The organism is Streptomyces sp. NPDC002476, assembly GCF_042889785.1.
Taxonomy (GTDB): Bacteria; Actinomycetota; Actinomycetes; order Streptomycetales; family Streptomycetaceae; genus Streptomyces.
In genome coordinates, this window is record NZ_JBIARH010000009.1 from 109,332 (window position 1) to 166,305 (window position 56,974).

Sequence of the window (56,974 nt, forward strand, 5' to 3'; positions counted from 1 at the left end):
ACCACGATGCGCAGGTCGGTCGCCACCGGCTGCTGGCGCGCGAGCAGGGCTATGGCCCGGGCCTCCAGGTCGTGCTGGAGGTCGTCGACCTTCTGGTCCGCGGCGATCACGCTCTCCGCGAGCTTGAGATCGGCATCGAGCATGGCCGTCGTCGCCCGGCCGATCGCCGACCCGACGAGCCGGGCCATCTCGACCAGCCCCTCGCCGATCGAGTCGAGTTCCTCGTGGTAGGCGTCACGCATGGAAGTCCCTCTCCAGTCTTCTGTGCAATACCGGGGCAGGCTGTGAGCCCCACGTTGCCACCTTGGGCGGCGTACGCGTCCGCTTCCGGCCGCCCAAGTGAACCGTCCCTTGCTCCTCGGTGAACTCTGGGCGACGAGTGTTCGGACAGGTACTCGGATGGCTGGGAGAGCCCTCCCGGACCCGCATAACCTTGACGTATGGACGTGAACGCGGCAGTTGCCGCAGCTGCGGCGATCGGCGGTGCGTGTACCGGCGTGATCGCCATGCTCGCGTTCCGCTGGAGCGAGCGCGACCAGAAGAAGCCGACGAGAACCTCTCTGCGGCCCGACAGCAACGCGGCTCTTCCTCCCGGTGTGGACACGGTCCTGTCCGTGCTCAGCTCCTCCGCGGTCGTGCTCGACGAGAGCGACAGCGTGGTCAAGGCCAGCTCCGCCGCCTACGCGCTGGGGCTGGTCAGGGGAGGACGGCTCGCCGTCGACGCGATGCTGAACATGGCCAGGGACACCCGCAGGGACGGCGAGATAAGGCAGGTCGAACTGGACCTGCCTCGCCGCGGCACCGGCCGCGGCGAGGCCCTCGCGGTCTCCGCCCGGGTCGCCCCGCTGGGCTCCCGGCTGGTGCTGCTGCTGGTCGAGGACCTGACCGAGGCCCGCCGCATAGAGGCGGTACGGCGCGACTTCGTCGCCAACGTCAGCCATGAGCTCAAGACCCCGGTCGGCGCGCTCTCGCTGCTGTCCGAGGCCGTGCTGGACGCCTCCGACGATCGGGAGGCGGTGGAGCGGTTCGCCGGGCGGATGCAGATCGAGGCGACCCGGCTGACCAACCTCGTGCAGGAGATCATCGACCTCTCCCGGGTGCAGAACGACGACCCGCTGGAGGACGCCGAGCCGGTACGCGTGGACGAGCTGGTGGCCGAGGCCATCGACCGCTGCCGCCAGCAGGCCGGCTCGAAGCAGATCACCATGGCCGCGGGCGGCACCGCGGAGCTCCGTATATGGGGCAACCGCGGTCAGCTCGCCGCGGCGCTCGGCAACCTCGTCGAGAACGCCGTCAACTACAGCCCCGCCCGTACCCGAGTGGGCATCGCCGCCCGGCGTGTGTCCGTACCCGGCGGGGACCAGATCGAGATTGCGGTGACCGATCAGGGCATCGGCATCTCGGAGAAGGACCGCGAGCGGGTCTTCGAACGGTTCTACCGCGTCGACCCGGCCCGCTCACGGGCCACCGGTGGCACCGGCCTCGGCCTCGCCATCGTCAAGCACGTGGCCGCCTCGCACGGCGGGGAGGTCACGGTCTGGAGCTCGGAGGGCCAGGGCTCCACCTTCACCCTGCGGCTGCCCGAAGCGGGCCCCGCACGGGAACGGGACCGCAGCTCGGGCGGACCGCTCGTCGCCGACGGCGACGAGGGCCCTTACGGACCCGCTCACCCCGACACCCTTGAACCAATCCCTGCCCCGGAGGTCCTTCCGTGACCCGAGTGCTTGTCGTCGAGGACGAGGAGTCCTTCAGCGACGCCCTGTCCTACATGCTCCGCAAGGAGGGTTTCGAAGTCGCCGTCGCGGCCACGGGACCGGACGGTCTTGACGAGTTCGAGCGCAACGGCGCCGACCTCGTACTGCTCGACCTGATGCTCCCGGGCCTGCCCGGCACCGAGGTCTGCCGTCAGCTGCGCAGCAGGTCCAACGTCCCCGTGATCATGGTCACCGCCAAGGACAGCGAGATCGACAAGGTCGTCGGCCTGGAAATAGGAGCCGACGACTACGTCACCAAGCCCTTCTCCTCGCGCGAGCTGGTCGCCCGCATTCGCGCCGTGCTGCGCCGCCGGGGCGAGCCGGAGGAGGTCACCCCGGCAGCCCTTGAGGCGGGCCCGGTCCGGATGGACGTGGATCGCCACGTCGTCACGGTCGCGGGCGGCAAGGTCGACCTGCCGCTCAAGGAGTTCGACCTGCTGGAGATGCTGCTGCGCAACGCGGGCCGCGTGCTGACCCGCATGCAGCTCATCGACCGGGTCTGGGGCGCCGACTACGTGGGCGACACCAAGACCCTCGACGTCCACGTCAAGCGCCTGCGGGCCAAGATCGAGCCGGACCCCGGCGCGCCGCGCTTCCTGGTGACGGTCCGTGGCCTGGGGTACAAGTTCGAGCCGTAGGCAACGGCGGTCACGCGACGGCGGTACACGACGGCGGAGGGCGCCCCCCCCGAAAGGGAGGGCGCCCTCCGCCGTTCACGTTCGCGTGCGCCTGCCGGGGACCGGCACCCACCAGCTGCGGGTGCCGACGTGTCCCCGTGTGTCCGTCCGGTCAGTCGCCCGACGGGGCGTCGGCCTCGGCGTCGTCCTGGGCGGATGTGTCGTTCTCGGAGTCGGCCTCGCCAGGGGCACCCGGCGTCGCGGAGCCGGTCGGCGTGGTGGCCGGCGAGGTCGGCTTCTCCGAGGCGGCCTTCGGCAGCGAGCTCGGGCCGAAGCCGGTGAAGTAGCTGGTTGCCGGGACGACGAACACGCCGAGCGGGATCTCGCCGGTCGAGCTGAACTTGAAGACGACGTTCTGCACGTTGCCGTTCTGGGCGGCCTCGCGGCCGTTCTCGATCACGGCGGACGCGTTGCCCTTGCCGCCGATGACCACCTTGCCGCCGGCCGGGACGACGACGGGGCCACTGCCCTCGGCGGCGTGCAGCTTCACCGTGGCGTTCGTGCCCGGGAGGGTGACCGAGTCGAGGGTCTGCTGCTTGGTGCCGTTGTTGAAGAGCGTGGCGGAGACCACGGCCGGCCCCTCCGCGTTGTGCTCGGGCTGGGTGATCAGGTTCGCGTTCTGGATGCTGATGTCACCGGAGGTGGTGGCGGCGCTGTCCGGCTTGATCTGGAGCGTGGCTGCGTCATTGCCCGCACCGCACGCGGTGAGCGAGGCGATCGAGAACACGATGGCTGTGGCGGCGAGGGCGCCGTGTCGAAGGCTGCGGCTCACGGCGGCGGCAACTCCTTGAACGATCGGACTGCGGACGGGTGGTCGAGCGACGCGGGGTCGCCCTGCGAGCGGCGTAAAGCCGCCCTAAGTGTGTGTCAGCGGCCTTAGGCTACCGAGCCGCCCCGCTCGCCCCGCACCCGACCCGCCCCTTACACGCTCCGCACTTCCGCCCCCGGCGCTTCCGAGGCGTGTCCGCGGGCCGACGGCGAGGTGTCGGCGCCGCCCCTGGAGCGGCGCGTCCGCTCGCGGCGACGGGAAGTCGCGCTCGGACATACCGGGCGGCCATGTCCGGATGCGCGGGGCGGACGCGACCGGGCTGCGGGACAGCCGCATCGGAACAACGGGCACTCGCATCCGGTCGCCGCATCCGGTCACCGCGTGCCGCCGCATCCGATCATCGCCATGTGCCGTCCGCATGCGCCGACGCATGGCGTTCACATATTGCCGGTGATCAATTCATGAGAGTGGCGCATTCCATGCGCATAAGTGATCACGGCGCAGTGTCGATCAATTCCATTGAACGACACCACTTACCTCCGCTTACCTCCACGCATACATCCGTACGGGTGAGCGATCTTCGAACGGAGTATGGAAAGTCTGGCATCGAGAACCCGACAAAACGGGACGTTCAACCACTTCGGAGGGTGGTTCCGGGGTGTGCGAGGTGCACGTTTCGTCCCGCCCGTGCAGCCGCTCCGACCTGCGAATACCGGCTTCCGTGAGCCTTCCGCAGCACGTACGTGTCGCTGTTGTCAAGCCCGGAGATATGCCCTGACCTGCGAAAACGCCATTCAGGAGAAGCTGTTCTCGTGTTACCCTTGATAGCCACGGAAGGGGTACCTGTCACATGACGTTCAAGGTTGGCGACACCGTGGTCTATCCCCATCACGGGGCCGCGCTGATCGAGGCTATCGAAACTCGCCAGATCAAAGGCGTGGACAAGACCTACTTGGTGCTCAAGGTCGCCCAGGGCGACTTGACGGTTCGTGTGCCGGCGGACAATGCGGAGTTCGTAGGTGTGCGCGACGTTGTCGGGCAGGAAGGGCTGGACCGGGTCTTCGAGGTGCTGCGCGCGCCCTATGCCGAAGAGCCGACGAACTGGTCTCGGCGCTACAAGGCAAATCTGGAGAAGCTCGCTTCCGGCGATGTCATCAAGGTCGCCGAGGTGGTTCGCGACCTGTGGCGTCGCGAGCGCGAGCGCGGACTCTCCGCGGGTGAGAAGCGAATGCTGGCCAAGGCCCGCCAGATTCTGGTGAGCGAACTCGCTCTCGCGGAGAACACGAACGAGGACAAGGCCGAGGCTCTGCTCGACGAGGTACTCGCGTCCTGAACCGGCTCGTGCCGGTCATGAAAATGTGCTGCGGTGCCCGCTGACAGCCGTATTTACGGTACGTCGGTCGGGCGCTGCGGCATGTCCGCATGCATGCCGATATCCGGCACGCGGTTCCCGGTATCCGGGTGGGCGCTCCGGTATCCGGCGCGGTGCGGTGCGGTCTCCGGGCGCGGAAGGCCGGTTCGACGAGGGCCGGGTGCGGCGAAGGGTGGCGCGACCCATCTGGATTCAGCCAGGACGTGGCTGAATAGCGACGATTATGTTCCGTCGCACCCTTGCGTTGGCTTCAGCGGCGATCCCCCGATACTTTGCTCGCGATCTTGCGCAGCCGATCCCGAGCGGCCGATGCGGCTCGTCCGGCTTCGACCGGGTGTCACGGAAAGGGCCCGGTCGAGTCGCGGCTCGGCGCCCGGCTCGCTTGTGGCCATACCCACGTCGGCCGTGGAAACAAACATGCCGAAGCTCCGGAGTGCAACCGATGTCTGATCAACCGCGTCCCTCCCGCACCGCCGCCGTGATTCCCGCGGCCGGCCGCGGTGTCCGGCTCGGCCCGGGCGCCCCCAAGGCGCTCCGCGCGCTGGGCGGGACGCCGATGCTCATCCACGCGGTACGGGCCATGGCGGCGTCCCGTTCCGTCTCGCTGGTCGTCGTCGTGGCGCCGCCGGACGGCGCCCCCGAGGTCAAGAACCTGCTGAACGAGCACGCCCTGCCCGAACGCACCGACTACCTCGTCGTGCCCGGTGGCGACACCCGCCAGGAATCGGTGAGCCTCGGCCTCGACGTCCTGCCCGAGGACGTCTCCGTCGTGCTCGTGCACGACGCGGCGCGCCCGCTGGTGCCCGTCGACACGGTGGACGCGGTGATCGAGGCGGTGCGCGACGGCGCGCCCGCCGTCGTCCCCGCGCTGCCGCTCGCCGACACCGTCAAGGAGGTGGAGCCCGGGGCGCCGGGCGAACCGGAGCCGGTGCTCGGCACGCCCGAGCGGACCCGGCTGCGCGCCGTGCAGACCCCGCAGGGCTTCGACCGCGACACGCTCGTGCGCGCGCACCGCACCGTGGTCGTCGGCGGCGAGGGCGCCACGGACGACGCGGGCATGGTGGAACGGCTCGGGGAGCCGGTCGTGGTCGTCCCCGGACACGAGGAGGCGTTCAAGGTGACCCGGCCGCTGGATCTGGTGCTGGCCGAGGCGGTACTCGCGCGCAGGAGGGCGAACGATGGCTTCTGAGGAAACGGTTCCCGGGACGGTGGCGGCCGGGAACGAGCCGACAGGGCAGCAGTCCGCGGCGTCCGCCGACGGGGACGCGGCGCAGGTCCGGACGACCGGGCCGGTGATCCCGCTCGTCGGGATCGGTACCGACATCCACGCCTTCGAGGAGGGCCGCGAGCTGTGGTGCGCGGGCCTGCTGTGGGAGGGCGAGGGCCCCGGCCTGGCCGGGCACTCGGACGCCGACGTCGTCGCGCACGCCGCGTGCAACGCGCTCTTCTCGGCCGCCGGGCTCGGCGACCTCGGGCAGCACTTCGGCACCGGGCGGCCCGAGTGGTCCGGCGCCTCCGGGGTCACGCTGCTGACCGAGGCGGCGCGGATCGTACGGGCCGCGGGCTTCGAGATCGGGAACGTCGCCGTCCAGGTGGTCGGCGTGCGGCCGAAGATCGGCAAGCGGCGCGAGGAGGCGCAGCGGGTGCTGTCGGACGCCGTGGGGGCGCCCGTCTCGCTCTCCGCCGCCACCTCCGACGGGCTCGGTTTCACCGGGCGCGGCGAGGGCCTCGCCGGGATCGCGACTGCGCTGGTCCACCGCACCGGCTGACCCGCCGCGCGGCACTCCCGCGCCGCCGGCTCGGGACGGCCCCGGGAGCGGTGCGGGAGCGCGGGAGCTGGTCGACGAGTTGCCCGTCGGGTACACCGGCAGGCCGTACGCGGAGTTCGACCCGTCGGCCCCCTCCGGCGCCGAGCAGGTGATCATCCGGATCACGCCGCGCAAGGTCCTCTCGCGGACCTGAGGGAGCCGCCGGCGCACACCGCTTCCCGCGAAGAGGACCCCGCCACCCCCGAGGGGGCGCGGGGCACTGGTGCACGCCCACTACCCTTGAGGCGTGACTATTCGCCTGTACGACACCAGCGCCCGGCAGATCCGTGACTTCGTCCCGCTCACGGCGGGCTGTGTCTCGATCTACCTGTGTGGTGCCACCGTTCAGGCGGCCCCGCACATCGGGCACATCCGGTCCGGTCTGAACTTCGACATCATGCGCCGCTGGTTCGAGTACCGAGGCTACGACGTCACGTTCATCCGGAACGTCACCGACATCGACGACAAGATCATCGCGAAATCCGCCGAGCAGGGCCGGCCGTGGTGGGCCATCGGCTACGAGAACGAGCGGGCGTTCAACGCCGGGTACGACGCGCTGGGCTGCCTGCCGGTCACGTACGAGCCGCGCGCGACCGGGCACGTCACCGAGATGGTCGAGATGATGCGGGGCCTGATCGAACGTGGTCACGCCTACGCGGCGGACGGCAACGTCTACTTCGACGTGCGTTCCTTCCCGGGTTATCTGTCGCTGTCCAACCAGGACCTGGACGATCTGCGCCAGCCGTCCGGCGAGGGCGAGACCGGCAAGCGCGACCCGCGAGACTTCGCGATGTGGAAGGCGTCCAAGCCGGGCGAGCCCAGCTGGGAGACCCCGTGGGGCCGCGGCCGGCCCGGCTGGCACCTGGAGTGCTCGGCCATGGCGCACAAGTACCTCGGCCGGGCCTTCGACATCCACGGCGGCGGGATCGACCTGATCTTCCCGCATCATGAGAACGAGATCGCCCAGGCCCAGGCGTTCGGCGACGAGTTCGCGCGGTACTGGGTGCACAACGGCTGGGTCACCATGTCCGGCGAGAAGATGTCGAAGTCGCTGGGCAACTCGGTGCTGGTCGGCGAGATGGTCAAGGCGTGGCGCCCGATCGTGCTGCGCTACTACCTCGGCACCCCGCACTACCGGTCGATGATCGAGTACAGCGAGGAGGCCCTGCGCGAGGCCGAGTCCGCGTTCGCGCGGATCGAGGGGTTCGTGCAGAGGGTCGTCGAGAAGGCGGGCGGTGTGGTCGCCCCGGCCCGTGAGGTGCCGCCCGCGTTCGCGGAGGCGATGGACGACGACCTGGGCGTCCCGCAGGCGCTCGCGATCGTTCACACCACGGTCCGGCAGGGCAATTCCGCGCTGGCCGCCGACGACAAGGAGGCGGCCGTCGCCCGGCTCGCGGAGGTACGGGCGATGCTCGGCGTCCTCGGGCTCGACCCGCTGGAGGAGCGCTGGGCGGGCGAGAGCGACCGCGGCGACGATCTGCACGGGGTCGTGGACACGCTCGTACGCCTGGTCCTGGACCAGCGCGAGGCGGCCCGCACCCGGAAGGACTGGCCCGCCGCCGACGCCATCCGCGACCAGCTCGGCCAGTCCGGGCTCGTCATCGAGGACAGCCCGGCCGGACCGCGCTGGACCCTCGGCCCGCGCCCGTAGGCAGCCCGTGTGTGCCGTCCGGAGTCCCGGACGGCACACTCATGGGGGCACACTTCATATACGTACGCAACGCACGCTCGTCCGAGCAGCAACGAAACAGGTAGGTCATGGCCGGGAACAGCCAGCGCAGGAACCGCCGCACTGCCAACAAGAAGGGCGCGCAGGTCGGCAGCGGTGGCCAGCGGCGCCGTGGCCTGGAGGGCAAGGGCCCGACGCCGCCTGCCTCCGCGCGCAAGGGGCACATGAAGAACCGGATCGCCAACGCCAAGGCCAAGCAGGCCGCGCACCGCCGCCCCGCGCCGCGCCGCGGCGGCGTCAAGGGCACGTCCGAGATGGTCGTCGGCCGCAACCCGGTCTACGAGGCCCTGCGCGACGGGGTGCCCGCGACGACCCTGTACGTCCAGCAGTACATCGACAACGACGAGCGGGTCCGCGAGGCGCTCCAGCTCGCCGGCGAGCGCGGCAACATCAACCTGATGGAGGCGCCGCGCGCCGAGCTGGACCGGATGACGAACGGTCTGAACCACCAGGGCCTCGTCCTCCAGGTCCCGCCGTACGAGTACGCGCACCCGGACGACCTGGTGGTCGCCGCGCACGACAACGGCGAGGAGCCGCTGATCGTCGCCCTCGACGGTGTCACCGACCCGCGCAACCTGGGCGCGATCGTCCGTTCCGTCTCCGCGTTCGGCGGGCACGGCGTGGTCGTGCCGGAGCGTCGCGCGGCCGGGATGACGGCCGGTGCCTGGAAGTCCTCGGCGGGCACCGCGGCCCGTACGCCGGTCGCCCGGGTGACGAACCTGACCCGGGCCCTGGAGGGCTATCAGAAGGCGGGCCTCACGGTCGTCGGCCTCGCCGCGGACGGCGAGCACACCGTCGAGGACCTGGAGGCGCTCGACGGCCCGGTCGTCGTCGTCATCGGCAGCGAGGGCAAGGGACTCGGCCGTCTCGTCGGCGAGACCTGCGACTACCGTGTCCGCATCTCGATGCCGGGCGGCGCCGAGTCGCTGAACGCCGGAGTCGCGGCCGGGATCGTCCTCTACGAGGCCGCGCGGCGCCGGGCCTGAGACACACTCGGGCGGGGCCGGCCGTCCGGCACGGTCCCGGACGCCCCGGTCCGGTGCCGTTCGGCGTCCGGCCTGGTCCGGTCCGGCCTCGTCCCGCCAGCCGTCCCGTCCGGCCCGTCAACCGTCCCGTCCGGTCCGTTCCCGTTCCGTCCGAGAGCCGTCGTTGACGCGTGTCGGGCATGATTGACGGGTCTCGGACACATCGAGCTCGTCAAGGCAGTGTCCTAAACACTCGTCACTCGGTTAGATGAGTGTGGACACCAGAACGCCTCGGTTCGACGAACTACCCGCCCTGAGCATGACCAAGGTGGACTGCGACCCTGCGCAGGTCATCGTCAACCACGCCAGCTTCCGGGTGCAGCTCGCGCCCGGCCAGCGCGCACGGCTGCGCGGGCTGGCCCCCGCGGGCGTGCCCAGGATCCCCGTCATGAGCGGGTCCCCCGGAACGGCGCGCGGCAGGCGCGCGCCCGTCGTGTGGAGCGGCAGGTCCGCCCCCGGCGACCCCGGAGCCACCGGGCTTCTCCAGGCCGTGCGGAAAACGGCCGCAGCCCCTTCGACGGCCGCGTACGACGCCTACGACTCCCGTGCCCACCGCGGTGACTCCGGGCGCCCCGGCGAGTTCGACGGCGGGCTCGGCACGGGCAGCACCCAGCTGATCGACTGCCTGGAGGAGACCCAGCCCAATCCCGTCGTCACCGCGCCCCAGCAGCCGGGTCCGCACGGCAACGGCCCGCTGCTGCCGCCGATGCGCCAGGCGGTCGGTGCCTACGACCCCGTCGACCACGGTCCGTACGGCCGCGAGGGGTACGGCCGCGACACCGGATACGACGGATACGTGGACGCGGCCGGTGACGAGGACGGGGCCGGGGCCGCGTACGACGGCGGCGCGGAGGCCCGGGGCCGCCGCCAGGCTCAGGACGCCGTACGGCACGCGTACTACCCGGGACGCCGTATGAACCTCGGCGTGGTGCTGCTGCCCCTGCGGGTCTTCCTCGGCTTCATCTCCATCTACGCCGGCATGGGCAAGCTGTGCGACCCGGTGTACTTTGACGGCGGCGAACGCGGCTCCATGGTCACGTGGCTGAACTCGCTGCACCCCTGGGCGCTGGCCGAGCCGCTGCGCGACTTCGCGCTCTCGCACCCGGTGGGCGCCGGGCTCACCGTCGCCTTCCTCCAGGTCGTCGTCGGCGTCCTCACCGTGCTCGGCCTCTGGCAGCGCGTCGCCGCGTCCGTCGGGGCCCTGCTCTCCGCCGCCCTGCTGGTCACCGTGAGCTGGCGCAGCGTCGCCGTGTACGACGCGCCCGACATCATCTACCTCGCCGCCTGGAGCCCGCTGATCATCGCGGGCGCGCCGGTCTACTCCGTCGACGGGCGCCTCGCCGGCGAGGCGTGGCGCACGCTCGGCCCGCGCTCGGCGATCTGGGACCTGCGCCGCCGGGTGCTGCGCCGGGGCGCCGCCGTCGCGACCCTCGTCGTCGGACTCACGTTCCTCGTGGGCTCCGTCCTCGGTGGGGCCGTCCGCTCCTCCGGGGTCGTGACCGTGCCGGGCCCGAACGGCAACCCGACCAACCAGCTGCCCGGCTCCCCGCTTCCGGAGGAGTCCCGTACCGGCGAGGCTTCGCACACGCCCGAGAGGCGGCGCCCGTCGCCGACCCGCAGTGGCGCCGCCGCCACCACCCCGTCCACGCGGGCGTCCACGCCTCCCGCAGACTCCGTGCGCGAGCCGGGCAGTGCGACGACCGGTGCCGGGCAGCCCAGCCAGACCCAGGGCACCGTCCAGCAGGTCCCGCGGCGGACGACTCCGCAGCAGCCCCCGGCGAGCAGCAGCTCCGGCCCGAGCTCCTCGGGCTCCACGGGCACCGGCGGCGGCCCCACGGGCGGCAGCGGCCCGGACGACGGCGGTTCCACCGGAGGAACGTCGGGCGCCGGGCAGAACCCGATCGGGGGCCTGCTCGGCTGAGCCGGGCGCCCGTCCGCCTCGGCCCGTCCCGAGGCGGACGGGGGAGGCGGACGGGAACGACGGACGAAGGAGGGGCGGTCACCGGTCGGGTCCGGTGACCGCCCCTCCGCGTACGCGGGGCACGCGTAGGCAGGCGTAGACGCGGCGTACTTCGCCGCGGGTGCTCATGGGGGTTTCGGAACCACCGGAGTCACCGGCCGCCGCCGAGCGGATTCACCGGCCGTCGAGTTCCTTGGCGGCCTCGGTCAGATCCTTCGCCGTGTCGATGGCCCGCCAGTACGCCCCGTGCGGCAGCGGGTACCCGGCCAGCCTGCGCTCGCGCGCCAGCTTCGGGAACGTGGTCCGCTCGTGGTCGCCGCGGTCCGGCAGCAGGGTGGTGAAGGCCGGAGAGAAGACGTACACGCCGGCGTTGATCAGATACGGCGACGGCGGCGCCTCGATGAAGTCGGTGATGTGCCCGAACGCGTCCGTCTCCACGGCGCCCCACGGGATCCGGGGACGGGCCAGCGCCAGCGTGGCGGTCGCGTCGCGCTCGGCGTGGAAGGCGGCCATCTCGCGCAGCGAGAAACGCGTCCAGATGTCGCCGTTGGTGGCGTACCAGGGCTGGTCCGGCTCGGGCAGCCGGGCGGCGGCGTACTTCAGGCCGCCACCCCGGCCCAGGGGCTCGGACTCCACGACGGTCGTCACGCGTAGCGGCAGCACCGCCGAGTCCAGCCATTCCTGCAGTACTTCGGCCAGATGACCGCACGACACCACGACGTCGGTCACGCCCTCGGCGGCCAGCCAGGAAAGCTGATGGCCGATGATCGGGGTCCCGGTGCCCGGGATCTCGACCATCGGCTTGGGGCGGTCGTCGGTGTACGGGCGCAGCCGCGATCCCTGGCCACCCGCCAGGACAACGGCCTGCGTCGGATACGTATGCATACCAGGCACGATATGTGGTGCCTGGTGTCGTGTTGTGCGGGGCCGGCGGGTCGGCCGGTCGACGGGCCGACGGGCGCCGCGACGGTCTGTGCCGGGACGGGCCGGGTGTCGCGCCGACCGATGTCGGGACGAGCGGTGCCGCGCCGACCGGTGCCGGGCCCGCCTGCCGGGGGGTCAGCTGAACCGAGCGACGCCGGAGGCGAACGACGTGTCGCAGACGGGGCGGGAGAACCGGTGGGCGCGCGTCGGCCCGTACTGCTCGACCGCCGCCCGGCCCAGCGCCTTCGCGATCGACATGCAATGCCGGGCGAGCGTGGGCCGGCCCTCGACGGAGCGCTGAAGGTCCGTCAGCGCGACGCCCGGGTCCTTCTCGCGGAGCTCCACGAGCAAACGGTCACGGAGGATGTCCTGCGGGGCACGTGCCTTGGCACGCTTCGATACGTCCTGCGCCGACGCGGCCAGGACCTGCGAATCGGAGCTGTGCGCTGCCCACGGCACGCTGGTGACGGCGAGGGTCCCGGACAGGACCATCACGACGGGCAGTACGAGAGCGAGGGAACGGCCGATACGGCGAGCGGTGTGGGTCACGCAGTGAGCGTAGCGTTCGGTAATGGCATGGCGACATCTTGTCACCCTTGCGAGGGATGGTTCGAGGGCGCTTTTCGAATTCCGTGTTGACCGGGAGCGACGAGACGCCCGGTGCGCAGCGGGGAGTCGGCCCAGCTCGGTTCAAACCCGTTCCCGCCTCCGCGACGTGGATGGTCTCGGCCATCGACCGGTCCTGCACGGTGGCCACCGTCATGGCGACGCTCGTGATCAGGTTCGGGGCGTCCGGCTCGCAGGTCTCGGTGAAGTGGACTTTGTAGCCGTCCCGCATGGTGTCGCGCTTCACGCTGCCCCGTGCGTCGGTGTCATAGGGGGTGACCAGGCGCAGCGCGCCCGGCGGGCGGTCTTTTGGGCCCCTGCGCCTCACCTCGCCGCTCCTCGCGGGCCGCGGCCAGGATGCCGTCCAGCACACGTCCCGCGCCCGCCCCGGCCAGCCGGTCACGGAACTCCGAGAGCACCGAGAAGCCGAAGCCCGGATCGTCCAGTTCCAGCCCGAGCGCGTATGTGAAGTCGATCCTGGCCCGCACCGCTTCAGCGGCCTGCCGGTCGGTCAGCCCCTCAACGAACTGCGACACCGACACCAGCGCCAGCCCGCGCCCGGTGACCAGGCCGGCCTGCCCCGCACCGGGAACAAGCCGGCGAACTCCTCGTCCGTGAACAACGGTCCCAGCTCGTCCCGCACCCGGATCGCCAGACCTCCCTCCGGGAACGCGGCCCGCGCCACCCGCACCGTCTCCGCCGGGATTTCCCCGGATTCCTTCGGGTGCATCGACATCCGCACCCACCCCATACGACAACGTCGGCCTTCAAGACCACGATCAGGTCTTGAAGGCCGACGTCACGCACGGCCCCGAATAAACCAACAGCGTCTAAACCAACAGCGTCCGAGGAAACGTGCGGGGCCGTCGTGGTGCGCGGGCGTGCGGGCCTTACGGGACACGCGGGCGTGAGCGGCGTGCGAGGTACGGGTCCGTGCGCGGGCGTGCGGGGCGTCAGTCGGTGAGGCGGGCGCCCGTCGAGGTCGAGAAGACGTGCAGCTCGTCCGGGCGCGGCACGACGTGCAGCTTGGTGCCCTTCTCCGGAACGGAGCGGCCGTTGACGCGGACGACCAGGTCCTTGTCCTCGCCGCCGACCCGTGCGGAGCCGTAGACGTAGCCGTCGGCGCCGAGCTCCTCGACGACGTTGACCGAGACGGCCAGGCCGGCGGGGGAGTCGGAGCTGTCCTTCGTGAGGGACTTCGCGGCTGCGCCGCCGTGCTCGACGATGTCGAAGTGCTCGGGGCGGATGCCGACCGTGACGGTCGTGTCGCCCTTGTCCGTGGCGGCCTTGAGCGCCTCGCGCGAGACCGGGACGACGCTGTTGCCGAACTTCACGCCGCCGTCGGTGATCGGGACCTCGACCAGGTTCATGGCGGGGGATCCGATGAAGCCGGCCACGAAGAGGTTCGCCGGCTTGTCGTACATGTTGCGCGGCGAGTCGACCTGCTGGAGCAGACCGTCCTTGAGGACGGCGACCCGGTCGCCCATGGTGAGGGCCTCGACCTGGTCGTGCGTGACGTACACGGTCGTGATGCCCAGGCGGCGCTGGAGCGAGGCGATCTGCGTACGGGTGGAGACACGGAGCTTGGCGTCGAGGTTCGACAGCGGTTCGTCCATGAGGAAGACCTGCGGCTCACGCACGATGGCACGGCCCATCGCGACGCGCTGGCGCTGACCGCCGGAGAGCGCCTTCGGCTTGCGGTCCAGGTACTGCGTGAGGTCCAGCATCTTGGCGGCCTCTTCGACCTTCGCCCGGATGTCGGTCTTGTTGACACCGGCGATCTTGAGCGCGAAGCCCATGTTGTCCGCGACGGTCATGTGCGGGTAGAGCGCGTAGTTCTGGAACACCATGGCGATGTCCCGGTCCTTCGGCGGCAGGTGCGTGACGTCGCGGTCACCGATGCGGATGGCACCGGCGTTGACGTCCTCGAGGCCCGCGAGCATGCGGAGGGAGGTCGACTTGCCGCAACCGGAGGGACCGACGAGCACGAGGAACTCGCCGTCCGCGATGTCGATCTCCAGCTGGTCCACGGCCGGCTTCGTCGAGCCGGGGTAGATGCGGGACGCCTTGTCGAACGTGACACTGGCCATGCTGAATCTTCTCCTCCACCGGCAGGAACGTGCCGGACGATCCGAGTAGGGAGTGGTCTGGTCCACTTGAGTGAATCCTGAGCGACGCTACCTGGACATGCGGAATATGTCAGTAGTTCGAGGGTCGTGAAATTCCGGGACCGTGCGCGGGGCAGGGTTGGTTACACTGCTCGGGCACGCCTCCTTAGCTCAGCTGGCCAGAGCAACGCACTTGTAATGCGTAGGTCGTCGGTTCGAATCCGACAGGGGGCTCAGCCGGAAGGCCAGGTCAGACCTCGTCTGACCTGGCCTTTCTCCTGTCCTGGGGCGCTGGCTTGGTCGGCGGTGCTGCTTCGGTTCGTGTCACCGAGTCCAAGGGGTGCGCAAAGGGAGCGTATGAGCGCAGAGCTTGTGCAGAAGAAAACGCGCCAGCGCCGTTGGACGGTGCGGTAAGGCGTCCTGGCGATCAAGCCGGTTTGTGGCAATGCTCCGACACTCGCTTCCAGGCCGGGCGTCGTGGCAGATCCGATGGAGATCCTCCCGCTCAAGACCCTCGTGACGCACTCGAGCGCCGTGCTGCTGACTCGTGGAGTCGAGGTGGAGGCGACGTCAGTGCGGGGCGTCGCGGCTCACCTCGTCGAGACCATGGCCCAGCAGACGGGCATGGACCTTGAGGAAGCCTTCCACTTGGTGACCCCAGAGGCTGTCGCCGAAATCACCATGCAGGCGGCCGCCGGCGCATGCGCAACAGGCCGATCACGCGAAGGAGAGTCCGGGATCAGCGGAGGCTGCGTACGCGACGCGCCGGGTGCCCGACTGTCCAAGCCTTTGCGATCTCTCTACGGTGGGGTTCTGGTCGGCCTGGACCACGAAGCGAAGTACGAGGGGGGATCTGTGGAAGCCGAGTTGGCGGCGCTTGCCGCATCGGGGGCGTCTGCGCTGGTCGGCGCCATGGTGACGGATTCCTGGGAACAGGCAAAGACGCGGGTGGCGCGGCTCTTCGCCCGACGCGGCCGGGCCCGGGAGGAGGAGGCGGACGACGACCTCCAGGAAGCCGGCGCACAGCTGGTCGCGGCCGAGGAGGCGGATGACGACAGCGCCGCAGCGGATATCGAGGCCTATTGGCGGCTTCGGCTCAGCCGGCTGCTCGAGGAGGATCCGGCTGCCGCAGACGAACTGAGGCAGCTTCTGGCCGACTTGGGCGGGGACCGTGGGCAAGGTGGCGCGGCGATCAGTGGGGGAGTCCAGTACGGGGCGTTCCAGAACTCTCAGATCCACGGTGGCATCACCTACAACGTCCAACCACTGCTTCCGTCGGAGGCGCTCCCGGACGAGGTCCCCGCGCTGCGCGTCCCTTTCGTCAACCGCACCGCTGATCTGTCCAGGATGGACGGGATGGTCAGCAGTGAGGAGAGCGGTTCTTCGCACGTTGATGTCCTGGTGCTCGGTGGTACGCCCGGTGTCGGCAAGTCGGCGACCGCCAGCCGTTGGGCGCACCGCTCCCGGGAGCGATTCCCCGACGGTCAGCTATACGTCGACTTTGCGGAGCTGCGCGGGCAGAACGGCGGCGGTGACGTGTCGGCCGCCGTGGCGATGTGCCTGCGGTCGCTCGGCGTGAAGGACCCCTATCTGCCGCAGTCCCTCGCGGAGCGGACCCGGCTGTTCAGGTCGCGGTCCGCCGGACGCCGGATCCTGCTCGTTCTGGACGATGTCAACGAGCCGGCGCAGGTGCGGGCGTTGGTGCCGCAGGGCCCGGGCAGCGCGGTGCTGGTGACCAGCAACGCGAGGCTCGGTGAACTCGCCCTTGACGGCGCCAGGTTGCTGCCGCTGGAACCCCTTGATACCCACAGCGCGCTGCGGATCCTCGCCGACCGTTGTGGTGACCAGGCGGTCGCCGCGGAGCCGGTGGCCGCCGAACGCCTTGTGGCACTGTGTGCAGGACTGCCCGTCGCCCTGCACGTGGTGGCCGCCCGACTGGTGACCAACCGCCGCCTCACCATGGCCGGCCTCGCCGACGAACTGTCCGACGAATCCAGCCGACTGACCGCCATGTCCCTCCGAGGGGAGCGCTCGGTGTCCGCAGTTTTCGACTCCACCTACCGACAGCTTTCTGCCGACGAAGCTCGGTTCTACCGACTACTGGGATGGCTGCCGTGCCGCACGTTCGACAGCGGCACGGCGGCCGCTGCCGCGGGTGTCGACACGCCAACCGCTCAGTCCCTGCTGGACGTACTGGAGGAAGCCGGACTGCTTGAGGTGACGGACGACGACCGCTACCGCTTCCACGACCTGGTACGCCTGCACGCACGCGAGCGCGCGGCTGCCGAGGAGCCGTCCCGCACGCAGCGGGCACTCGTGGAGAAGCTGGTGACTCACTATCTGGCACTGACCGCCTTCGCCGACCGGGCGGTGCGGGCGGACCGTTTGCGCATCGCTGACGTGGACGGCCTGCTGGCCGGTGCTGCGGACCCGTTCGCAGCCGACGATGCACCACTCCCGCTGGCGTGGCTGGAGGCGGAGCGTGCCAACATCCTTGCCGTGCTCCGCGAGGCGTCCCGCCTCGGTCTGCACACGGCCGTATGGCAGTTGGCCGAGGGGTTCACCGTGCTCTTCCTGCACCGCAGGCATCTCGGGGACTGGAGGGAGTCACTGGAACTCGGAGCCGCGGCTGCGGCGGCGTCCGACGAGCTTGTTCCGGCGGCCGAGGCCAGGCTGCGCAGCCTGCTCTCCCGCCCCCTGATGGACCTGGGCGAGTACGAGCAGGCACGGAGGGAGCTGGAGACGGCTGTTGCCTGCGCGGAGGTGGCCGATCGCACCGAACTTCGGGCATCGGTTCTTGAGTTCTTCGGGAGGTACTGGGACCGGTTCGATCCGTCCCGGGCCATCGAGGTCTACCAGCGATCCCTGGAGCTCAACACCGAGGCCGGCCAGAAACGGGGGGCTGCCATCGCCTCTCTCTTTCTCGGCAGCGCACAGGACGCTGCCGGTGACCCGGCCCAGGCACTCCTCACTCTGGGGCAGGCGCGTCAAGCGCTGTTGGCTGGTGAGAATCCGGATCTGCGGATGGCGGCGCGGGCGGAAGTCGCCAGGGGACGCGCTCACGACCACCTCGGCGACACGGAGCAGGCGATCGGGTCACTGAGTGAGGCGGCGCGCATCCTCCGGGAGCAGAAGGCAACCCATTACGAGGCCGAGGCGCTGCTGGAACTGGCCGCCATCGCGGAGCGGCCGGGCGGCGACCGGACACACCTGCGGAGCTACCTGGCCCGCGCCCTGGAGATCCACGAGGACGGCGGCAGCCCGCTCGCCGAGCAGTTGCGGGAGCGCGTGCGGGTTCTGGACGCGCAGACCGATCCCGGTTCAGCCCTTAGAGAGCCGCCCGGTCAAGCGTGAGGCGGACGGCCTCGCTGCGGTCGGATCCGATCCGCAGCGTCACACAGCGGCCGGTCAGAGGCTGCGAGGTGCGGAGGAGGGCATAGACCACAGCGGCCGCAAGGCCTGGTCCGAGAGCGGGCCCTGTCGTCGTCGCGGTCACGACCCTGCCGTCCCGGAGGCCGACAAGGGTGTTGTGGGTGTCCGTGTCCACTGCGGCCAGACCGCAGCCGGGCAGGCGACCGAGGGTTTCGGCGATCCAGTGGTGGGCGCCGGCTCGGGTCGTTGCCTGGTGGTGGTTGAGCACGACGGACGCGCTCTCGGTGAGTCGCCGGTCCCGTTCCTCTTCGTCGCATGCCAGATGGACGAAGGCGTCGACGTCCTCCTCCCCGAAACCGGTCAGGGAGGCGGGGAGACGGATCACAGTGATCGTCGGCCGGCCGCGGTCTGTCGAGATCACGGTGGTCACCCGCCAGGCCGTACAGCGGTCCGTGGTCGGTTTCGGCTCCGGCAGCTGGAGAACCGGTGCGTGCGGAGACGCCGAGGCCGGCTCAGGGAGCCCCATCAGTCGGTACAGAGCGGCACGAAGGCGCGCATGGGCCCGACCGGGCTCCGCGAAAGCCCGCTGGGCGACAGAGGCGGAGGGCGTACGCCCGCATGTGCCGATGGCGTCGGCGACCTGCCGGTGCAGTTCCGTACGGGGATCGAGGCGGGGCGCGACCTGCGCGAGGGCGCGGGCGGCCGTCCCGGGCACGGCGTCTTCCCCGAACGCGGCAAGCACCACCGGCGTGCCCAGCGAAGCTCCGTACAGCGTCACGGAGCCGTGGTCGCCGATCACCACGTCGGCTGCGACAAGGGCGGGTCGCCAGGAATGGACCGGAGGAATCAGCACCAGGCCCGCGGCCAGGGCTGAGGCCTGGAGGTTACGGATCTGCCACGAGCCGTGCCCCGCCCAGACGTTGGGATGGGCGATCAGTCCGACCTGGTACTCGTCGTACGGCAGAGAGGCCAGGAGGCGTGCAGGCAGTTCCGGGTCCTGGCCGATGAGAGAGGACGGGCCCCACGTCGAGCTGATGATGACGAACCGGCGGCCCTCCGCCACGCCTAGGGCGCGCCGGTACGCGTCCCTGTGGGACTGGCTGCTCTGCAGCTCGTCGAAGCACGGGTCGCCGACGAGAAGTGTGCGTCCTGCGGTCTTCGGGTGTGTGGAGAGAAGCTGCTCTTCCTGGTCCGGATGCGACACAGCCAGCCACGCGCGGCCGGATTCGAGCAGCGCGTCCGACACGACGCCGGAGAGGCGCACGCGGGAGGAGCGGGAATCGGGAACGAGCTTCTGAAAGCCCACGCCGTGCGGCAGCACCAGGACCGGGCAGTCGCCCTCAGGGACCTCGATGTTCTCGCTTGCGGAAAGAATGAGGTCGGGCGCGGCGTTGCCCAGCTGATCCCAGGGCATGACCCGGCATCCGGCGTTGTGAAGCAGGTCGAGGACCCCGTCGCTGAAGGCGGAGGTCGAGTCGTAAGCGAAGACGACCGAAACGCGGCTGTCGTCGCGGACGAGGGAGGGCAGACACTCGAGTACCCGGGCGGTGGACGTGACCGTACGAGCGGCTACGACCAGCGTCTTTTCGGCACGGAAGGTGCTCCACCGGTCAGCGTCGGGCCCGACCGGAACACGCAGGGGCTGGCTAGCGTGCATGGCCACCCCGAAAAGTTACGTGCGGCGTGGTCCGAAACACGCTCGCGGCTCGCGGCTCGCGGCTCGCGGCTCGCGGCTGGCGGCTCGCGGCTGGCGGCTCGCGGCTCGCGGCTCGCGGCTCGCGGCTCGCGGCTCGCGGCTCGCGGCTCGCGGCTCGCGGCTCGCGGCTCGCGGCTCGCGGCTCGCGGCGATGGTGCCCTTACAGCAATTCACTCCGGCAAACAATCCTTCCGGCTGACTTTGGATTCGTATGAATAGCTACACCGTACTGGGGGCTTATCAGGCGCGATCACTCAGAGGGGCGATCTCGGACGATGCTCCGCGGCACCAGCCCACCGCCTGTACCAGCGGCACGCACGGTCTCATTCAGCTGCGACGGCAGACCGGTCGTATGGTCGGAGCGTGGCATGACTGCCTTGACGCCCATGACACCCCCTGCCGACCCGCAGTGTGATGGCCCGACACCGTCCGTCATGATCTTGCGGGCTTGTCTGCGCAGGTCGTCGGTTCGAATCCGACAGGGGGCTCCGCAGAAGACCCAGGCCGGACAACGTTCCGGCCTGGGTCTTCCGCTGTGCGTTTTCGGATGTCACGGTGCTTGGCGGGCCCGGTGACCGCCGTGCGGGGCGCCGGTGGGCCCGCGTGTCAGGCGGCGCCGGCCAGCCGGTGCAGTATCCCGGCGACCAGCGCGGTCTGGTGGGCCACCGTGTCCGGGTAGATGAACTCGTGCCTCGCATGGGCGCCCCCGCCCACCGCTCCCAGGCCGCAGAGCACGGGAAGGCCCAGGCCGGCGACGAAATTCGCGTCGCTGGCACCACCGACGGTGACGTCGGCGAGCGGCCGGCCGAGTTCCTCCGACACCGCTCGCGCCGTCTTCAGCAGGGACTCCGACGCGGCGTTCAGCGTCATCGGCGGCCGGTTCCAGCCGTGCTGGACATCGATGCGGATGCGCGGGTCGCTCACCTGGATCTTGTCGAACGCGGCGTCCACGCGGTCCTGCTCCGCTCGGGTGAGAACCCGGATGTCGATGCTCGCGGACGCCTGTCCGGCCACGACGTTCGTTCCGGATCCGCCGCTGATGCGCCCCACGTTGACCGTGGTTCCCTCCGCGGGGGCGGCCGTGGCCGCCGCGTCGGTGATGAACTCGGCGAGCGCGTGGATCGCGCTCGCCCCGTCCTCGGGGTTCAGGCCGGCGTGTGCTTCCACTCCGGTGGCCGTCACCGTGAAGATTCCCCCGCCCTTGCGACCTGTCTTGACGGCACCGTCCACACTCGCCTCAAGTACCAGCGTGGCATCCACGGATGCTGCGACCCGTTCGATCACCGGCCGGGACGAGGGAGAGCCGATCTCCTCGTCGCTGTTGAGGACGAAGGTCACCGTGGGCACTGCCGCACCGCTCTCGCGGAGCAGTTTGAGAGCCCAGATGCCCTGAGCGAGGCCCGTCTTCATGTCGAAGATGCCGGGCCCGCTCAGACGTTGCCGGCCGTCCTCGTCGATGTGGGAGGCGATCGGCCAGTTCGCCAGTGTGCCCTGCGGCCACACGGTGTCGTAGTGGCCGACGATCGCGACACGCCCTGGCCCGTCCCCTTCGTAGGTGAGGACCAGGGTGTCGCCCTGCTCGCCGCCCGGATGCCGTTCCACTTCTGTGGGTGCTCCGAGCCGGTGGGCAACGAGAGCGCTCAGCAGTTCAAGGCCGTGACCGAGGCCGGTGAGGTCGTAACTGTGGGTCTCGCAGGCGACGAGGTCGGTGATGTCGGTGAGGATGTCCGCAGCGGCGGCGTCGGCGCTGCGGGCGAGCTCGGAGATCATGGTGCGGTCGCTCCGTGGAATTGCGGGTGGAATGTGGGGGATTCGGGGTCAGGCGCCGGGGCCGAAGGGGATGCCGAGCAGATACCAGGCCAGGACGAAGCTGACCCACACCACCCAGACGACAGCGGCCAGGGGGATGGTGAACGAGGCGAGCGTGCCGATCCCCGCCGACTTCCGGTAGCGCTGGATGAAGCCGAGAGCCATGGCGAAGTACGGGCTCATGGGGGTGATGCAGTTGCTGACGGAGTCGGCCACCCGGTAGACGGCCTGGGTGGCCTCGGGGCTGATCCCGATGAGCATGAGCATGGGGATGAACACCGGTGCGGCCAGCGCCCAGAGCGCGGATCCGCTGGTGATGGCCAGGTTCATGAAGGTGACCAGGACGGCTATCCCCAGCAGGACCACCCACCCGTGCACGCCGAGGTTCTGCAGTGCCTCCGCACCCCGTATCGCGAGCACCTCGCCGATGTGACTCCACTTGAAGAAGGCGAGGAACTGGGAGATGGCGAAGAACAGCACCAGGATCGGCGCCATGGACCGGGCGCCCTCGATCATGGCCGCCACCACGTCCCGGGACCCGGGAAGGGATCCGGTGATCCGGCCGTACACGGTGCCCAGGAGCGCGAAGAAGACACCCAGAATAGGCGCCATGCCCGAGAACAGCGGGGACTGGACCACACTGCCCCCTTCGCCGCGCAGCGGAGATCCCGTCGGCAGCATGACGAGCACCAGAGCGGCCACGAAGGCCAGCGCGACCAGTCCGGTCACCCGCAGGGCGCGGCGCTGGGCGGAGGTGACTTCGATGTCGGCCAGTTCCTCGGCGTTCAGGTCCGAGGCGGGTCCGTCGGTCTCCAGATCGGGGCGGCGGGCCAGGACCTTCTCGGTGACCAGGGTGATGACGAGGGCGACGAGCACCGAGGACGCAAGGCTGAAGTAGTAGTTCGCCACAGGAGTGACGACGTAATTCGGGTCGATCGTCTGCGCGGCGGCGGTGGAGATCGTGGACAGCAGTACGTCGGTGGTCGTCAGCGAGGGCGAGGCGTCGTAGCCCGCCGAGATGGAGACGAACGCGACGATGCAGCCGAGTACGGGGCTGCGGCCGGCGGCGCGGAACACCAGAGCGCCCAGGGGGATGAGCGTCACGTAAGCGGCGTCGCCGGCGACGTGGCCGACCATCGCGGTCATGGACAGGGCGAACGTCAGGTACTTGCCCGGTACCCGTGCGACGAGGCGACGCAGCAGGGCACTGAACAGCCCGCTGCGCTCGGCCACCGCGATGCCGAACATCACCGTGAGGATCGTGGCCAGCGGGGGGAAACTCGCGAAGTTCTCCACCGCCTCCTCGACCATCATCGTGATGCCGTCCCGGCTGAGCAGGCTGCGTACTGCGACGGTCTCGTCGCCTCCGGGCTGGACGGCGCCGAGATCTGCCGCGGACAGGACCGCGCTCAGCACGATGACAAGCAGTGCCAGCAGCCAGAACAGCCAGAAGGGATGCGGCAGTTTGTTGCCCACCCTCTCGATCACGGCGAAGCTGCGGAAGGCTGCCCGCAGCACCTTCGGCTGCGGGGCCACCTCTTTGGTGGTCAGCTCATGGGGCATCGCAAAAGGAAACCTTTCCGCGCGAAGGGAAACGGGGCAGTGACAAAGGGGGGGGTGATTCGGCCGAAATCCGGACCGCCGTTTCGGGGTGGACGACCGCGTTGCAACATCGTGTGCATTTACGGTCACCAGGGCCGAAAATCGTCGAGAATCGCTTTCTGGAGGCCCTGTATGCACGATTTCGCCGACTCTCTTCCGGCCGGCCGCCTGGAGGAGGCCGACCTCGCGCTCGCCAACTGTCTGCAGATCGCGCCACGTGCCTCATGGGCCACGCTCGGCGATGTCCTGGGAGTCAGTGCCGCCACGGCGGCCCGGCGCTGGCGGCGGCTGGCCGCCACGGGACAGGCATGGGTCACCGCGACCGGCGGTTCCAGCCTGTGGCGCTCGCTGTGCGATGCCTTTCTCGACATCCGGTGCCATCCGGCGCAGCGCGGCCGGGTGGCGCTCGCCCTGGCCCGCGATCCGAGAACCAAATCGGTGATGGAGGTCGCCAGCGGCCGTGATCTGCACGTCAACGTCATCACCGGCGATCTGCACGCACTGTCGCGCTTCGTCCTGGACCAGGTCAGCCGCCTCCCCGGGGTGGTGGAGGTCGATGTGCAGATCAGCACGCACACCTATATGTCAGGAACCGCCTGGCGGCTGGACGCCCTGTCCCGCACCCAGCGCGAGCGTCTGCAACCCGTGACCGCGCCGAGCCGGCCGGTGCCGACCGGGTGGCTGTCACCCGCAGACCGCACGCTCCTGCTCGCACTGGCTCCGGACGGCAGACTGCCGGTCACCGAACTCGCCGAACGCACCGGCGCCAGTCACACGGCGACCCGTCGCAGGCTGTCCCGGCTGGAGCACTCGGGCGCGGTCTCCTTCCGCTGCGAGATCTCCCAGCACCTCACGGGCTGGCCGGTGACGACGCTGCTGTGGGGTCGGGTCCCGCCGGGCGACCGCAAGCGCGTCAGCGAGCGACTGGCACGCATGCCCGAGATCCGCCTTCTGGTCGCCACCAGCGGCGGCACCAATTTCCGGGTGTCCACCTGGCTGCGTTCCACCGCCGGCGCGCACGACCTGGAGGCGCGGATCACCTCCGCCCTGCCCGAGTTCGAAATCGTCGAGCACGCCGTTGTGCTGCGCACGGTGAAACGGCTCGGCTGGATTCTGGATGATCTCGGGCGGCGCCGGGAGTGCGCACCCATCGACCCGTGGTGCCCGAAGGACACCCGTATCCCGTCGGCGGACCCGGGCGAGTACGAGGAGTAGGGCGGAAGGGGGACCTGTGGTGCCTCGGCCGGCCGGGAACCGCCGGCCGGCAGAGGCACCCGCCCCCGGCCCCTTGGCGGCGCGGCCTGCGAACGGACCGGCGCGCCCGTCGGCGGGCCAACGCGCCTACCACGAAGGGTGGCGTCGGCCACGACAGCCGTACCGGGCAGCCCCCGGATCGGGTCGCCCGTCTCCGTCAGGACTTCGCGCTCCAAGGAGCCGGTGTCGGCCGGTTCCCGGGCTTCGACGGTGTCGGCGATCGTGGTGCGCAGTTCATCCGTCATGCCGTCGCGCTGGTCAGCCGGAATACGCCGGACGACCTCCTGCACCCAGCGCTCGGTCAGTGGGTGGGCGGGCCGTCGTTCCGCTGTCCTTGCGCGGGAGCCTCGCCGTCGCCTGGTGCCGTCGGCGTGGGGCCGTCCGTGGACGGCGGCGGGGTGCCGTATGCCGCTGGGAGGTCCGCCCGGCCGAGCGGATTCGGGTCGTCCGCCTCCCCGCCCGGGGCGGGGAGTTCACCGGCCGCCTCGTTGAAGGCGGTCAGCGCGCCGACGAGGGCCGTGCGTCGGGCGGGGGCGAGACGCGCGACGATCGCGGTGAGTTCACGGCGGCGTCGGGCGGTGACGTGCTCGACGGTGCGACGGCCCTCGTCGGTGAGCCGGAGCAGGGTCTCGCGGCGGTTGCCGGGGTTGACCTGCCGGTCCGCGAGACCGGAGACGATCAGCCGGTCGACCATGCGCATCGCGGTCGGGGGCGACACGCGCAACAGCTCCGCGAGCCTCACCAATTTGGTCGCGCCGCGCGTCGAGAGCACCACCAGCATCCGGAACTGCGCCAGAGTCACCCGCTCCTCGACCTCGGCGAGCGAGTTCGCCGCCACCGCGATCAGCACCTGTGACGCCGTGACGACCGCTCGGGTCACCGCGTCGACGTCGTCGGCGTCGGCGTCGGCGTCGGAGGAATTGGTGGTGTCAGAGGTGTCAGAGGTGTGCGCGGTGTTGGAGGTTTCGACGGCGGCGTCCGTGGCGTCCACGTCCGCGGTTCCGGGCTCTCCTTGGGGCATGCCCTCATTTCTACCGCTTTCGCCGTTCGCTCCCGTTCCACCGCTCCGGGCGCGGTCAGCCCCAGAGGGCGCGGGCGAGTGCCGCGCCGGTGAACGCGGCTCCGAGCCCGACGGCCGTGCTCGCCAGGACGTTGACCGCCGCGTAGAAGCGGGCCCCGTCCTCGGCCAGGCGCAGCGTCTCGTACGAGAAGGTCGAGTACGTCGTCAGCGCCCCGCACAGGCCGGTACCGAGCAGGAGCTGTGTCTCGGAGGAGGCGGCCCCGGCGGCTGCCGCGCCGGTGATCAGTCCGAGGATCAGACACCCGAAGATGTTGACGGTGAAGGTCCCCCACGGGAAGAGGCTGTCGTGCCGGGACTGGACCGCACGGTCGGTGAGGTAGCGCAGTGGGGCTCCGATCATGGCACCCGCGATCACGAGCAGCCAGTTCACCGTTCTTCCTTGCCGTGGCGGGTCTTGTCCCGGCCCCTGCGATCGCGGCCGGTGCAGCGGACGACCTCGCAGTCGTCGAGGACGACCAGCCCCTGGGCGACGAGTTCGTCGATCTGCGGCAGAAAGGCCCGGATCCGTTCCTCGGTGTCGACGATCACGACGGCGACCGGCAGGTCCTCGCTCAGCGACAGCAGCCGGACGGTGTGGATCAGGGAGGAGGCCCCGAACCCCTCGATGCCCCGGAAGACGGAGGCGCCCGCCAGCCCGGCCTCGCGCGCCCGGTGGACGATCTCGGTGTACACGGGCTTGTGGTGCCACATGTCCGTCTCGCCGACGAACACGGTGACGCGCAGTGCGGAACCGGTGAGCCTCATGGCTGCCTCCACGTGATGGCGCGGCGCGTCAGCGCGACCGCGAGCCATACGGCGGTCAGGGCGACGACCGGGGTGAGGGCCAGGCAGGCCAGGCCGGTGCGTGTCTCCCGGCCGTCCACCAGGCGCTGGATGTCGACGGCGTAGGTGGAGAAGGTGGTGAAGCCGCCGAGTACGCCGGTGCCGAAGAAGGGGCGCACGAGACGGTGGGGCGCCCGGACGTCGGTGATGACCACCATGAAGACCCCGATCACCGCACAGCCGACGGCGTTGACGGTCAGGGTCGTCCACGGGAAGGCGCCGGTCGCCGTGGGCCACAGCAGTGAGGCCCCGTACCGCGCGGTCGCCCCCACGGCGCCGCCGACCGCCACGACGGCCACCACCGGGCCCTGTCGCGCCGGCCGGGAGTCCTTGCGCCGACCGTCGGGTACGCGGAGGCCGACGTCGGGGTCGACGGGTTCGTTCAGCATCGGGATCGGGGTCCGGGGCTCTTCCACGTGCGTCTCCTACTCGCCGGGCGCGGGAACGTACGGTGCGCGTCGCAAGTAGGGACCGTTGGCGGCGTCGTCGCCGCGGTTCGGGTACGGCGGGCCCCACCGCCGTGCGGTGGGCGAGGAGACCGCGTGACTACGTGATCACCGCGGAACACCGCTCGGACCAGCTTACCGGGCGCCGCCGCGGTTCTCCTGCTGGGCCGCAGCACTGCCCGTACGGCTCGGCGTACTGCCCGTACGGCTCGGCGCGGTGAGCGGCGAGCGGTGGTTGTCCCCGCCGTACGGGCGCGGGACACTGGAATTCGCCTGGCGACAGGGCTCGCCCCGACCGCGCCGGTGCGGCGCGGGCGGCTGCCGTACGAGCCGGTCGTCCGGCGTCGCGGGAGGTGGGCAGCGGTGTCACGCATCACCGTCGAGGTCGAGTCGACCATCGGTTCCTCCGATGGTTCGTTCGGGGGCTCGTCCGGCGGTTCCTCTGCCGGTCCTTCTGTTGGTTCATCCAGCGGGTCCTCCGCCGTCCCCCTCGCCGGGTTCTCCCCGCCTGATGTCTCGGACGCGTCGGACGGGCCGGAACCGAGTGGCGGTGCCGACGGCTGGCCCGTGGGCGAGGGACGTGTCGAGGACACCCTGGATACGGACGGGCGGTCCGTACGCACCCTGGTCCTGATGCGGGAGCCGGCCCGGCCGGGCGACGAGGTGGCGGCCTGGCCGGTGGCGTTGCTGCATCTGAACGACGGCCGTCATGACGTGGACGAAGTACTGTGCGTCGCCGAGGCCGAGCCCTTCATCGACCTGGTCGACGCCACGGACCTGCGCCGCTGGCACGCGGAGCCCGACGTGTGGGCGACGGCGCTCGGCCGACTGTCGCCCGGGACCGTGTACCGGGTGACGGGCTGCGGCAGCCGCAGGGAGGCCGACCAACTGGTGTCGGACGCGCGCCATGCCTATCTCCGGCTCACCGGATGCCTGGAGTGACCGGGATGGCAGGGGTGGTCGGGGTGCCCGAAGCGACTGAAGCGACTGAAGCGACCGGAGGGCCCGAGTTCGGTGCCGGGCCCGAAAGCGGCGGCGCTCTGCTGATCGTGCTGCGGCATGCCAAGTCCGCCTGGCCGGACGGCGTCCCCGATCACGAACGGCCGCTCGCGGGCCGGGGCCGTCGCGATGCCCCGGCGGCAGGGCGCCGACTGTACGAGACGGGGTGCGTGCCCAACCTGGTCGTCTGCTCGACCGCCCGGCGCGCCCGGGAGACCTGGGATCTGGTCGCGACGGAGCTGTTCGCGCCGGAACCGTACGCGGCGGAACCGGACGTGGTGTTCGAGCCGAGGGTGTACGCCGCGAGCGCGTCCGGCCTTCTCCGCGTACTGCACGAGGTGCTCGACGACGCGCTCGCGCGTGGTGGCCGCGACGGTCGTGGCGGCCCGGCGCCGGGCCGGACGGTGCTGCTGGTCGGGCATCAGCCCGGAGTGCAGGAACTCGTCCTGTCCCTCGCGGGCGGCGGCGACGAACAGGCGCTCGCGCGGGCCCGTACCAAGTTCCCGACCTCCGCTTTCGCGGTACTGGCGCTGCCGGGTACCCGGGCCGGGGGCGGGGCCGGGCTCACGCCCGGCGCGGCGGTGCTCATCGACTTCTCCGTTCCCCGCGGCCCCGTCTCCGCCGCGCGGGGCTGATGTCACGTATGCCCCTCGGCGTCAGGCAAGCCCCTCGGCCCCGGCGCGTCGGGCGCGTTCGCGTGACGCCTCGATCTCCGCGTACGCCGAGTCCCGTCCCTCCCAGTGGGAACCCTCGACGGACTTGCCTGGTTCGAGGTCCTTGTAGACCTCGAAGAAATGGGTGATCTCCAGGGTGTCGAAACGGGGGATGTCATCGATGTCCTGCACGGCGGCGTAGCGCGGATCGTGGGCCGGTACGCACAGCACCTTCTCGTCGGGGCCCTTCTCGTCCCTCATGACGTACATGCCGACGGCCCGGCACTCGATGGCGCAGCCGGGGAACGTCGGGTCGCCGACCAGGACGAGCGCGTCGAGCGGATCGCCGTCGCGGCCCAGCGTTCCTTCGATGTAGCCGTAATCCGCCGGGTACTTCGTGGATGTGAACAGCATCCGGTCCAGGCGGATGCGGTGCAGGGTGTGGTCCATCTCGTACTTGTTGCGGGACCCACGGGGGATCTCCACCGTCACGTCGAACTCCATGACCGCCTCCATGACCGCCTCCGGGCCGTGCCGGCCGCACCCGTACGAGGTGCGGCGGACGCGCGTCCTGTCCATCGTCGGTCGCTGTCCGGCTCCCGGCAGCGTGGCGGGGCCCCGGTACGCCCGATCAGGTCAACCCGGCAGGACCGGACGCGGGCACCCCGTGCCCAGTGAGGTTGCGCCGTCGGCCGTCTTGGCGGCCGAGTCGGCATCGCCGGGCGGCCGTCGCGACGGAGCCGCCGCCGTCACGGCAGATCGGGGCGGCCCAGCCAGGCAGGCCGCACGGGCACCCCGTCCGCGTACCGTTCCACGTCCTCCTCCGCGGGATGCTCCGCACGCCGTCGCCTCGCGCTCTCTCGCGCGGTCGCGGTCGCCGTCGCGAGTGAAGGGGCGGGGGCGGGAATCGTGTCGGCCTCGGGTTCGGCCCGGGGATCAGGAGCCGGTTCCGGCTCCTGCGCCGGTTCGGGCTCGGGCGCGGCGCTGTCCTCCAGCAGCTCCGCCACCGTGAACCGGGTGCTGTACGACTGCCAGGCGCCGTCGACCACCAGGAGGAAACCGTCGTCCTTCCGGAAGAGTCGGCGCCGCTTCGGGTTCCTGGGGTGTGTCGGGGCGTGGCCCCGGGCCCGCCGTTCCAGTTCCAGCAGGGCGTCCTCACGTGTTCCCGCCATGTGCGCCAGCACGTATGTCTCGATGTGCTTGTTCTCCCCGCCGCCCACGGTGGTCTCCATGACCAGTCCCCAGGTCGTCATACGCCCCCCGTTCCCTCGCCCTCAGTGTGCGAAGCACAGTCTTCCGCACCCCCGGAACCACGGTGGACGTTTATGTCGTCCTTACGCGCGCGAGCCACTGCACGCGGGCATGACAAGCACCGCGCGGGCTCGCCACGTACCCGAATCCAAGGAGCGGCATGACAGTCCACGGCATCACGCGATCCCTGAGCAGCGGAACGGAGGAGGACGTTCCCGTGCGGCGGCGCGGTCCCCGCAGGGCTCTCCTGGACTGCTCGAAGGCGGCGTTGCTCGTCGCGCTCGTCCTGGGGGCCGGTACGGCATGCAGCAAGGAGGCCCTGGACGACGCGGCCTCGGGCGGTACCCACAAGGCCAAGGACTGGAAGGTCGGCGACTGCGCCGGGCCCGATGCGAAGGAGTCGAAGGACGCCTACCAGGCCCTGGAGTGCGACGACCCGAACGCGACGATCAAGGCCCTTGAGATCAAGGACGGCGCCATTTTCGCCGACTCGATCCAGTGCCCGGCCGGCACCGACGTGATCATCTCCGTGAAGATCTCCTTCGGTCCGAGCCAGAGCACCGGCGGCATCCCCAGCAAGACCGTCTGCGGCCGGAACCTGTCCGGCGACCACCCCGGTGACGCCGGGGCGGGTGGCGGCCAGCTGGTGAAGGGCGACTGCGTGAACGACCAGGCCAAGGAGGTTCCCTGCGGCAATGGGGGCGGCGGTGTGTTCAAGGTGCTCGCCCTGACGAAGACGGCCAAGGAATGCCCGTCCGGCACCGACAACCCCATCGAGCTGTTCCCGAGCCCAGGCCGTCCGTACGACGCGATCTGCACCAGCAAGGCCTGAGTTCCGCGCGTGCCGAGGGCCCTCCGAAGGCTCCGGTACGGGCCTGCTGAAGGTCTGAGCTCCGTCCTGTCGGGGGCCCTTTCGGGAGCGTACCGAGGACGCACGGCGCGCGTACTGAGGGCGTACTGAGGGCGCGTCACGGGCATCCGCCACTTCGGTGGCGGATGCCCGTTCGTTCGTGTCCGTTCCTTTCCGGGCGTTCAGTGTCGCCCGGCCAGCCGGTCCGCGGCCTTCGCGATGGGGTCGGTGCCGGGGCGGGGCGAGGTGAGTTCGCGGCGGTCGGCGGCGCGGTAGGCGGCGTACATGCCGTGGACGCCGAGCCAGCGGAAGGGCTCGGGCTCCCACTTGCGGACCCTGTGCCCCACCCAGGGCAGGGTGGTCAGTTCCGTGGGGCCCGACTGGCCGGAGTCCTGCTGGATCAGGTCGCGCAGGGTGCGGGCGGCGAGGTTCGTGGTGGCGACGCCGGAGCCGACGTAGCCTCCGGCCCAGCCCAGGCCCGTGGAACGGTCGAGGGTGACGGTGGCGCACCAGTCGCGGGGTACGCCGAGGACGCCGGACCAGGCGTGGTCGATGCGGGCGGCCCCGGTGATGGGGAAGAGCCTGACGAGGATGTCGCGGAGCGCCTCGATGGTGGCGGGCTGGGTGCGGGCCGTGTCGTTGAAGTGGGCGGCGGCCGAGCCGTAGCGGTACGGGACGCCGCGTCCACCGAGCGCGATGCGGTCGTCGGCGGTGCGCTGGGCGTACATGTAGGCGTGGGCCATGTCGCCGAGGGTCTCGCGGCCCTCCCAGCCGATGGCGTCCCAGACGGACCGCGGAAGCGGCTCGGTGGCGATCATCGAGGAGTTCATGGGGAGCCAGGTGCGCTTGTGGCCCTTGAGGTTCGCGGTGAAGCCCTCGGTGCACCGCAGGATGTACGGGGCGCGGACGGTGCCGTACGGGGTACGGGCGTGCTTGGGCTCGATGGCGGTGACGGGCGTCGACTCGTGGATGGTGACGCCGAGCGACTCGACGGTCGCGGCCAGGCCCGTGACGAGCTTGACCGGGTGCAGCCGCGCCCCGTGCGGGGTCCAGGTGGAACCGACGGCTCCGGTGACGTTGACGCGCTCGGCGGTCTCGCGGGCGCCCCGCAGCACGCGGTCGGTCTCGCCGAAGGCGATCTCCACGGAGTGGAAGTCCTTCAGGCGGGCCAACTGGGCGGGTGTGTAAGCGACTTCGAGAACCCCGCCCTGATGGATGTCGGCGTCGATGTCCTCCTCGGCGGCGACGCGCACGACCTCGGCGACGGTGTCGTTCATCGCCTGCTGGAGCCGGACGGCCGCCTCGTGGCCGTGGAGCTTCGCGTAGCGGTCGCGCCCGGCGATGCCGTTGTAGAGCCAGCCGCCGTTGCGTCCGGAGGCGCCGTAGCCGCAGAACTTGGCTTCGAGGACGGTGATGTTGAGGAAGGGGACGGCCTTCTTGAGGTAGTAGGCGGTCCAGAGTCCGGTGTACCCGCCGCCCACGATGCAGACATCGGCTGTGCGGTCGCCGGGGAGGGGCTCCCGGGCGATGGGGGTGCCCCGGTCCGCGTACCAGAAGGATATGCCGCCGTTGACGGTGCTGACGGTGCTCATGTTGTCCCTGCTGTCCCTGCTTCGTCCGGTGTGAAGGCTGTGGTGGTGGGGGGCTTTCCGGCTTGCGCCGGGGCGGACGTTACTGCGCCGGAGGGTCTCCCGTCCCGTGCGGGGACGGGTAGCCGGGCCGGTCGTGGGACTCATCGCTGGACTCGTCGTCGGATTCGTCGCTGGGCTGGTTGGACCGGTCGGAATGGTTGGGCCGGTTGCCGGACGGGTGGCGGGGCCGTTCGCGGCGCGGGCTCCGGGGCCGGGCCCCGCCCTCGTCCCGGCCGTTGTCCTGACCCTTGTCCCCGCCCTCGTCCTGACCCTCGTCCCGGGCCCGGCCCCGGGCCAGCGGATAGCAGGCCAGGCCGACGAGCACGGCGGTGAAGTGCCCGAGGTCGGTGAAGGTGCTGCGGCCACTGATGAGCGGGATGCCGTAGAAGACGGCGACGGCGAAGAGATACACGTGCCGCCAGGGCGCCGGAACCCGGTATGTCAGGACGGCGACGACACCCGCGAGCGCGTAACTGACGCCGATGTCGAGCGTATTGGTGGCGGCCGGTGTCACGTACCCGTGCCTGATGGCCCAGGCCAGTACGCCTTCGCTGACGAGGGTGGCCAGGACGTGCGCCGTGGCGGCGACGGTGAGCCAGCGCAGGGTGCCGAGCCATCGTTCTGCGCGGGCGTGGAAGACGGTGTAGAGGACGGCGTACGGCGCCCACAGGCCGTTGTCGGTCCAGAAGGCACTGGCGATCAGTACGCGTACGGGGTCCTCGGAGAGTTCGTGGAGGTTGGTGGACCGTCGGCGCAGGAAGTCCTCCTCGAATTCCGGGGACATCCGATGGATGACCACGGTGGTGGCGACGAGCATGGTCAGCCATAGGTAGGTGCCGGGCGCGCTGCGGATCCACGGGCCGACGCCGTGGAGCCATGAGCCGACGCCGCGGAGCCGCGAACCGGCGGCGGTGCGCGGCCGGTCGGGTGGAGCGGGGCCCGGCCGGCCGGGCGGGGCGGGGCTGCTGGGGGCCATATCCGATTGACGCACGGCTCTACGATCGTCCGCGTGATCGACATCCCGGACGCACTGATCGCCACCCAGTCCAAGTACAACGGGGAGACCGGGCGGGCCTTTCTCGCGGCGCTGCCGGGGCTGGCGGCCGAGTTCCTGGAACGGTGGGGACTCCGGCCGGACGGCGCGGCTCTCCACGGGATGTGTGCGCTGGTGCTTCCGGTGGTGCGTGAGGCGGACGGCCGGCCGGCGGCGCTGAAGCTCCAGCCCGTGGACGAGGAGACGGCGGGCGAGCCGGTCGCGTTGCGGGTGTGGGGCGAGGCGGGCGCGGGAGCCGTGGAACTGCTCGACCACGACCCGGCGACGGGGACGATGTTGCTGGAGCGGCTGGACAGCGGGCGTTCGCCGGCGGGATTGGCGGACGAGCGGGAGGCGGTCCGCGTTCTGGCGGAGCTGCTGGCCCGGCTGTCGTCCGTACCGGCTCCGGCCGGGTGCGGGCTGCGGCGGCTCGGGGACATCGTGGCGCGGATGCTGGAGGAGGCGCCGGGCGCGGTGGAGGCGTTGTCGGACGAGGCGGAGCGGCGGCTGCTGGCCGACTGCGCGGCGGCGGTGCGGGAGGTCGCGGGGGAGCCCGGGGACCGGGTGCTGCACTGGGACCTGCACTACGGGAACGTGCTGGCGGGTGGGGCGGCGGACCGCGGTGCGGCGCTCCCGGTCCGGGAACGGGGCCGATTCCCGGTCCGGGAACGGGGACGGGACCAGGGTCGGGGCGGGTGGGGAGCTGTTGATCACCGCACGGCCGGCGACCGCTGGGTGGCCATCGACCCGAAACCGCTGGTCGGCGATCCGGGGTTCGAGCTGTTTCCGGCGCTGGTCAACCGGTTCGACGCGGCGGCGGTGCGGTGGCGGTTCGACCTGATGACGGAGGCGCTGGGCCTCGACCGGGAGAGGGAACGGGCGCGGGCCTGGACGCTGGGGCGGCTGCTGCAGAACGGGTTGTGGGCCGTCTCGGACGGGGAGCGGCGGCTGGAACCGGAACAGGTCGAGACCGCCCGGTTGCTGCTGGGGCGGGGATGAGAGGGCGTGGCCGACGGGTACGGGGCACGGTGCGGGGCGTGGGGTGTGGACCGGCGGGGCGGTGACGCCGGGCGTCGACCGTCGTCAGGTGTGGACCGTCAGGTGTGGACCGGCACGCGTCGGTTCTACGCTGCCTCCATGATTCGTACCGCTACCCCCGCCGATGTCCCCGCCATCCACGCCATGATCTGTGAACTGGCCGACTACGAGAAGGCCCTGCACGAGGTGAAGGCCACCGAGGAGCAGCTGCGCGAGGCACTGTTCGGCGAGCGCCCCGCCGCGTACGCGCACATCGCCGAGTCGGACGACGACGGAGAGGTCGTCGGATTCGCGCTGTGGTTCCTGAACTTCTCCACCTGGCGCGGGGTGAACGGCATCTACCTGGAGGACCTGTACGTACGGCCGGAGCGGCGCGGCGGCGGGCACGGGAAAGCACTGCTCACGGAGCTGGCGCGGATCTGCGCGGAGCGCGGCTACGAGCGCCTGGAGTGGGCGGTGCTGAACTGGAACACCCCGTCCATCGCGTTCTACGAGTCGCTGGGGGCGCGGCCGCAGGACGAGTGGACGGTGTACCGGCTGACGGACGAGGCGCTCGCGAAGCTCGGCGTCCGGTAGGACCCGACCGGCGCCCACCGGGGTACTCCCTGGCACCGGCGATTGTCACCGGCGATTGTCAGTGGGGTGGTCCACGATGGGGGCATGGCACGCGGCAGCAGGAAGAAGGACACCGTCGCGGCGGCCCGGCGGCCGGAGGTACGGCTGCCGCCGCTGGTTCCGTACGACGGGAAGGGGCTGGAGCCGGACGGGGACTACGACGGTCTGCGCTTCGACGGGACGGACCTCGCGGACGGCTCGGGGCCGGGCGCACGGTTCATGGACTGTGCGCTGGACGGCTGCGCCCTGGACCGTACGGACCTGGTCAGGGCCCGCTTCATCGACTCGGTGCTGACGGGTGTTCGGGGGGTCGGCACCGACCTCGCGGAGGCGTCGTTGCGTGACGTGGAGATGACGGACGCGCGGCTCGGCGGGGTGCAGTTGCACGGTGCCGCGCTGGAACGGGTGCTGGTGCGCGGCGGGAAGATCGACTACCTGAATCTGCGGAAGGCGCGGCTGAAGGACGTGGTGTTCGAGGGCTGTGTGCTGTCCGAGCCGGACTTCGGGGAGGCGCACCTGGTGCGGGTGGAGTTCCGCGACTGCGTGCTGAAGCGTGCCGACCTCAGTTCCGTGCGGATGGAGTCGGTGGATCTGCGGACGGTCGCGGAACTGGACATCGCCAGGGGAGTGGAGCGGCTGTCGGGTGCGGTGATCAGCCCGGCCCAGCTGATGGAGCTGGCGCCTGCGTTCGCGGCGCAGATAGGGGTGCGCGTGGAGGCGTAGCGCGTGGAGGTGTGTTCGCCACCGGACCGGGCGTCCGACCTGGTCGGGACGGGACCGGTTCGGTACAGGGACGGGTCAGATACGGGGGAAGCGGGCCTGGAGGTCCCAGATAGCGGGGTTGTCGGCGAGCCCCTCGTGCATGTCGGCGAGGTCCGCGATCAGGTCGTGCAGGAAGTCGCGGGCCTCCCGGCGCAGCAGCGCGTGGTTGAAGGTGAGCGGGGGTTCGTCACCAGGCATCCAGTCGGCCTCGACGTCCACCCAGCCGAAGCGGCGCTCGAAGAGCATGCGATCGGACGACTCGGTGAAATCCAGCTCGGCGAACTGCCGTTGGTGCGAACGGCTGCCGCGCGGGTCGCGGTCGAGCTGCTCCACGATGTCGCAGAGGGCCCACGCGAAATCGAGCACCGGCACCCATCCCCAGGCTGTGGACAGTTCGCGGTCGGCCTCGGTGTCGGCGAGATAGACGTCCCCGCAGAACAGGTCGTGCCGCAGGGCGTGGACGTCCGCGCGGCGGTAGTCGGTCTGCGGGGGGTCGGGGAAGCGTCGGGAGAGGGAGTAGCCGATGTCGAGCACGGTCCGATGGTGTCATGCCCGCACGGTCGTCGATGTCGCGGTACAGGTCCGTCGATGTCGCAGTGCGGCGCAGGGACGGAAGGACCCGGAGAAGCGGAGCAGCTGGGCGTATTACCCGGCCCACCTGTATGCGAAGTTCCGCTACCCGCCCGTGCTGCTCGTCGTCCGCCGGGACAAGGGTACGGCGGAGTGGGCGGCCGAGCCGATCCGTATCGGCCTGGAGAAGCACCCGAGCCTCGCGGTGTTCCCGCTGGTACTGGGCCCGCACAACGTGCCCGCCGTGACGGACGCCGCAGAGGCCGCCGAGGACATTCCGATGGCCGTGTTCTCGGCGATCACGCACAGGAATGATCAGAGATCCTCACCGACCCCGACCGGTCGGAGGAGGGCTGGCCCAGGACGTCGGGCGGGGCGGTCGCACTCGGCGAGCCGACGGGTGCCATGGCCTGGTTCCCCGGCAACAATCACCCGAGCGACAAGGCGTCGTACGACATCACGGTCACCGTCCCGGAGGGCCTGACCGCCGTCTCCAACGGCGAGCTGGTTTCCCGCACCACCACCACGGGTGGCGCCCCGGACGGCACCAGCACGTACCACTGGCGCGTCGCGGAACCGATGGCCGGTTATCTCGCCACGCTCGCCGTCGGCCGCTTCGACACGCAGGCGTCGAGCACCCCGGACGGCATCAAGGTGTTCACCGCCGCCGACGCGGCGGCGGCGGCCCGGAGCGCGGCGGTCCTGGCCCGTGTCCCCGAGGTCGTGGCGTGGGTGGCGGAACGGTTCGGGCCGTACCTTTTTTCGCCACGGGCGCGATCGTCGGGCGGGACGGGGACGCCGGTTACGCGCTGGAGACCCAGAACCGGCCCTTCTTCCCGGGACCGCCGAGCGTTGGGCTGCTGGTCCACGAGATGGCGCACCAGTGGTTCGGGAACTCCGTTACGCCCGCGAGCTGGCGGGACATGTGGCTCAACGAGGGCCTGGCGACGTACGCGCAATGGTTGTGGGAGGACGACGAGGAGGGTGAGCCGGTCGAGGACCGGTTCGCCGCCGCCTTCTACGACGACAACTGGGCCTTTCCGCCCGCCGAACCGCCGACGGCCGCGGACATGGCGACGAGCGCTTCTTCGCGCTCGTGCAGGGCTGGACGCGGTCCCACCGGCACGGCACCGCGTCGACCGCCGACTTCACCGCCTATGTGGACGCCTATGTGGAGCGGGCGACCGGCAAGGACCTGACAGGGCTGTGGAACACCTGGCTGTACGGGAAGAGCCGGCCCGCCCCGAAGGACTGACCGGCTCCCGTTCCGCACAGCTTCTCCGCGCAGTCTCCAGGAAGCTAAGGCGGCCAAGGGGGCCCGGGGGACCCCGGTGGCCCGGCAGGGCCCGGACGAGAGGTGCGCGCCGGCGCTACTTCACTTTGACGCCGTCCCAGGCGGCGTCGACGGCCGCGAGTTCGGCGCTGTCCGCCCCGTACAGATCGGTCGCCGCCTTCTCGGTCGCCGTGCGTGCGCCCGCGTAGTCGGTGCTCGACGTCATGTACTGGGAGAGTGCCTTGTACCAGATCTGGACGGCCTTGTCCCGGCCGATGCCGGTGACGGTGGAGCCGTCGGCGGTCGGGGAGTCGTAGTCGACGCCGTTGATCGTCTTCGCTCCGCTGCCCTCGGACAGCAGGTAGAAGAAGTGGTTGGCGACGCCGGAGGAGTAGTGGACGTCGAGGTCGCCGACGTTGCTGTCCCAGTAGTCCGCGGAGCCGCCGTCCTTGCTCGGCTTGTCCATGTAGCGCAGCGGGGTGCCGTCGCCGTTGATGTCGATCTTCTCGCCGATGAGGTAGTCGCCGACGTCGGTGCTGTTGTCGGCGGAGAACTCCACGGCGGTGCCGAGAATGTCGCTGGTCGCCTCGTTCAGGCCACCGGACTCGCCGTAGTAGTCGAGGTTGGCGGTGGACGCGGTCAGGCCGTGGCTCATCTCGTGGCCGGCGACGTCGAGGGCGGTGAGGGCGCTCTTGTTGCCCGCGCCGTCGCCGTACGTCATACAGAAGCAGCTGTCGTCCCAGAACGCGTTGACGTACTCGTTGCCGTAGTGGACGCGCGAGTACGCGGCCTTGCCGTCACCGGCGATGCCGTCGCGGCCGAACGCCGACTTGTAGAAGTCCCAGGTCTTCGCGGCACCGTAGGCGGCGTCGACGGCGGCGGTCTGGCGGTCGTTGCCGGTTCCGTCGCCCCAGGTGTCGTCGTCGTCCGTGAAGAGCGAACCGGTGCCGCTCTCGCCCTGGTCGAGGTCGTAGGTCTTGTGGTCGCCGCGGTCGCCGTCGGTCAGCTCGTAGCCGGAGCCGGCCTGGGTGGTCGTCAGCTCGACCTTGCCGCTGTACTGGCTGTTGCCGACGCCGGTCTCGATCGACTCGTACCGGCGCAGTTCCTTGCCGGTGGTCGCGTCGGTGATGATGTGCAGCCGGCTGGGCGTGCCGTCCTTCTGCGTCCCGTGCCGCACCGACTCGAAGGCGAGGACGGGCTTGCCGTCGCTCGCCCAGATGATCTTCCGGGCGCTCGCCGCGGTCTTGATTGTCGCCGTCGTCGACGGCACGGATATCCGGGCGCCGGTCGCCTTGGTGACGCCCTTGATCCTGCCGTCACGGGCGGTGTGGGTGATGAGGTCGCCGCCGAGGACCGGGAGCCCGGCGTAGGTGCGCTCGTAGCGGGTGTGGACGGTGCCGTCGGCGTCCTTGATCACGTCACGCACGATCAGCTTCTCCTGCCCGCCGAGGCCGAGCGACTCGGCGGTCGAGGAGACGTCGGCCTGGGCCGACTTGATGGCGGCGGTGCGCTGGGAGGCGTTGTTCGCACCGAAGGGGACGGTGCTGCGAGTGGCGGAGGAGGCGCCGGTTCCCTGGTCGGGCGCGGCGTTCGCCGCTCCGGTCTGGACACCTACGACGACCATCGCGGCGACGGCGGCGAGAGCCGCGGCGCGACGGGTGTTCATGTGGGGGGTCATGCGTTCTCCGTTGCTCGTTCCGTGGGGGGTTACGAGCGGAGAGCGTGCCACCGAATGAGCGAGATTGACGGTGCACTAACAAATGCCTCACATTTTTTTGACCACCTCTTGTCTGTCTGGGGTGCGCTCGCGTCCGGTATTTGACGACTGTTCAGCGATGTTTGACGTCTTTTTGATTCACGCGGACGCGCGGCGCATCGACGCGCGGCGCATCCGCGTGCCGCGCGCGCGGGCGAGCGGCTTAAGGGCGAGCGGCTCACGGGCGTGCGGACGTTCGGGTGTACGACGGACGGGAGCCCCCGGCCGTGGACGAACGGCCGGGGGCTCCCGACGGGTATGGAACGGGTCCGCAGGACCCGGGTGCGTCAGATGTTGACGCCGAAGTCCTGGGCGATACCGGCCAGGCCCGAGGCGTAACCCTGGCCGACCGCGCGGAACTTCCACTCCGCGCCGTTGCGGTACAGCTCACCGAAGACCATGGCGGTCTCGGTGGCGGCGTCCTCGCTCAGGTCGTAGCGGGCGATCTCCGTGCCGCCGGCCTGGTTGACGATGCGGATGAACGCGTTGCGCACCTGGCCGAAGTTCTGGCTGCGGCTCTCGGCGTCGTAGATCGAGACCGGGAAGACGATCTTGTCGACGTCCGCCGGCAGGCCCGCCAGGTTGACGTTGATCTGCTCGTCGTCGCCCTCGCCCTGGCCCGTGACGTTGTCGCCGGTGTGGACGATGGTCTGGTCGGGGGTGGACTTGTTGTTGAAGAAGACGAAGTGGCTGTCGGAGACGACCTTGCCGGCCTGGTTGACCGCGATGGCCGAGGCGTCGAGGTCGAAGTCGGTGCCGGTGGTGGTGCGGACGTCCCAGCCGAGGCCGACGGTGACGGCGGTCAGGCCCGGGGCCTCCTTGGTGAGGGAGACGTTGCCGCCCTTGGACAGGCTTACAGCCATGGGAAGTCCCTTTCATCGTCGAGTGCGGGCTTCATGCCATCACGAAGCTACCGTCACTGGTCATAACGCGGACAAGGGACCACGAAGTTCCTGCCCCCTTTGCTTTCTTTACCGAAGTCGCCCCGGTCGGCCCGGTCCGGTCCCCCGGTCGGCCCGGTCCGGTCCCCCGGTCGGCTCGTCCGGTCGGCCCGCTCCCGGCCGGACCGCCCCCGGTCGGCGTCCTCGTCGGCGCGCCCGTACGACAAGAGCCGACACGGCCGTACAGCCGTACAGCAGAAGAACCGGCACGGTCGTCCGGCAAAAGAAGGTGACGGACACCCGCTGGAGCGGGGAACATGGGTGTCATGTCCGGGCCCTATGTCATCCGCGGCTCGGTCTCCCTGCCGGAGGCCGAGCTCATGTGGCGTTTCTCGCGCTCCTCCGGCCCCGGCGGACAGCACGTCAACACCAGCGACTCCCAGGTGGAACTGCGTTTCGACCTCGCGGCGACCGCGGCGCTTCCCCAGGTGTGGAAGGAACGGGCGCTCCAGCGGCTGGAGAACAGGCTCGTGGACGGGGTCGTCGTGGTGCGGGCGTCCGAGCACCGGTCCCAGTGGCGCAACAGGGAGACGGCACTCGTACGGCTCGCCTCCCTGCTGGCCGAGGCCACGGCGCCGCCCCCCAAGCCGCGCCGCAGGACCAAGATCCCGCGCGGCATCAACGAGCGCCGACTGCGCGAGAAGAAGCAGCGCGGCGAGACGAAACGCGGCCGCTCCGGCCGCGACTGGTGACAGCCGCCGCGCGCACCGTGAGGGGCAGTGCCGTATGGGCCGGCACGCGCGTACCTCGCCGCCTCAGCCCAGGTGCCGGTACCGCCCCCGGAAGTACATCAGCGGCGATCCGTCCCCGCTGGGCAGGGCCGCGCTCAGCACCCGGCCGATCACCAGCGTGTGGTCGCCCGCCAGGACCCGCTGCTCGGTGCGGCACTCAAGGGTGGCCAGCGCGCCGCCGACCAGGGGCGCACCGGTGAACTCCCCTCTCCGGTAGGGGACGTCCTCGAACAGCAGCCGGTCGCTGATCCGGCCCCTCATCGCAAACCGTCCGGCGATGTGCCGCTGGCTCTCGGCGAGCACGGAGACCGCCCACAGCGGCTGTTCCGACAGCAGGTCGTCCATCCGTGAGTCGTTGCGCAGACTGACCATGACCAGCGGCGGGTTCAGCGACACCGACATGAAGGCGGTCGCCGTCATCCCGACGTCCTCGCCGATCCCGTTCTCGTCCAGCGGCGGTTCCTCGGCCGTGACCAGTACGACTCCGGCGGCCAGTCGGGACAGCGCGGCCCGGAACTCATCATTGCTCACCCCCTCAGCATGGGGGACGAGGTCCTGGGGGACGAGGTCCTGGGGAGTGGGGCCGGAACGCGGGGCGGGGGACTCTGTCTGCAACACACCGGCACGCTATCCGCGGCCGGAGCGTGGCCGCATCGGGCCAGGGGACCAGCCTGGTCCTAGGACCCCCTCCAGCCTCCTCACCCCCGTGGGCCCCGGCCCTTCACCCGCACGGATCCCGGCACTTCGCCCCGTCGGTCCCGGCCCTCGCCGCCCCACCGGCCCCATACTGCAACGCCCGGATTTGCGTTCAAGAAAAGGACGGACCGCACCCGGGCGACGCCCGGACCTGTTTACCATCTTCTGTGACTTGAGTCACAGAGGGCGGTATTTGCTGACCCTGTGTACCGACGGCGCAGCTCACTGTGATTCAGTGGCCGTGACACTTCATTGAGTAAGTCATCTATGTGGGTCATCCAAGTACGTCATTCAAGTACGCCGATATGAACATGGAGTGCTGTCGAGGTCTCGGGGAGTGCGAGCAATGGAGGCCGAGTCGGAGCCGTATGTCCGTCTAGCGACGCTGCGGCAGCTGCACCAGGCCGTGGCCGATCTGAACACGGCGCGGAGCCTGGCCGACACCGTGCAGACCGTGGCCGACGGGATCGTCGAGGGTCTCGGATACGGACTGGCCTGTGTGAACCTGGTCCGGCCCGACGGAGACCTCGTCGTCGCCGCCTTCGCGGGCAACAGTGCCGCGGAGGCCCTGATCACCGGACGCATCGGTTCGCGCACCTCCTGGGAGCGCAGGCTGGCCATGGGCGAGGCGTGGGACGAGCTCCGCTTCATACCCCACACGGACGGCTGGGTGCTTCTCGACGACGACGTACCGCAGTGGCACACCGAGGGTCCCGAGCCCCGCTTCGAGGACGAGTGGCACCCCCAGGACCGCCTCTACGCGCCGATGTACGCCTCCAGCGGCGGACGCGACCTGCTGGGCGTCATATCCGTCGACCGCCCGCGCAACGGCCGCCGGCCCGGCGCCTGGGGGCGGGAGGCCCTCCAGATGTACGCCTCGCAGGCGGCCATTGCGATCAGTAACGCCCGGCTCAGAGCAAACATGCAACGGGCCCTGGTCCGTCTGGAACGGGAGCAGCAGGCGCTGCGCGCCAGCGAGGAGTCCTTCCGCCAGGCGTTCGAGTACGCGCCCAGCGGCATGGCCATCGCCGAGATGGGCGGCGACCAGCACGGGCGGCTGCTGCGTACCAACGACGCCCTGTGCAGGCTGCTCGGCCGCCCCGCCTCCGTGCTCCGCCGCTACTCCTTCGCCGACCTCGTCCACCCCGAGGACATCGGCACCCTGCTGCGCACCTCCGCCGAGGGCGGCCGCGCCGAGCTGCGGCTGGGGCGGCGGGACGGCAGTTACCTCTGGGTGTCGCTGCGCAACTCCGTCGTCGCCGACACCGCCGACGGACCGCGCTTCCTGCTCACCCATGTCGAGGACATCGAGGAGCGCAAGCGCCACGAACTGCATCTCGCGCACCGGGCCTCGCACGACGCCCTCACCGGCCTGCCGAACAGCGCGGAGCTGCGGTCCAGGCTCAGCGCGCGGCTCTGCGAACGCCCGGACGCGATCGCCGCCACCACGATCGAGACGCTGGACGCGGCGTACGCCGAAGTCGACGCCGACCCGGACGCGCGGGTGCACGGCTACGACGTGGACACGGGCCCCGACGGCCCGTACGACCACCATGTGCACGCCGTCGCCCCGGACACCGAACAGGACGACGGGGCGAAGGGGCTCGCGGTCCTCTTCTGCGACCTCGACGGCTTCAAGTCCATCAACGACCGCTTCGGGCACCACACCGGTGACGCGGTGCTGATCGAGGTCGCCCGCCGCCTCAGCACCGGCGTGCGCGACGGCGACACCGTCGCCCGTCTCGGCGGCGACGAGTTCGTCGTCCTGGCCGACGGGCTCGGGGCGGCGGACGCCGCGGATCTGGCCGTACGCCTCCGCAACGCGATCATCCCGCCGATCCGGGTCGACGGGCGGGCGGTGCGGGTCGGGGCCAGCTTCGGTATCGGCTGGGCCGCCTGCGGCATGACGGCCGAGGAGGTGCTGGCCTCCGCCGACCAGCGCATGTACGTGGAGAAGCGGTCCCGGTCGAAGGTCAACCGCCGGGCCGGTTGAGGTTCACGCAGGTGATGGGGCCTGCTCCGAAGCGGTCGGCAGGACATGCGACGGCAATTCTTGGCGTGGTCCGTTCGGGGTAGGCTCGGCCGGTCGGCCACGGCTGGCGAGATACGGCGACGGCTGGCGAGATGGTGAGGAGTGACCAGGGATGACGGCCGGGAACAACGGCGCAAACACGCCCGAGGACGACGATCCGTTCGGCTACCTGTACCAGGACGGGCAGGCGTCGGGCGCACAGTCGCCACGGCAGGGCGGCTACGGCTACCCTCCGGTGGCCCAGCCGGGTGTGCCCCGGACTTCGTACAACCAGGTGCGGGCCGTCGGTGAGCGCCAGTACGGGCAGCAGGTGCCGCCGCAGCAGCCGTACGGCGGGCCGAGTGCCCAGTACGCCGCCCCGGAGACCTACCCCGGCGGCGCCCCCGCCGGACACGCCCCGCAGCAGCCCGGTCGCGTCGCCCCCGGTGGTCCCGGCGGCTCCGGCAAGGGCGGACCGAACACCAAGGGCCTGCTGATCGGCGCGGTCGCGGTGGTCCTGGTCGTGCTCATCGGCATCGGCGCCATGCTGCTCACGAACCAGGACGGCGACAAGGACCGGAAGAAGGACGAGGTCACCTCCTCCCAGCCCCCCGCCGATCAGGTCGAGGAGTCCCCGCAGCCCGAGCAGACCACCGGCGCCGAGACCCCGGCGGAGCTGCCCAAGCAGGACGCGGCGACGCTGAAGCTCGGCGGCACGGCGGCCGTCGACCAGTCGGTCAAGGGTGCGGAAGGCCCGAACGGCTCGTATGTCACCGGCTTCAACGCGGTCGGGTCGTCCGTGACGTGGAAGGCAGCGATCGCAGAGGAAGGCAAGTACCGCCTGACGGTGCGCTACGCGATTCCCGCCAAGGACGCCAATGCGACGCTGACGGTGAACGGGAAGCCGAATCCGCAGCCCATCGGCCTCAAGAACTTCATCGACTCGTCCGACTCGAACTGGGAAAAGAACTGGCAGACCACGTGGGCGCCGGTCGACCTGATCAAGGGCGAGAACGAGATCAGCATCTCGTGCCAGGAAGGGAATCAGTGCGACGTGATCCTGGACTGGCTGGAAGTCACCTCTGCGAACGGCTGACCCATTGAGGGCTGGTGCCCTGCGACCTCTCCTGGTGTCCGGACCCGGGAGAGGTCGCGTTTTTTCCTGAGCGGCTTGACCTCCGCTGCGCGGATGCTGTCCCTTGCGTCAGCAGTGCCCTGTCGTGGGGCCGGACTGCCGGCTGCCCGGCCCCACGGCGAGCACAGGGACGAGAGATCCCGATGTCCGCGCGGCAGGGCGCTGCGTCGCCCCGGTCAGCCCATCAGCGCGAGGAACCCCGCCACCGTCGCCGCCATCGCCTCGCGGCCAGGCGCGATGTACTTGCGCGGGTCCACGCCCGTGGTGTTCTCGGCCAGGTACGCCCGCACCGCGCCGGTGAACGCCGTGTTGAGCGCCGTACCCACGTTGATCTTGACCATGCCGGAGGCGACGGCCCGGCGGATCTCGTCGTCCGGGACACCGCTGGAGCCGTGCAGCACCAGCGGCACCGGGACCGCGTCGCGCAGCCGGCCGATCAGCTCGTGGTCCAGGGCGGCGGTGCGCTCGGTCATGGCGTGGGAGGAGCCGACCGCGACGGCCAGCGCGTCCACCCCGGTGTCACGGACGTACGCGGCGGCCTCGGCCGGGTCGGTGCGGACGCCGGGGGCGTGGGCGTCGAGCGGGGGCTCGCCCTCCTTGCCGCCGACCTTGCCGAGTTCGGCCTCGATCCAGATGCCGCGCTCGTGCCCCCAGGTCACCGCCTCGGCGGTGACCCGCACGTTCTCCTCGTAACCGAGCTTGGAGGCGTCGAACATCACCGAGCCGAAGCCCTCCGCATGCGCCTGGTGCAGCAGGTCCACGGACTCGACGTGGTCGAGGTGGAGCGCGAGCGGGGCGCCGGAGGCGCGGGCGACGGCGGCGGCCGCGGCGGCCACGGGGGAGAGCCGTCCGCCGTGGAACTTCACGGCGTTCTCGGAGATCTGCAGGATGGCGGGCGCCCCGGCACGTTCCGCACCGGCGGCTATGGCCTCCGCGTGCTCCAGCGTGATGACGTTGAAGGCCGCGATCCCGCGTCCTTCGGCCTGGGCGGCGGAGACGAGTTCACCGGTGCTGACGAGCGGCATGCTGACCTCTGTTGCTTCCGGGCTGAACGGCCCGTCCGGTCGTGGCGACCGGATGAGCCGGTGCGGGTGGCGGCCCTCGAACCGGCCGCCGCCCGGTCGGGACGGTGCGGGTGGCGGCTCAGGCCGCCGTGGTGTGTTCCTCGACGCCGACGCGCGGCAGCAGCTCCTCGTACGCCGCACGGTCGAAGTCGCCGGCCGTCGGGGAGAGCACGGTCGCCGTCGACAGCGCCACCGCCCGCCGCAGCCGGTCCGGCCAGCCCAGCCCCTCGACGAGGCCGGACAACAGCCCGGCCACGGCGGAGTCGCCCGCACCGGTCGGGTTGCCCGGCACCCTGGCGGGCGGGGACGCCTGCCAGACGCCGTCGGGGGTGGCCGCCAGCATGCCGTCCGGCCCGAGCGACGCGACGACCGTGTGTGCACCGCGACGGCGGGCGTCGCGGGTGGCGCGCAGCGGGTCGCGGGAGCCGGTGAGCCGGGCGAGCTCGTCGGCGTTCGGCTTGATCAGGTCGGGGCGGGCGGCGATCCCCCGGCGCAGCGGCTCGCCGCTGGTGTCGAGGAGCACGGGGACGCCGGCCGCGCGGGCGGAACGGACCAGTTCGGCGTAGGCGCCGACGTGGATGCCCGGTGGCAGGCTGCCACAGAGGGCGACGGCGTCGGCCCCGGCGAGCAGTTCCTCGTACCGGGCGAGGAGCGCGGCCCACTCGTCGGTGGCGACGAGCGGGCCGGGTTCGTTGAGCTGGGTGGTGTCGCCGTTGGTCCGGTCGACGACGGCGATCGTGCGACGGGTGTTCCCGGCGACGGTGACGAGGGCGTCGGTGATCGGCGCGGGCGCGGGCCAGGAGGCGGGGGCGTCCGCGACCGTGGCGGGGACCGGGCCGGACCCGGCTGCCGGGCCGGCGTCGGCGGGCGCGGCGTCGGCGGACCCGGCGTCCCGGGACGGCAGGTCGGCCAGCAGTTCGCGCAGTACCGCTCCGGTCGAGCCCCCGGCGAAGCCCGTGACCACCGTTTCGTGGCCGAGGGCGGAGAGCACCCGGGCCACGTTGAGCCCCTTGCCGCCGGGGCGCTCGGAGATGTCGCTGACGCGGTGGCTGGCGTGCGGGACGAGTTCCGGGACGCCGTACGTCAGGTCGAGTGCCGTATTCAGTGTGACCGTGAGGATCACCGCGGCCGCTCCCTCGATGCCTGCCTGGAGCGCGATCCCTCGGGATGGAACGCGCTTTCTCTGCCTAATACGGGTGTTCGGATCGCCCGTCTTTCGGACGATCATGTCAAAGAGGCGGCGCTCGGCCCAGACCCCGGGAGCAACCGCCGTCTCTTCGTTACGCATTCAACTCGCCGTCGACAGCAGTCGACAGCTGTCAGCGGCCGTCTACGACGGTGAGCGCCGCAGTCGCTCGCGCGCACCGCGACCAGTCCGGTCCCCGTTCGGCCTCGGCCCGGTCCCGGGCGGTCCTCAGTCGGTCCTCAGTCGGCCCAGGGCTCGGTGATCCACTCGCCCTTGCGCATGACGCCCTTGAGCGCGAAGTCCGCGTCCAGGACCACCAGGTCCGCGTCCTTGCCCGGTTCCAGCGAGCCGACCCTGTCGTACACGCCGAGGAGCCGGGCCGGATTGGCGGAGATGGACTGCACGACGTTCTCGACCCGGATCCCGTCGATGGTCACGGCGCGGTGGAACGCGGTGTCCAGGGTGAGCGTGGAGCCCGCGATGGAGTTGCCTTCGACCAGTCGCGCGACGCCGTCCTTGACCTCGACCGCGAGCGGGCCGAGCTGGTAGCGCCCGTCGCCGAACCCGGCCGCGTCCATGGCATCGGTGATCAGCGCGACGCGGTCGGCGCCCGCGTGGTGGTAGGCCAGCTCCAGGGCGGCGGGGTGCAGATGCGTGCCGTCGTTGATCAGCTCGACCGTGACCCGCTCGTCCTCCAGGAGGGCCGCGATCGGGCCGGGCGCGCGGTGGGCCAGCGGCGGCATCGCGTTGAACAGGTGCGTGGCGACGGTGGCGCCCGCGTCGATCGCCTCGACGGTCTGCTCGTACGTGGCGTCCGTGTGACCGATGGCGGCGATGACGCCGTGTTCGGCGAGGAGTCGCACCGACTCGATGCCGCCGGGAAGCTCGGTGGCGAGCGTGAACATCTTCGCGGTGCCGTGCGCCGCGTCCATCAGCTTGCGGACCTCGGCCGGGTCCGGGTGACGCAACAGGTCCTCGCTGTGCGCGCCCTTGCGGCACGGCGAGATGAACGGGCCCTCGAAGTGGACGCCGGCCAGGTCGCCCTGCTCGACCAGTTCGGACAGGACGCCCGCCCGCTGGGCCAGGAAGTCCAGCTCGCCGGTGACCGTGGAGGCGACCAGCGTGGTGGTGCCGTGCTCGCGGTGGGTGTGGATACCGGTGAGGACCTCGTCGACGGTGCCGGAGGTGAAGGACGCGCCGCCGCCGCCGTGGTTGTGCATGTCGACGAAGCCCGGGACCAGCCAGTGATCGCTCAGATCGACGATCCGGGCGTCCTCCGGGGCCGAGTCGGCGATCCGGGTGCCCTCGACGATCACCCGTCCGTTCTCGACGGTCCCGGTGGGAAGCACCACCCGGGCACCTGCGAGAACCGTGCTGTCTGCGCGTCCGGCCATCAGACGGATACCTCCGTGGAGAGAAGATCCCAGGCGAGCAGCCCTGCGCCCAGGCATCCGGCGGTGTCCCCGAGGGCCGCCGGGACGATGTGGGGCAGCTTCTGGAACGTGACGCGTTCCTCGACGGCCGCACGGAGCGGTGTGAACAACGTTTCTCCGGCTTCGGCGAGCCCGCCACCGATGATGAGCATGCGGGGGTCGAGCAGCGTCACGGCGGTGACCAGCCCGGCGGCGAGCGCGTCGACGGCGTCCCGCCAGACCTCCACGGCCGCGAGGTCGCCCGACTCGACGGCCTTCGCGCAGTCCGCCGCGTCCGCCGTCGGATCACCGGACGCGGCGGCCCAGGCCCGGGTCACCGCGGAGGCCGAGGCCAGAGTCTCCAGACAGCCGCGCTGGCCGCAGCCGCATTCCGGGCCGTCCGGGCGGACGACGATGTGGCCGATCTCGCCCGCGTACCCGTGCGCGCCCTCCTCGATGGTGCCCGCGATGCCGATGGCCCCGGCGATTCCGGTGCCCAGCGGCAGGAAGAGGAAGCGGTCGGTGCCCCTGCCCGCCCCGATCCGCCCCTCGGCGAGCCCGCCCGTGCGCACGTCGTGGCCGAGCGCCACGGGGACGCCGCCGAGCCGCTCGCCGAGCAGCCGCCGCATGGGTACGTCGCGCCAGCCCAGGTTCGAGGCGTAGACCGCGATGCCGTTCTCGGCGTCGACGATGCCGGGCACGGCGACGCCGGCCGCGAGGGCGCCTTCGCCGAGGTGCTCCTCGCCGTGCGCGCGCAGGTCCGCCGCGAAGGCGAGGATCGACTCCACGACGGCGTCGGGACCGCGCTCCCTGCCGGTGGCTCGTCGTGCCTCGTGCAACAGGGTGCCGTCGGCCCCGACCAGTGCGGCCTTCATTCCGGTGCCGCCCACATCGAGGGCGATGACGTGTTTCACGGGAAACAGTCTCGCCCAGGGACCCCGATAGGTCTAGTCCACTCCTCTGGTTTGTTGCGGCTCCATACAAAATCATCTTCAGGGGTGTCGACGGCCTTCGCCGCGGTCCGTCCGGTTCGGCCGGGGGTGATGAGGCGTGCGCGTCACCCCCGGACCCCGGCCGGTGCCGTTCCCGGTGAGGGGGAGGCGTGGCGTCGGTCGTTCGGTCGAAGTTCCGTCCTGTGCAAGCATGTTCATCGATCGATTCAGGTCGAGGGGTGGGTAATGCGCGTCAACCGGGCTCCGTGCAGGCCCGCTGTGAAAGCGATGGCTCGCTGGTGCAGGCCTTCGGTGGGCGACCGGGAAGGATCGCGGCTCGCCCCGAGGGCTTCATGAGAACGGAACTGGGTGTGCGGCGGCTTTACTTGGGAATGACGGCGGCTGTGGCCGCGATGGGGATGATCGCGGTGCTCGCGGGGTGCGGCGGGGGCGGCGGACCGGGCGAGGTCACGCTCCGGCTGGTCGCGGCGGACTACGGCACCGGTCCGGCCGACAGCTCCAAGAAGTACTGGGACGACCTGGTCAAGGGCTTCGAGGCGTCGCACCCCGGCATCAAGGTCGACGTCAGCGTCCACTCGTGGAAGGACATCGGCCGTGAGGTCGCCACCATGGTGAAGAACGGACGGGCGCCCGACATCGCTCAGATCGACGCCTACGCCGACTACGTGAAGGCCGACAAGCTCTACCGGGCCGACCAGCTGTTGTCCATACGTACCCAGGCCAATTTCCTGCCCCACCTGACCGACGCGGGCAGCGTGGACCGTACCCAGTACGGGGTGCCGTTCGTCGCCAGCACCCGACTGCTCTTCTACAACAAGAAGCTGTTCGCCGACGCGGGCCTGTCCGCCCCGCGGACCTGGGACGACATCCGCGACGACGCGGCGGTGCTGAAGCAGCGCGGTGTGAAGTACCCCTTCGCGCTGCCGCTCGGCCCGGAAGAGGCCCAGGCCGAGACCATGATGTGGCTGCTCGGCGGGGGCGGCGGCTTCGTCAACGACTCCGGTTCGTACGAGTTCGACTCGGCCGAGAACATCAGGACGTTCGACTGGCTGCGGACGAACCTGGTCGGCAAGGGGCTGGTGGGCCCGGTCGCGCCCGGCGATCTCGACCGGGGCAAGGCGTTCGCCGCGTTCACGCGCGGCGAGGTCGGCATGCTGAACGGCCACCCGACGCTGATGCGGGAGGCGCGGAAGAAGGGGATCTCCGTCGGTATGGTGCCGATGCCCGGCACCAACGGACCCGGCACGAGCCCGGTGGGGGTCGCCGACTGGATCATGGGCTTCAAGCAGCGCGGCCACCGGGTGCAGCTCGGCAAGTTCTTCGAGTACCTCTTCACCGACAAGAACGTCATCGAGTTCGCCGACGCGTACGACCTGCTGCCGGTCACCGGCAGCGCCTCCGCCGCGATGGAGTCCGACGCCGGGCACGAGCCGCTGCGGAAGTTCCTGGCCGCGTTGCCGAACGCGGAGTTCTACCCGTACGGCAAGACGTCCTGGGCCAGGACCAACGAGTCGATCAAGGAGAACATCGGCAAGGCGGTCGCGCCGGACGGGAACCCCGCGGCCGTGCTGGGGAGGATCGGACGGGACGCGGCGACCGCGGAGGTCGCCCGGTAGCGGGGGCGCCCGGTGGCGGAGGCCGCACGGTGGCGGGGTGGCGGCCCTCCGGCCGGGCGATAGGTTGGCTGATATGACCACCTCCGAGCACGGCCCCGACGACACGGCCCGCCCGGCCGGGCCGGCCGGTTCCGCCGAACCGGTCGGCCCGGTCGAACCGTCCGCCTCATCTGCCCCGTCGGCCCCGCCCACCCCGCCAGCCACGTTCGCCACGACCGAGCCCGTGGCACCGTCGGAACCATCCGACGAAACCGACGGGCGGGAGACGTCCGAAACACCGAACGCATCCGGCCTCTCCGACCGCGACCGTGCCGTACTGGCCCTGGAGCGCCGGTCGTGGGCCGGCCCCGGGGCCAAGGAGCGGGCGATCCGCGAGCGGCTCGGTATCTCGCCCACGCGCTACTACCAACTGCTGAACGCGCTCCTCGACGACCGCCGGGCGCTGGAGGAGGACCCAGTGACGGTGAACCGCCTGCGCCGCGTCCGGGACGCCCGCCGCGAACGCCGCTGACGCGCCCGCGCCGCCGCGAACGCCGCTGACGAGCCCGCGCCGCCGCGTACGCGGCGGCTCACCACGCCCCCGTCGCGTACGCCGCTGACGCGGAAGCCCGTCACGCCCGCCGCGTACGCCGCCGATGCGCCAGCCCACCACGCCCCGTCGCGCACGCGGCCGATGCACCGATCACCGTGCCTGCCCCGTCGCGCGCCGCGCCCGTCCCGCTCCGGCGCGAACGCGCCGGTCCAACGCACCTGCCCCCGTCGCGTACGCCGCCGACGCGCCCGCCAGGGCCGCGAACGCCGCTCATGCGCCCGTCGCGCACGCCCTCGGGGCGGCAGCCCGACCACTCCGCACCGCCGTGAATTCCGCCACCGCGGACGCCTCGCCGCGATCGCCTCCGCCCGCCGCCTATAGGCTCGCCCCATGGGCTGCAACCCGCACGCACCCGCGCCGAGCGCGACCCCGTCCGAGTTCCCGACCCCCACCACCCCGGTAGGCCGGGAGGCGCTCGCCGCGATCCTCGCGCGCCCGGACCGTGCCGTCATCGCACTCGACTTCGACGGGACGCTCGCCGACATCGTCCCGGACCCGAACCAGGCCCGTGCCCACCCCGGCGCCGTGGACGCCCTCGTCGCGCTCGCCCCGAAAGTGGCCTCCGTCGCCGTGGTCACGGGCCGCCCGGCCGGCGTCGCCGTCCGGCAGGGCGGCTTCGCCGGGGTGGCGGGCCTCGACCACCTCGTCGTCCTCGGCCACTACGGAGCCGAGCGCTGGGACGCCGTCACCGGTGCCGTCCAGGCCCTCGCCCCGCACCCCGGCGTGGCCGCGGCCCGCGCCGAACTGCCCGGCGTGCTCGACCGGCACGGCGCCTGGCACGGCACCTGGGTCGAGGAGAAGGGCCGGGCGCTCGCCGTCCACACCCGCCGCGCCACCGACCCGCAAGGCGCCTTCGAGGCCCTGCGCGAACCCCTCGGCGAGCTCGCCACCCGCCACGGGCTGATCGTCGAACCCGGCCGCCTGGTGCTGGAGCTGCGCCCACCCGGCATGGACAAGGGCGTCGCGCTCGCGCGGTACCTCCGCGAGACGGGTGCCGAGTCCGTCCTGTACGCGGGCGACGACCTCGGCGACCTCGCCGCGTACGCCGCCGTCGAGAAGCTCCGCGCCCAAAGCGCCCAAAGCGCCGAGGGCACCGAAAGCGCCGAGGGCGCCGACGGCATCCCGGGCCTGCTGGTCTGCAGCGGCAGCGCCGAGGTCACCGAGCTGGCCGAACGGGCCGATCTGCTGCTGGACGGCCCGGCGGCCGTCGTACGCTACTTGGCGGCCCTGGCCGCACGCCTCTGAGCCGTCAACGGTTCGGTGCGGCGGAAGCCACGGCTGCCGCCCCCCGTCCCGGCCAGGAGGGGGATGACGGGTGTCCGGGCGGACGCCGACCCATAGGCCGACCCTCTGGCTCGACCCAGGGGCGAGCCAGAGGGCAGAGCAGCGGCAGAGACAGAGGCGGCAGCGGGGCGGGGGACGCAGTGGCGGTTTCATGGGCGGCGCGGAGGTTGCTCGACAGGTACGCCGGTGATCCGACGACGGTGACCTGGCAGTGGGAGTCGATGGCCGTGGACGTGGTACTGCGGTACGGGTCCCGCTCCGACGCGGAGGCGCTGCTTCCGGTGTTCCTGGACGATCCCGGAGCACGTGAGCAACTGATTCCGGTCTTCGCCCGGCACGGAGACGCCGGCGTGGCCGAAAGGCTGCTGGCGGCGAGTGTCCGGGCGGGCAGGTTGCGCGACGGCGTACCGGCCGGTGTGCTGCACGCTGTCGGGTGCCTGGGGTGCGAGTCGGCCGAGCGGATGCTGTGGGAGCACGTCGAGGGCGGCTACGACGAGTCGGCGTCCGCCTGCCTGGGGCTGGCGCACCTGCCGTGCCGGGATCTGCGGGCCGAGATCGCGGAGGCTCTGGAACGGCACGTCGGTTCTCACCTGTTCCCCGAGTTCCTGCCGGTCCTCGCGACGAAGACGGGTGATCCGGCATGGCTGAAGAGGCTCGTCGAATGGGGCGAGGGGGCCGCGTCCACAGATTGCAACGGTGGGCTGATCCTGGGCATCGCCCTGCACGGTGACGCCGGGCGCGCCGCGTTCACCCGGCTGCTGTGGAACCCGCGCTGGGAGGCCTACGGAGGCGGCACGGGATCGGACCGCTGGGCGTACGTGGGTGCGCGCGCGCTGAGCCTGGGAACAGCGGAGCTGTACGAGGATCTGGTCGCGCGACTGATGTCCGGTACGGGTGCCGACGATCCGTGGCACTGCATCCGGACCTTTGCCTCGCTTCTGAGGCACCGGGTGGAGCGCAGATGGCTCGGTCTGCGCATGGTGGCCGATCGGGACGAGAGCAGCGAAGCGCTGTGCAGCCTGCTGTTCGACTGGTCGACGCCTCACGAGGACGACTCGTTGATCGGCCTTGCCGGTCGTGTGCTCGACCGCGACGACCCGCTCATCACCACGCTGCACCACTTGGAGGAGTTGTTGCGGAGTGAGGCGAGACACGAGCTGGAACTGCGCACGGTCGCGTCTCGTTGACGGGAGCGTCAACACCGGATCCGCGGGTTTCGCCCGCACCGGCTCCGCAGGCTCCGCCCACAACCGGATCCGTGGGTTCCGGCCGCCCCGGGCCGTCCCCGTCGGCCCGATCGTCCCGGCCGCCCGCGGCCGTTCCGTCGGCTGTGCCCGGCCCCGGCCGGTCGTCCCAGGGCCGCCCGCTTCGCTCCCCGCCGGGAGAATCAGTCGCGCAGCGCGGCCAGCTGGTCCAGGAACCACTGCTGCGGCGGCAGTGCGACCGCCGCCGCGGTCAGCCGCCGCGTGCGCTCGGCGCGTTCGCCGTCCGCCATCGTCAGCGCCTCGTGCAGGGCGCGCGCCGTCGCGGACACGTCGTACGGGTTCACCACGACCGCGTCGTCGCCCAGTTCCTCGTACGCCCCTGCCTCCCGTGACAGCACCAGCGCGCAGCCGTGGTCGGAGACGACCGGGACCTCCTTGGCGACCAGGTTCATGCCGTCGCGGATCGGGTTGACGAGGGCCACGTCGGCCAGCCGGTACGCGGCGAGCGAGCGCGCGAAGTCGTCCTTGACGTGCAGCACGACCGGTGTCCAGCCCGGTGTGCCGTACGCCTCGTTGATCGCGTCGGCGACCTGCCGGACCTCTGCGGTGTAGTCGCGGTAGACGGCCAGGTCCTGCCGCGACGGGTAGGCGAAGGCGACATGGACGACGCGCTCCCGCCATTCGGGCCGTTCTTCGAGGAGCGTGCGGTAGGCGAGCAGGCCGCGCACGATGTTCTTGGACAGCTCCGTCCGGTCCACCCGCACGATCGTCCTCCGTCCGGGGCCGATCTGCTCGCGCAGCGCGGCCATCCGCTCGTCCACGTCCGCCTCGTGCGCGCGCCGGCGCAGGAAGTCGGCGTCCGCGCCGAGTCCGTGCACCCCGATCCCGGTCCGTCCCGTGCCGCCCAGGAACTTTGCGCAGCAGGCGGTGAACGCGTCGGCCCAGCGCCGGGTGAGGAAGCACGCCCGGTCGGCGCCCAGGATGCCGCGCAGGAGCTGTTCCGCGATGTCGTCGGGGAGCAGCCGGAAGTAGTCGACGGGCGCCCACGGGGTGTGCGAGAAGTGGCCGATCCGCAGGTCGGGGCGGAGTTCGCGGAGCATGCCGGGCACCAGCGCCAGGTGGTAGTCCTGCACCAGGACCGCGGCGCCCCGGCCCGCCTCCTCGGCGAGCGCCTCGGCGAAGGCCCGGTTGTACGTCTCGAACGATGCCCACTGCCGTCGGAACTCCGGGTCGAAGACCGGCTCCAGCGGGGTCTGGTACAGCATGTGGTGGACGAACCAGAGCACCGAGTTCGCGATGCCGTTGTACGCGTCCGCGTGGACGGCCGGGTCGATGTCGAGCATCCGCACGCCCGGCTCGCCCACCCCGCGCCGGACCGCCTCGCGGTCCCCGTCGCCGAGCGCGGCGCACACCCACAGTTTGTCGTCGACGGCGCTCAGCCCGGAGACGAGCCCGCCCCCGCCGCGTTTCGCGTCGAGCGACCCGTCGGTCTCCAGGGTGTACGACACCGGGCCGCGGTTCGACGCGACGAGAACGCCGGCTTCGGCAGCGCCGGCCCGGACGGCACCGGCTTCGGCGGACTGGGCTTCGCGCTCGGAGACCATGTTGCGCAATCTAGCCCGATCACGAACCACTCAAACGTGCGAAGCCGGACAACGTCCGGCGGCGCCCGGGTGGCGTGCGCACGGCTCCCGTGGTTACCGGCGGTTCCCCGTGTGCCCGTGGGTGCCCCATGGACGTCCCATGGTTTCCGTGGCCCCGCGGGGGTGTCGTACGGTGCGCGCTTGCGTCACGCTGCGCGGCGCTGGACGTACTCCTCGATCTCGCGCATCGGGGGCCGCTCCTCGGTGTCCACCGGATGGGTGCGCGGTACGAAGCCGTGCTCGCCGCGCTCGAACTGGGTCAGCGCGGGGCGCACCAAGTGCCCCCGGGACAAGCGAAGTTGGGCGGTCCGGTAGATCGCCGCCGCCATCCGGCCGAGTGCTTGGCCGTCCTGGTGGCGGTGTCTGCGCACACCCACGTCGACCTGGGCCAGCGCGTCCAGGCCCACCGTGTGCAGCGCGTCCACGAGGAGGCCCAGCTCCACCCCGTACCCGACGGGGAAGGGCAACTGTTCGAGCAGGGAGCGGCGTGCCGCGTACTCGCCGCCCAGCGGCTGGACGAAACCGGCCAGCCGCGGCCAGTGCAGATTGAGCAGCGGCCGGGCCACCAGTTCCGTGACCCGTCCCCCCTGGGCCGCGGCCCCGCCGGGGGCGGGTTCGGCAGGGCCGGCCGGGCCGTCGCCGAACGGCCGGTCGTACATCGCCTTGACGAGGCAGACCTCCGGGTCGGTCAGCAGCGGGCCGACGATGCCGGAGACGAAGTCGGCCGAGAAGTCCCGCAGATCGGCGTCGACGAAGCAGACGATGTCACCGTGCGTCACCAGGAGCGAGCGCCACAGCACCTCGCCCTTGCCAGGCACGGCGGGTATCCGGGGGAGTATGCCGTCCCGGTGCACCACCCGGGCGCCGGCTTCCCGGGCCACCTTCGCGGTGGCGTCCGTGGAACCGGAGTCGATCACCACGAGTTCGTCGACCAGCCGGACCTTCTCCATGAGCTCGCGCCGGATCGTCGTGACGATCCCGCCGACCGTCGCCTCCTCGTTCAGTGCCGGCAGGACGACACTCACGCTCCCGCGCCGCGGGTCCTTCGCCTTGGCAGCCAGGAGGCGGTCCAGCGGACGGTCGGCGGCCGACCAGGAACGCCTGGTCAGCCAGCTTTCGACCTCTTCCAGCACGGTCGATACTCCCTGTATGTGATCCATCTCGCGGTTCGGACGACTGTCTCAGCAGTCCGGTGCTTCGGTTACAGTCTTGAACAACGCGGACGACCGTCGCATGCCGGGGTCGGTCCGCCGACAAATG

At 71.1% G+C, this 56,974-nt stretch carries 47 protein-coding genes, 1 tRNA gene and 4 pseudogenes (1 of these 52 running past the window's edge); 25 read left to right on the top strand and 27 right to left on the bottom strand.

Annotation, left to right across the window (positions count from 1 at the left end):
* Positions 1–242, bottom strand: partial view of a phosphate signaling complex protein PhoU gene (phoU, locus tag ACFYXM_RS13800; protein ID WP_384410942.1) — the 5' end (the start) only. 436 nt of this gene lie to the left of the window's left edge; the window shows 242 of its 678 coding nt (coding positions 1–242); the start codon lies at positions 240–242; its stop codon lies off the left edge, out of view.
* Positions 243–440: 198 nt separating this feature from the next.
* Between phoU and ACFYXM_RS13805 the strand changes: the two genes are divergently transcribed.
* Positions 441–1,715 (top strand): sensor histidine kinase, encoded by a 1,275-nt coding sequence (locus ACFYXM_RS13805; protein ID WP_389289210.1) that lies wholly within the window; start codon positions 441–443, stop codon positions 1,713–1,715.
* Positions 1,712–2,392, top strand: coding sequence for a response regulator transcription factor (locus ACFYXM_RS13810; protein ID WP_073789279.1), 681 nt, complete (start codon positions 1,712–1,714; stop codon positions 2,390–2,392). Before ACFYXM_RS13805 ends, ACFYXM_RS13810 begins: the two co-directional genes overlap by 4 nt.
* 151 nt (positions 2,393–2,543) lie before the next feature.
* Here the strand turns inward: ACFYXM_RS13810 and ACFYXM_RS13815 are convergent, their stop codons facing one another.
* Positions 2,544–3,203 (bottom strand): DUF461 domain-containing protein, encoded by a 660-nt coding sequence (locus tag ACFYXM_RS13815; protein ID WP_389289211.1) that lies wholly within the window; start codon positions 3,201–3,203, stop codon positions 2,544–2,546.
* An 847-nt stretch (positions 3,204–4,050) separates the two neighbouring features.
* On the opposite strand from ACFYXM_RS13815, the gene ACFYXM_RS13820 reads away from it, so the two are divergent.
* From ACFYXM_RS13820 to ACFYXM_RS13845, 6 genes are all read left to right on the top strand, one after another.
* Complete coding sequence (locus ACFYXM_RS13820; RefSeq protein ID WP_006380568.1) at positions 4,051–4,533, top strand: CarD family transcriptional regulator; 483 nt, start codon at positions 4,051–4,053, stop codon at positions 4,531–4,533.
* A 481-nt stretch (positions 4,534–5,014) separates the two neighbouring features.
* Positions 5,015–5,761 carry a 2-C-methyl-D-erythritol 4-phosphate cytidylyltransferase gene (gene ispD, locus ACFYXM_RS13825; RefSeq protein ID WP_389289212.1) on the top strand — a complete coding sequence of 249 codons (747 nt, stop codon included), beginning with the start codon at positions 5,015–5,017 and terminating at the stop codon, positions 5,759–5,761.
* Positions 5,751–6,341 (top strand): 2-C-methyl-D-erythritol 2,4-cyclodiphosphate synthase, encoded by a 591-nt coding sequence (gene ispF / locus ACFYXM_RS13830; protein ID WP_389289213.1) that lies wholly within the window; start codon positions 5,751–5,753, stop codon positions 6,339–6,341. Before ispD ends, ispF begins: the two co-directional genes overlap by 11 nt.
* 286 nt (positions 6,342–6,627) lie before the next feature.
* Complete coding sequence (gene cysS, locus ACFYXM_RS13835) at positions 6,628–8,031, top strand: cysteine--tRNA ligase (protein ID WP_389289214.1); 1,404 nt, start codon at positions 6,628–6,630, stop codon at positions 8,029–8,031.
* 107 nt (positions 8,032–8,138) lie between these two features.
* Positions 8,139–9,095 (top strand): 23S rRNA (guanosine(2251)-2'-O)-methyltransferase RlmB, encoded by a 957-nt coding sequence (rlmB, locus tag ACFYXM_RS13840; protein ID WP_389289215.1) that lies wholly within the window; start codon positions 8,139–8,141, stop codon positions 9,093–9,095.
* Between the two features lie 247 nt (positions 9,096–9,342).
* Positions 9,343–11,055, top strand: coding sequence for a DoxX family membrane protein (locus ACFYXM_RS13845; RefSeq protein ID WP_389289216.1), 1,713 nt, complete (start codon positions 9,343–9,345; stop codon positions 11,053–11,055).
* A 213-nt stretch (positions 11,056–11,268) separates the two neighbouring features.
* Here the strand turns inward: ACFYXM_RS13845 and ACFYXM_RS13850 are convergent, their stop codons facing one another.
* The 4 genes and pseudogenes from ACFYXM_RS13850 to ACFYXM_RS13865 all read right to left on the bottom strand — a co-directional run bounded on the left by ACFYXM_RS13850 (position 11,269) and on the right by ACFYXM_RS13865 (position 14,714).
* Positions 11,269–11,979, bottom strand: a complete 711-nt coding sequence (locus tag ACFYXM_RS13850) for an NDP-sugar synthase (protein ID WP_389289217.1) — start codon at positions 11,977–11,979, stop codon at positions 11,269–11,271.
* A 174-nt stretch (positions 11,980–12,153) separates the two neighbouring features.
* Positions 12,154–12,567, bottom strand: coding sequence for a hypothetical protein (locus ACFYXM_RS13855; RefSeq protein WP_389289218.1), 414 nt, complete (start codon positions 12,565–12,567; stop codon positions 12,154–12,156).
* A 154-nt stretch (positions 12,568–12,721) separates the two neighbouring features.
* Positions 12,722–13,360 (bottom strand): annotated as a pseudogene (locus ACFYXM_RS13860) (transposase); the annotation flags it as partial.
* A gap of 217 nt (positions 13,361–13,577) precedes the next feature.
* Complete coding sequence (locus ACFYXM_RS13865; protein ID WP_389289219.1) at positions 13,578–14,714, bottom strand: ABC transporter ATP-binding protein; 1,137 nt, start codon at positions 14,712–14,714, stop codon at positions 13,578–13,580.
* Between the two features lie 178 nt (positions 14,715–14,892).
* Between ACFYXM_RS13865 and ACFYXM_RS13870 the strand changes: the two genes are divergently transcribed.
* Positions 14,893–14,966: transfer RNA gene (locus ACFYXM_RS13870), tRNA-Thr, on the top strand.
* A 243-nt stretch (positions 14,967–15,209) separates the two neighbouring features.
* Positions 15,210–18,086, top strand: a complete 2,877-nt coding sequence (locus tag ACFYXM_RS13875) for an NB-ARC domain-containing protein (protein ID WP_389289220.1) — start codon at positions 15,210–15,212, stop codon at positions 18,084–18,086.
* Here the strand turns inward: ACFYXM_RS13875 and ACFYXM_RS13880 are convergent.
* The 3 genes from ACFYXM_RS13880 to ACFYXM_RS13890 form a co-directional block, all read right to left on the bottom strand.
* On the bottom strand, positions 18,061–19,761 hold the full coding sequence (locus ACFYXM_RS13880; RefSeq protein ID WP_389289309.1) for a hypothetical protein: 1,701 nt from the start codon (positions 19,759–19,761) through the stop codon (positions 18,061–18,063). The two genes, ACFYXM_RS13875 and ACFYXM_RS13880, sit on opposite strands and share 26 nt — an antisense overlap.
* A gap of 645 nt (positions 19,762–20,406) precedes the next feature.
* Positions 20,407–21,570, bottom strand: a complete 1,164-nt coding sequence (locus tag ACFYXM_RS13885) for a M20 family metallopeptidase (protein WP_389289221.1) — start codon at positions 21,568–21,570, stop codon at positions 20,407–20,409.
* A 48-nt stretch (positions 21,571–21,618) separates the two neighbouring features.
* On the bottom strand, positions 21,619–23,172 hold the full coding sequence (locus ACFYXM_RS13890; protein WP_389289222.1) for an AbgT family transporter: 1,554 nt from the start codon (positions 23,170–23,172) through the stop codon (positions 21,619–21,621).
* Positions 23,173–23,343: 171 nt separating this feature from the next.
* Here ACFYXM_RS13890 and ACFYXM_RS13895 point away from each other — a divergent pair, with 171 nt between their 5' ends.
* A complete protein-coding gene (locus tag ACFYXM_RS13895; RefSeq protein WP_389289223.1) occupies positions 23,344–24,426 on the top strand; it encodes an AsnC family transcriptional regulator in 1,083 nt (360 codons plus the stop codon).
* Positions 24,427–24,892: 466 nt separating this feature from the next.
* Here the strand turns inward: ACFYXM_RS13895 and ACFYXM_RS13900 are convergent.
* The 4 genes and pseudogenes from ACFYXM_RS13900 to ACFYXM_RS13915 all read right to left on the bottom strand — a co-directional run.
* Positions 24,893–25,486 (bottom strand): annotated as a pseudogene (locus ACFYXM_RS13900) (MarR family winged helix-turn-helix transcriptional regulator); the annotation flags it as partial.
* 55 nt (positions 25,487–25,541) lie between these two features.
* Complete coding sequence (gene crcB, locus ACFYXM_RS13905) at positions 25,542–25,916, bottom strand: fluoride efflux transporter CrcB (RefSeq protein ID WP_389289224.1); 375 nt, start codon at positions 25,914–25,916, stop codon at positions 25,542–25,544.
* Entirely contained in the window at positions 25,913–26,290 is a 378-nt protein-coding gene (locus ACFYXM_RS13910; RefSeq protein ID WP_389289225.1) for a DUF190 domain-containing protein, read from the bottom strand. Before ACFYXM_RS13910 ends, crcB begins: the two co-directional genes overlap by 4 nt.
* Positions 26,287–26,757: a fluoride efflux transporter FluC gene (locus ACFYXM_RS13915; protein ID WP_389289310.1), complete on the bottom strand. Its 471-nt coding sequence runs from the start codon at positions 26,755–26,757 to the stop codon at positions 26,287–26,289. Before ACFYXM_RS13915 ends, ACFYXM_RS13910 begins: the two co-directional genes overlap by 4 nt.
* Before the next feature lie 420 nt (positions 26,758–27,177).
* Between ACFYXM_RS13915 and ACFYXM_RS13920 the strand changes: the two genes are divergently transcribed.
* Together ACFYXM_RS13920 and ACFYXM_RS13925 are read left to right on the top strand one after the other, a co-directional pair.
* Positions 27,178–27,756 carry an inorganic diphosphatase gene (locus tag ACFYXM_RS13920; protein ID WP_389289226.1) on the top strand — a complete coding sequence of 193 codons (579 nt, stop codon included), beginning with the start codon at positions 27,178–27,180 and terminating at the stop codon, positions 27,754–27,756.
* 23 nt (positions 27,757–27,779) lie between these two features.
* Positions 27,780–28,448, top strand: a complete 669-nt coding sequence (locus ACFYXM_RS13925; RefSeq protein WP_389289227.1) for a SixA phosphatase family protein — start codon at positions 27,780–27,782, stop codon at positions 28,446–28,448.
* A 21-nt stretch (positions 28,449–28,469) separates the two neighbouring features.
* Here the strand turns inward: ACFYXM_RS13925 and ACFYXM_RS13930 are convergent, their stop codons facing one another.
* Complete coding sequence (locus tag ACFYXM_RS13930; protein WP_389289311.1) at positions 28,470–28,970, bottom strand: inorganic diphosphatase; 501 nt, start codon at positions 28,968–28,970, stop codon at positions 28,470–28,472.
* 245 nt (positions 28,971–29,215) lie between these two features.
* On the bottom strand, positions 29,216–29,719 hold the full coding sequence (locus ACFYXM_RS13935) for a hypothetical protein (protein ID WP_389289228.1): 504 nt from the start codon (positions 29,717–29,719) through the stop codon (positions 29,216–29,218).
* A gap of 158 nt (positions 29,720–29,877) precedes the next feature.
* Between ACFYXM_RS13935 and ACFYXM_RS13940 the strand changes: the two genes are divergently transcribed.
* Positions 29,878–30,549 (top strand): hypothetical protein, encoded by a 672-nt coding sequence (locus ACFYXM_RS13940; protein ID WP_389289229.1) that lies wholly within the window; start codon positions 29,878–29,880, stop codon positions 30,547–30,549.
* Between the two features lie 200 nt (positions 30,550–30,749).
* Here ACFYXM_RS13940 and ACFYXM_RS13945 read toward each other — a convergent pair whose 3' ends face one another.
* Positions 30,750–32,159: an NAD(P)/FAD-dependent oxidoreductase gene (locus tag ACFYXM_RS13945; RefSeq protein WP_389289230.1), complete on the bottom strand. Its 1,410-nt coding sequence runs from the start codon at positions 32,157–32,159 to the stop codon at positions 30,750–30,752.
* Positions 32,160–32,481: 322 nt separating this feature from the next.
* Positions 32,482–33,174 (bottom strand): annotated as a pseudogene (locus ACFYXM_RS13950) (rhomboid-like protein); the annotation flags it as partial.
* Between the two features lie 33 nt (positions 33,175–33,207).
* Here ACFYXM_RS13950 and ACFYXM_RS13955 point away from each other — a divergent pair.
* The 3 genes from ACFYXM_RS13955 (at position 33,208) to ACFYXM_RS13965 (ending at position 35,607) form a co-directional block, all read left to right on the top strand.
* The gene (locus ACFYXM_RS13955) at positions 33,208–34,230 is read left to right on the top strand and encodes an aminoglycoside phosphotransferase family protein (RefSeq protein WP_389289232.1); all 1,023 of its coding nucleotides are present in this window, start codon (positions 33,208–33,210) and stop codon (positions 34,228–34,230) included.
* Between the two features lie 138 nt (positions 34,231–34,368).
* Positions 34,369–34,845 (top strand): GNAT family N-acetyltransferase, encoded by a 477-nt coding sequence (locus ACFYXM_RS13960; protein ID WP_389289233.1) that lies wholly within the window; start codon positions 34,369–34,371, stop codon positions 34,843–34,845.
* A gap of 84 nt (positions 34,846–34,929) precedes the next feature.
* Positions 34,930–35,607: a pentapeptide repeat-containing protein gene (locus ACFYXM_RS13965; protein WP_389289234.1), complete on the top strand. Its 678-nt coding sequence runs from the start codon at positions 34,930–34,932 to the stop codon at positions 35,605–35,607.
* Between the two features lie 75 nt (positions 35,608–35,682).
* On the opposite strand, the gene ACFYXM_RS13970 is transcribed toward ACFYXM_RS13965, so the two are convergent.
* Complete coding sequence (locus tag ACFYXM_RS13970) at positions 35,683–36,180, bottom strand: hypothetical protein (RefSeq protein ID WP_073789250.1); 498 nt, start codon at positions 36,178–36,180, stop codon at positions 35,683–35,685.
* Positions 36,181–36,534: 354 nt separating this feature from the next.
* Here ACFYXM_RS13970 and ACFYXM_RS13975 point away from each other — a divergent pair.
* A pseudogene (locus ACFYXM_RS13975) lies at positions 36,535–37,471 on the top strand (M1 family aminopeptidase); the annotation flags it as partial.
* Positions 37,472–37,586: 115 nt separating this feature from the next.
* Here ACFYXM_RS13975 and ACFYXM_RS13980 read toward each other — a convergent pair.
* Both ACFYXM_RS13980 and ACFYXM_RS13985 read right to left on the bottom strand, forming a co-directional pair.
* Positions 37,587–39,167 carry a M4 family metallopeptidase gene (locus tag ACFYXM_RS13980; RefSeq protein ID WP_389289235.1) on the bottom strand — a complete coding sequence of 527 codons (1,581 nt, stop codon included), beginning with the start codon at positions 39,165–39,167 and terminating at the stop codon, positions 37,587–37,589.
* A gap of 365 nt (positions 39,168–39,532) precedes the next feature.
* A complete protein-coding gene (locus ACFYXM_RS13985; RefSeq protein WP_351519458.1) occupies positions 39,533–40,108 on the bottom strand; it encodes a TerD family protein in 576 nt (191 codons plus the stop codon).
* A 344-nt stretch (positions 40,109–40,452) separates the two neighbouring features.
* On the opposite strand from ACFYXM_RS13985, the gene arfB reads away from it, so the two are divergent.
* Positions 40,453–40,878 (top strand): alternative ribosome rescue aminoacyl-tRNA hydrolase ArfB, encoded by a 426-nt coding sequence (gene arfB, locus ACFYXM_RS13990; protein WP_389289236.1) that lies wholly within the window; start codon positions 40,453–40,455, stop codon positions 40,876–40,878.
* 63 nt (positions 40,879–40,941) lie between these two features.
* Here arfB and ACFYXM_RS13995 read toward each other — a convergent pair whose 3' ends face one another.
* The gene (locus ACFYXM_RS13995) at positions 40,942–41,448 is read right to left on the bottom strand and encodes a flavin reductase family protein (RefSeq protein WP_389289237.1); all 507 of its coding nucleotides are present in this window, start codon (positions 41,446–41,448) and stop codon (positions 40,942–40,944) included.
* Between the two features lie 511 nt (positions 41,449–41,959).
* Between ACFYXM_RS13995 and cdgB the strand changes: the two genes are divergently transcribed.
* Entirely contained in the window at positions 41,960–43,606 is a 1,647-nt protein-coding gene (cdgB, locus tag ACFYXM_RS14000) for a diguanylate cyclase CdgB (RefSeq protein WP_389289238.1), read from the top strand.
* A gap of 151 nt (positions 43,607–43,757) precedes the next feature.
* A complete protein-coding gene (locus ACFYXM_RS14005; protein WP_389289239.1) occupies positions 43,758–44,720 on the top strand; it encodes a CBM35 domain-containing protein in 963 nt (320 codons plus the stop codon).
* 215 nt (positions 44,721–44,935) lie between these two features.
* Here the strand turns inward: ACFYXM_RS14005 and ACFYXM_RS14010 are convergent, their stop codons facing one another.
* From ACFYXM_RS14010 to ACFYXM_RS14025, 4 genes are all read right to left on the bottom strand, one after another.
* The gene (locus ACFYXM_RS14010; RefSeq protein WP_389289240.1) at positions 44,936–45,784 is read right to left on the bottom strand and encodes a ketose-bisphosphate aldolase; all 849 of its coding nucleotides are present in this window, start codon (positions 45,782–45,784) and stop codon (positions 44,936–44,938) included.
* 118 nt (positions 45,785–45,902) lie between these two features.
* Positions 45,903–46,946, bottom strand: a complete 1,044-nt coding sequence (locus ACFYXM_RS14015; RefSeq protein WP_389289241.1) for a 1-phosphofructokinase family hexose kinase — start codon at positions 46,944–46,946, stop codon at positions 45,903–45,905.
* 302 nt (positions 46,947–47,248) lie between these two features.
* Complete coding sequence (gene nagA / locus ACFYXM_RS14020; protein WP_389289242.1) at positions 47,249–48,403, bottom strand: N-acetylglucosamine-6-phosphate deacetylase; 1,155 nt, start codon at positions 48,401–48,403, stop codon at positions 47,249–47,251.
* Positions 48,403–49,335: an ROK family protein gene (locus ACFYXM_RS14025; protein ID WP_389289243.1), complete on the bottom strand. Its 933-nt coding sequence runs from the start codon at positions 49,333–49,335 to the stop codon at positions 48,403–48,405. The genes nagA and ACFYXM_RS14025 overlap by 1 nt, the downstream gene beginning before the upstream one ends.
* A 431-nt stretch (positions 49,336–49,766) precedes the next feature.
* Between ACFYXM_RS14025 and ACFYXM_RS14030 the strand changes: the two genes are divergently transcribed.
* The 4 genes from ACFYXM_RS14030 (at position 49,767) to ACFYXM_RS14045 (ending at position 54,053) form a co-directional block, all read left to right on the top strand.
* Complete coding sequence (locus ACFYXM_RS14030) at positions 49,767–50,990, top strand: extracellular solute-binding protein (protein WP_389289312.1); 1,224 nt, start codon at positions 49,767–49,769, stop codon at positions 50,988–50,990.
* Positions 50,991–51,213: 223 nt separating this feature from the next.
* Positions 51,214–51,501 carry a DUF3263 domain-containing protein gene (locus tag ACFYXM_RS14035; RefSeq protein WP_389289313.1) on the top strand — a complete coding sequence of 96 codons (288 nt, stop codon included), beginning with the start codon at positions 51,214–51,216 and terminating at the stop codon, positions 51,499–51,501.
* Positions 51,502–51,912: 411 nt separating this feature from the next.
* Complete coding sequence (otsB, locus tag ACFYXM_RS14040; protein ID WP_389289244.1) at positions 51,913–52,827, top strand: trehalose-phosphatase; 915 nt, start codon at positions 51,913–51,915, stop codon at positions 52,825–52,827.
* A 206-nt stretch (positions 52,828–53,033) separates the two neighbouring features.
* A complete protein-coding gene (locus ACFYXM_RS14045) occupies positions 53,034–54,053 on the top strand; it encodes a hypothetical protein (RefSeq protein WP_389289245.1) in 1,020 nt (339 codons plus the stop codon).
* 200 nt (positions 54,054–54,253) lie between these two features.
* On the opposite strand, the gene ACFYXM_RS14050 is transcribed toward ACFYXM_RS14045, so the two are convergent.
* Complete coding sequence (locus ACFYXM_RS14050) at positions 54,254–55,675, bottom strand: trehalose-6-phosphate synthase (RefSeq protein ID WP_389289246.1); 1,422 nt, start codon at positions 55,673–55,675, stop codon at positions 54,254–54,256.
* A 185-nt stretch (positions 55,676–55,860) separates the two neighbouring features.
* A complete protein-coding gene (locus tag ACFYXM_RS14055) occupies positions 55,861–56,847 on the bottom strand; it encodes a glucosyl-3-phosphoglycerate synthase (RefSeq protein ID WP_389289247.1) in 987 nt (328 codons plus the stop codon).
* Positions 56,848–56,974: the final 127 nt, after the last annotated feature.

Coding starts and splice junctions, on each gene's coding strand:
- ACFYXM_RS13805 (WP_389289210.1), top strand. CDS start 441: ATGGACGTGAACGCGGCAGTTGCCGCAGCTGCGGCGATCGGCGGTGCG.
- ACFYXM_RS13820 (WP_006380568.1), top strand. CDS start 4,051: ATGACGTTCAAGGTTGGCGACACCGTGGTCTATCCCCATCACGGGGCC.
- ispD (WP_389289212.1), top strand. CDS start 5,015: ATGTCTGATCAACCGCGTCCCTCCCGCACCGCCGCCGTGATTCCCGCG.
- ispF (WP_389289213.1), top strand. CDS start 5,751: ATGGCTTCTGAGGAAACGGTTCCCGGGACGGTGGCGGCCGGGAACGAG.
- rlmB (WP_389289215.1), top strand. CDS start 8,139: ATGGCCGGGAACAGCCAGCGCAGGAACCGCCGCACTGCCAACAAGAAG.
- ACFYXM_RS13845 (WP_389289216.1), top strand. CDS start 9,343: ATGAGTGTGGACACCAGAACGCCTCGGTTCGACGAACTACCCGCCCTG.
- ACFYXM_RS13850 (WP_389289217.1), bottom strand. CDS start 11,979: ATGCATACGTATCCGACGCAGGCCGTTGTCCTGGCGGGTGGCCAGGGA.
- ACFYXM_RS13865 (WP_389289219.1), bottom strand. CDS start 14,714: ATGGCCAGTGTCACGTTCGACAAGGCGTCCCGCATCTACCCCGGCTCG.
- ACFYXM_RS13880 (WP_389289309.1), bottom strand. CDS start 19,761: ATGCACGCTAGCCAGCCCCTGCGTGTTCCGGTCGGGCCCGACGCTGAC.
- ACFYXM_RS13885 (WP_389289221.1), bottom strand. CDS start 21,570: ATGATCTCCGAGCTCGCCCGCAGCGCCGACGCCGCCGCTGCGGACATC.
- ACFYXM_RS13890 (WP_389289222.1), bottom strand. CDS start 23,172: ATGCCCCATGAGCTGACCACCAAAGAGGTGGCCCCGCAGCCGAAGGTG.
- ACFYXM_RS13895 (WP_389289223.1), top strand. CDS start 23,344: ATGCACGATTTCGCCGACTCTCTTCCGGCCGGCCGCCTGGAGGAGGCC.
- ACFYXM_RS13910 (WP_389289225.1), bottom strand. CDS start 26,290: ATGAGGCTCACCGGTTCCGCACTGCGCGTCACCGTGTTCGTCGGCGAG.
- ACFYXM_RS13915 (WP_389289310.1), bottom strand. CDS start 26,757: ATGCTGAACGAACCCGTCGACCCCGACGTCGGCCTCCGCGTACCCGAC.
- ACFYXM_RS13930 (WP_389289311.1), bottom strand. CDS start 28,970: ATGGAGTTCGACGTGACGGTGGAGATCCCCCGTGGGTCCCGCAACAAG.
- ACFYXM_RS13935 (WP_389289228.1), bottom strand. CDS start 29,719: ATGACGACCTGGGGACTGGTCATGGAGACCACCGTGGGCGGCGGGGAG.
- ACFYXM_RS13940 (WP_389289229.1), top strand. CDS start 29,878: ATGACAGTCCACGGCATCACGCGATCCCTGAGCAGCGGAACGGAGGAG.
- ACFYXM_RS13945 (WP_389289230.1), bottom strand. CDS start 32,159: ATGAGCACCGTCAGCACCGTCAACGGCGGCATATCCTTCTGGTACGCG.
- ACFYXM_RS13960 (WP_389289233.1), top strand. CDS start 34,369: ATGATTCGTACCGCTACCCCCGCCGATGTCCCCGCCATCCACGCCATG.
- ACFYXM_RS13965 (WP_389289234.1), top strand. CDS start 34,930: ATGGCACGCGGCAGCAGGAAGAAGGACACCGTCGCGGCGGCCCGGCGG.
- ACFYXM_RS13980 (WP_389289235.1), bottom strand. CDS start 39,167: ATGACCCCCCACATGAACACCCGTCGCGCCGCGGCTCTCGCCGCCGTC.
- ACFYXM_RS13985 (WP_351519458.1), bottom strand. CDS start 40,108: ATGGCTGTAAGCCTGTCCAAGGGCGGCAACGTCTCCCTCACCAAGGAG.
- arfB (WP_389289236.1), top strand. CDS start 40,453: ATGTCCGGGCCCTATGTCATCCGCGGCTCGGTCTCCCTGCCGGAGGCC.
- cdgB (WP_389289238.1), top strand. CDS start 41,960: ATGGAGGCCGAGTCGGAGCCGTATGTCCGTCTAGCGACGCTGCGGCAG.
- ACFYXM_RS14005 (WP_389289239.1), top strand. CDS start 43,758: ATGACGGCCGGGAACAACGGCGCAAACACGCCCGAGGACGACGATCCG.
- ACFYXM_RS14010 (WP_389289240.1), bottom strand. CDS start 45,784: ATGCCGCTCGTCAGCACCGGTGAACTCGTCTCCGCCGCCCAGGCCGAA.
- nagA (WP_389289242.1), bottom strand. CDS start 48,403: ATGGCCGGACGCGCAGACAGCACGGTTCTCGCAGGTGCCCGGGTGGTG.
- ACFYXM_RS14030 (WP_389289312.1), top strand. CDS start 49,767: ATGGGGATGATCGCGGTGCTCGCGGGGTGCGGCGGGGGCGGCGGACCG.
- otsB (WP_389289244.1), top strand. CDS start 51,913: ATGGGCTGCAACCCGCACGCACCCGCGCCGAGCGCGACCCCGTCCGAG.
- ACFYXM_RS14050 (WP_389289246.1), bottom strand. CDS start 55,675: ATGGTCTCCGAGCGCGAAGCCCAGTCCGCCGAAGCCGGTGCCGTCCGG.